At 66.8% G+C, this 55,956-nt stretch carries 52 protein-coding genes, 2 tRNA genes and 2 pseudogenes (1 of these 56 only partly in view); 41 read left to right on the forward strand and 15 right to left on the reverse strand.

The window, feature by feature from the left end; all coding sequences use genetic code 11:
* Positions 1 to 44, forward strand: partial view of a hypothetical protein gene (locus AO398_RS01945; protein ID WP_058190313.1) — the end only. 1,045 nt of this gene lie to the left of the window's left edge; the window shows 44 of its 1,089 coding nt (coding positions 1,046-1,089); the start codon falls outside the window, past its left edge; it ends in the stop codon at positions 42 to 44.
* On the forward strand, positions 41 to 1,585 hold the full coding sequence (locus tag AO398_RS01950) for a DUF2336 domain-containing protein (protein WP_058190314.1): 1,545 nt from the start codon (positions 41 to 43) through the stop codon (positions 1,583 to 1,585). The genes AO398_RS01945 and AO398_RS01950 overlap by 4 nt, the downstream gene beginning before the upstream one ends.
* Before the next feature lie 22 nt (positions 1,586 to 1,607).
* On the opposite strand, the gene AO398_RS01955 is transcribed toward AO398_RS01950, so the two are convergent.
* Entirely contained in the window at positions 1,608 to 3,464 is a 1,857-nt protein-coding gene (locus tag AO398_RS01955) for a glycoside hydrolase family 15 protein (RefSeq protein WP_058190315.1), read from the reverse strand.
* Between the two features lie 118 nt (positions 3,465 to 3,582).
* Positions 3,583 to 4,824 (reverse strand): acyl-CoA dehydrogenase family protein, encoded by a 1,242-nt coding sequence (locus tag AO398_RS01960; protein ID WP_058190316.1) that lies wholly within the window; start codon positions 4,822 to 4,824, stop codon positions 3,583 to 3,585.
* A 115-nt stretch (positions 4,825 to 4,939) separates the two neighbouring features.
* Here AO398_RS01960 and AO398_RS01965 point away from each other — a divergent pair, with 115 nt between their 5' ends.
* Positions 4,940 to 5,695: a response regulator gene (locus AO398_RS01965; protein WP_201025695.1), complete on the forward strand. Its 756-nt coding sequence runs from the start codon at positions 4,940 to 4,942 to the stop codon at positions 5,693 to 5,695.
* Positions 5,692 to 7,101, forward strand: a complete 1,410-nt coding sequence (locus AO398_RS01970; protein ID WP_058190317.1) for an ATP-binding protein — start codon at positions 5,692 to 5,694, stop codon at positions 7,099 to 7,101. Before AO398_RS01965 ends, AO398_RS01970 begins: the two co-directional genes overlap by 4 nt.
* 31 nt (positions 7,102 to 7,132) lie before the next feature.
* Here the strand turns inward: AO398_RS01970 and AO398_RS01975 are convergent, their stop codons facing one another.
* Complete coding sequence (locus AO398_RS01975) at positions 7,133 to 9,280, reverse strand: methyl-accepting chemotaxis protein (RefSeq protein ID WP_058190318.1); 2,148 nt, start codon at positions 9,278 to 9,280, stop codon at positions 7,133 to 7,135.
* Between the two features lie 442 nt (positions 9,281 to 9,722).
* On the opposite strand from AO398_RS01975, the gene rocF reads away from it, so the two are divergent.
* The 3 genes from rocF to AO398_RS01990 all read left to right on the forward strand — a co-directional run bounded on the left by rocF (position 9,723) and on the right by AO398_RS01990 (position 11,787).
* Positions 9,723 to 10,691, forward strand: coding sequence for an arginase (gene rocF / locus AO398_RS01980; protein ID WP_058190319.1), 969 nt, complete (start codon positions 9,723 to 9,725; stop codon positions 10,689 to 10,691).
* Positions 10,688 to 11,548, forward strand: coding sequence for an urease accessory protein UreD (locus AO398_RS01985; protein WP_058190320.1), 861 nt, complete (start codon positions 10,688 to 10,690; stop codon positions 11,546 to 11,548). The genes rocF and AO398_RS01985 overlap by 4 nt, the downstream gene beginning before the upstream one ends.
* A gap of 165 nt (positions 11,549 to 11,713) precedes the next feature.
* Positions 11,714 to 11,787: transfer RNA gene (locus AO398_RS01990), tRNA-Cys, on the forward strand.
* A 256-nt stretch (positions 11,788 to 12,043) separates the two neighbouring features.
* Here AO398_RS01990 and AO398_RS29265 read toward each other — a convergent pair.
* Both AO398_RS29265 and AO398_RS01995 read right to left on the reverse strand, forming a co-directional pair.
* A pseudogene (locus AO398_RS29265) lies at positions 12,044 to 12,163 on the reverse strand (chemotaxis protein); the annotation flags it as partial.
* A 620-nt stretch (positions 12,164 to 12,783) separates the two neighbouring features.
* The gene (locus AO398_RS01995; protein ID WP_058190321.1) at positions 12,784 to 14,463 is read right to left on the reverse strand and encodes a HAMP domain-containing methyl-accepting chemotaxis protein; all 1,680 of its coding nucleotides are present in this window, start codon (positions 14,461 to 14,463) and stop codon (positions 12,784 to 12,786) included.
* An 854-nt stretch (positions 14,464 to 15,317) separates the two neighbouring features.
* On the opposite strand from AO398_RS01995, the gene AO398_RS02000 reads away from it, so the two are divergent.
* From AO398_RS02000 to guaA, 8 genes are all read left to right on the forward strand, one after another.
* A tRNA-Asn gene (locus AO398_RS02000) sits at positions 15,318 to 15,393 on the forward strand.
* Positions 15,394 to 15,885: 492 nt separating this feature from the next.
* Positions 15,886 to 16,317, forward strand: a complete 432-nt coding sequence (locus tag AO398_RS02005) for a hypothetical protein (protein WP_243960479.1) — start codon at positions 15,886 to 15,888, stop codon at positions 16,315 to 16,317.
* A 249-nt stretch (positions 16,318 to 16,566) separates the two neighbouring features.
* On the forward strand, positions 16,567 to 17,472 hold the full coding sequence (locus AO398_RS02010; RefSeq protein WP_058190322.1) for an aldo/keto reductase: 906 nt from the start codon (positions 16,567 to 16,569) through the stop codon (positions 17,470 to 17,472).
* On the forward strand, positions 17,462 to 18,205 hold the full coding sequence (locus tag AO398_RS02015; protein ID WP_058190323.1) for an NADPH-dependent F420 reductase: 744 nt from the start codon (positions 17,462 to 17,464) through the stop codon (positions 18,203 to 18,205). The genes AO398_RS02010 and AO398_RS02015 overlap by 11 nt, the downstream gene beginning before the upstream one ends.
* Positions 18,206 to 18,212: 7 nt before the next feature.
* Complete coding sequence (locus AO398_RS02020; protein WP_058190324.1) at positions 18,213 to 19,562, forward strand: MFS transporter; 1,350 nt, start codon at positions 18,213 to 18,215, stop codon at positions 19,560 to 19,562.
* A 13-nt stretch (positions 19,563 to 19,575) separates the two neighbouring features.
* Positions 19,576 to 20,004, forward strand: coding sequence for a hypothetical protein (locus AO398_RS27225; RefSeq protein ID WP_244498636.1), 429 nt, complete (start codon positions 19,576 to 19,578; stop codon positions 20,002 to 20,004).
* Positions 20,001 to 20,420 carry a hypothetical protein gene (locus AO398_RS02025; RefSeq protein ID WP_058190325.1) on the forward strand — a complete coding sequence of 140 codons (420 nt, stop codon included), beginning with the start codon at positions 20,001 to 20,003 and terminating at the stop codon, positions 20,418 to 20,420. Before AO398_RS27225 ends, AO398_RS02025 begins: the two co-directional genes overlap by 4 nt.
* Before the next feature lie 96 nt (positions 20,421 to 20,516).
* Entirely contained in the window at positions 20,517 to 22,073 is a 1,557-nt protein-coding gene (gene guaA / locus AO398_RS02030) for a glutamine-hydrolyzing GMP synthase (RefSeq protein WP_058190326.1), read from the forward strand.
* Positions 22,074 to 22,208: 135 nt separating this feature from the next.
* Here guaA and AO398_RS29775 read toward each other — a convergent pair.
* From AO398_RS29775 to tsaA, 4 genes and pseudogenes are all read right to left on the reverse strand, one after another.
* Positions 22,209 to 22,540: pseudogene (locus AO398_RS29775) on the reverse strand (VapC toxin family PIN domain ribonuclease); the annotation flags it as partial.
* Positions 22,541 to 22,677: 137 nt separating this feature from the next.
* Entirely contained in the window at positions 22,678 to 23,286 is a 609-nt protein-coding gene (locus AO398_RS02035; protein WP_058190327.1) for a LysE/ArgO family amino acid transporter, read from the reverse strand.
* Positions 23,287 to 23,466: 180 nt separating this feature from the next.
* Positions 23,467 to 24,159 carry a GDSL-type esterase/lipase family protein gene (locus AO398_RS02040; RefSeq protein WP_058190328.1) on the reverse strand — a complete coding sequence of 231 codons (693 nt, stop codon included), beginning with the start codon at positions 24,157 to 24,159 and terminating at the stop codon, positions 23,467 to 23,469.
* A complete protein-coding gene (gene tsaA / locus AO398_RS02045; RefSeq protein WP_058190329.1) occupies positions 24,156 to 24,653 on the reverse strand; it encodes a tRNA (N6-threonylcarbamoyladenosine(37)-N6)-methyltransferase TrmO in 498 nt (165 codons plus the stop codon). The genes AO398_RS02040 and tsaA overlap by 4 nt, the downstream gene beginning before the upstream one ends.
* A 111-nt stretch (positions 24,654 to 24,764) precedes the next feature.
* Here tsaA and AO398_RS02050 point away from each other — a divergent pair, with 111 nt between their 5' ends.
* The 21 genes from AO398_RS02050 (at position 24,765) to dprA (ending at position 45,644) form a co-directional block, all read left to right on the forward strand.
* Positions 24,765 to 26,258: an AMP nucleosidase gene (locus AO398_RS02050; protein ID WP_058190330.1), complete on the forward strand. Its 1,494-nt coding sequence runs from the start codon at positions 24,765 to 24,767 to the stop codon at positions 26,256 to 26,258.
* 250 nt (positions 26,259 to 26,508) lie between these two features.
* Complete coding sequence (locus AO398_RS02055; protein ID WP_058190331.1) at positions 26,509 to 27,810, forward strand: SLC13 family permease; 1,302 nt, start codon at positions 26,509 to 26,511, stop codon at positions 27,808 to 27,810.
* Positions 27,811 to 27,942: 132 nt separating this feature from the next.
* Positions 27,943 to 28,344, forward strand: coding sequence for a succinate dehydrogenase, cytochrome b556 subunit (sdhC, locus tag AO398_RS02060; protein ID WP_058190332.1), 402 nt, complete (start codon positions 27,943 to 27,945; stop codon positions 28,342 to 28,344).
* Positions 28,345 to 28,354: 10 nt separating this feature from the next.
* Positions 28,355 to 28,774 carry a succinate dehydrogenase, hydrophobic membrane anchor protein gene (gene sdhD, locus AO398_RS02065; protein ID WP_058190333.1) on the forward strand — a complete coding sequence of 140 codons (420 nt, stop codon included), beginning with the start codon at positions 28,355 to 28,357 and terminating at the stop codon, positions 28,772 to 28,774.
* Positions 28,775 to 28,806: 32 nt separating this feature from the next.
* Positions 28,807 to 30,624 (forward strand): succinate dehydrogenase flavoprotein subunit, encoded by a 1,818-nt coding sequence (gene sdhA, locus AO398_RS02070; RefSeq protein ID WP_058190334.1) that lies wholly within the window; start codon positions 28,807 to 28,809, stop codon positions 30,622 to 30,624.
* A gap of 93 nt (positions 30,625 to 30,717) precedes the next feature.
* Positions 30,718 to 31,542, forward strand: coding sequence for a succinate dehydrogenase iron-sulfur subunit (locus tag AO398_RS02075; RefSeq protein WP_058190335.1), 825 nt, complete (start codon positions 30,718 to 30,720; stop codon positions 31,540 to 31,542).
* Between the two features lie 166 nt (positions 31,543 to 31,708).
* Entirely contained in the window at positions 31,709 to 32,290 is a 582-nt protein-coding gene (locus AO398_RS02080) for an AprI/Inh family metalloprotease inhibitor (protein ID WP_058190336.1), read from the forward strand.
* Positions 32,291 to 32,460: 170 nt separating this feature from the next.
* Positions 32,461 to 34,326 carry an ABC transporter ATP-binding protein gene (locus AO398_RS02085; protein ID WP_058190337.1) on the forward strand — a complete coding sequence of 622 codons (1,866 nt, stop codon included), beginning with the start codon at positions 32,461 to 32,463 and terminating at the stop codon, positions 34,324 to 34,326.
* Between the two features lie 203 nt (positions 34,327 to 34,529).
* On the forward strand, positions 34,530 to 35,108 hold the full coding sequence (petA, locus tag AO398_RS02090; RefSeq protein ID WP_058190338.1) for a ubiquinol-cytochrome c reductase iron-sulfur subunit: 579 nt from the start codon (positions 34,530 to 34,532) through the stop codon (positions 35,106 to 35,108).
* 13 nt (positions 35,109 to 35,121) lie between these two features.
* Positions 35,122 to 36,408, forward strand: a complete 1,287-nt coding sequence (locus tag AO398_RS02095; protein WP_058190339.1) for a cytochrome b N-terminal domain-containing protein — start codon at positions 35,122 to 35,124, stop codon at positions 36,406 to 36,408.
* A gap of 13 nt (positions 36,409 to 36,421) precedes the next feature.
* Entirely contained in the window at positions 36,422 to 37,330 is a 909-nt protein-coding gene (locus AO398_RS02100; RefSeq protein ID WP_201025696.1) for a cytochrome c1, read from the forward strand.
* A 277-nt stretch (positions 37,331 to 37,607) separates the two neighbouring features.
* Entirely contained in the window at positions 37,608 to 38,483 is an 876-nt protein-coding gene (locus AO398_RS02105) for an S-methyl-5'-thioadenosine phosphorylase (RefSeq protein ID WP_058190340.1), read from the forward strand.
* An 85-nt stretch (positions 38,484 to 38,568) separates the two neighbouring features.
* Positions 38,569 to 39,156, forward strand: coding sequence for an imidazoleglycerol-phosphate dehydratase HisB (hisB, locus tag AO398_RS02110; RefSeq protein WP_058190341.1), 588 nt, complete (start codon positions 38,569 to 38,571; stop codon positions 39,154 to 39,156).
* Between the two features lie 69 nt (positions 39,157 to 39,225).
* Entirely contained in the window at positions 39,226 to 39,711 is a 486-nt protein-coding gene (locus tag AO398_RS02115) for a DUF2628 domain-containing protein (RefSeq protein WP_082643090.1), read from the forward strand.
* A gap of 22 nt (positions 39,712 to 39,733) precedes the next feature.
* On the forward strand, positions 39,734 to 40,393 hold the full coding sequence (hisH, locus tag AO398_RS02120) for an imidazole glycerol phosphate synthase subunit HisH (protein WP_058190342.1): 660 nt from the start codon (positions 39,734 to 39,736) through the stop codon (positions 40,391 to 40,393).
* 37 nt (positions 40,394 to 40,430) lie between these two features.
* A complete protein-coding gene (hisA, locus tag AO398_RS02125; protein ID WP_058190343.1) occupies positions 40,431 to 41,174 on the forward strand; it encodes a 1-(5-phosphoribosyl)-5-[(5-phosphoribosylamino)methylideneamino]imidazole-4-carboxamide isomerase in 744 nt (247 codons plus the stop codon).
* 40 nt (positions 41,175 to 41,214) lie between these two features.
* Entirely contained in the window at positions 41,215 to 41,685 is a 471-nt protein-coding gene (locus AO398_RS02130) for a DUF29 domain-containing protein (protein WP_058190344.1), read from the forward strand.
* Positions 41,686 to 41,703: 18 nt separating this feature from the next.
* Positions 41,704 to 42,507, forward strand: coding sequence for an imidazole glycerol phosphate synthase subunit HisF (hisF, locus tag AO398_RS02135; RefSeq protein ID WP_058190345.1), 804 nt, complete (start codon positions 41,704 to 41,706; stop codon positions 42,505 to 42,507).
* Positions 42,504 to 43,808, forward strand: coding sequence for a dihydroorotase (locus AO398_RS02140; protein WP_058190346.1), 1,305 nt, complete (start codon positions 42,504 to 42,506; stop codon positions 43,806 to 43,808). Before hisF ends, AO398_RS02140 begins: the two co-directional genes overlap by 4 nt.
* Positions 43,808 to 44,413 carry a glycerol-3-phosphate 1-O-acyltransferase PlsY gene (gene plsY / locus AO398_RS02145; RefSeq protein ID WP_058190594.1) on the forward strand — a complete coding sequence of 202 codons (606 nt, stop codon included), beginning with the start codon at positions 43,808 to 43,810 and terminating at the stop codon, positions 44,411 to 44,413. The genes AO398_RS02140 and plsY overlap by 1 nt, the downstream gene beginning before the upstream one ends.
* Before the next feature lie 31 nt (positions 44,414 to 44,444).
* Complete coding sequence (dprA, locus tag AO398_RS02150; protein WP_058190347.1) at positions 44,445 to 45,644, forward strand: DNA-processing protein DprA; 1,200 nt, start codon at positions 44,445 to 44,447, stop codon at positions 45,642 to 45,644.
* Here the strand turns inward: dprA and ruvX are convergent.
* Positions 45,634 to 46,128 (reverse strand): Holliday junction resolvase RuvX, encoded by a 495-nt coding sequence (gene ruvX / locus AO398_RS02155; protein ID WP_058190348.1) that lies wholly within the window; start codon positions 46,126 to 46,128, stop codon positions 45,634 to 45,636. The two genes, dprA and ruvX, sit on opposite strands and share 11 nt — an antisense overlap.
* A 107-nt stretch (positions 46,129 to 46,235) precedes the next feature.
* Positions 46,236 to 46,802, reverse strand: a complete 567-nt coding sequence (locus AO398_RS02160; protein WP_058190349.1) for an SMI1/KNR4 family protein — start codon at positions 46,800 to 46,802, stop codon at positions 46,236 to 46,238.
* 117 nt (positions 46,803 to 46,919) lie between these two features.
* Here AO398_RS02160 and AO398_RS02165 point away from each other — a divergent pair, with 117 nt between their 5' ends.
* The 5 genes from AO398_RS02165 to gatB all read left to right on the forward strand — a co-directional run bounded on the left by AO398_RS02165 (position 46,920) and on the right by gatB (position 51,068).
* Positions 46,920 to 47,114 carry a hypothetical protein gene (locus AO398_RS02165; protein ID WP_058190350.1) on the forward strand — a complete coding sequence of 65 codons (195 nt, stop codon included), beginning with the start codon at positions 46,920 to 46,922 and terminating at the stop codon, positions 47,112 to 47,114.
* A gap of 137 nt (positions 47,115 to 47,251) precedes the next feature.
* Complete coding sequence (gatC, locus tag AO398_RS02170) at positions 47,252 to 47,539, forward strand: Asp-tRNA(Asn)/Glu-tRNA(Gln) amidotransferase subunit GatC (protein ID WP_007564343.1); 288 nt, start codon at positions 47,252 to 47,254, stop codon at positions 47,537 to 47,539.
* A gap of 74 nt (positions 47,540 to 47,613) precedes the next feature.
* A complete protein-coding gene (gene gatA / locus AO398_RS02175; RefSeq protein WP_201025697.1) occupies positions 47,614 to 49,092 on the forward strand; it encodes an Asp-tRNA(Asn)/Glu-tRNA(Gln) amidotransferase subunit GatA in 1,479 nt (492 codons plus the stop codon).
* Entirely contained in the window at positions 49,089 to 49,388 is a 300-nt protein-coding gene (locus AO398_RS02180) for a hypothetical protein (RefSeq protein WP_058190352.1), read from the forward strand. The genes gatA and AO398_RS02180 overlap by 4 nt, the downstream gene beginning before the upstream one ends.
* A 207-nt stretch (positions 49,389 to 49,595) precedes the next feature.
* Positions 49,596 to 51,068, forward strand: a complete 1,473-nt coding sequence (gene gatB, locus AO398_RS02185) for an Asp-tRNA(Asn)/Glu-tRNA(Gln) amidotransferase subunit GatB (protein ID WP_058190595.1) — start codon at positions 49,596 to 49,598, stop codon at positions 51,066 to 51,068.
* A gap of 1,062 nt (positions 51,069 to 52,130) precedes the next feature.
* Here the strand turns inward: gatB and AO398_RS02195 are convergent.
* From AO398_RS02195 to AO398_RS29270, 4 genes are all read right to left on the reverse strand, one after another.
* A complete protein-coding gene (locus tag AO398_RS02195; protein ID WP_058190354.1) occupies positions 52,131 to 53,183 on the reverse strand; it encodes an HlyD family secretion protein in 1,053 nt (350 codons plus the stop codon).
* Complete coding sequence (locus AO398_RS02200; RefSeq protein WP_058190355.1) at positions 53,184 to 53,378, reverse strand: DUF1656 domain-containing protein; 195 nt, start codon at positions 53,376 to 53,378, stop codon at positions 53,184 to 53,186.
* Between the two features lie 24 nt (positions 53,379 to 53,402).
* On the reverse strand, positions 53,403 to 55,442 hold the full coding sequence (locus AO398_RS02205) for an FUSC family protein (RefSeq protein ID WP_058190356.1): 2,040 nt from the start codon (positions 55,440 to 55,442) through the stop codon (positions 53,403 to 53,405).
* 117 nt (positions 55,443 to 55,559) lie between these two features.
* Positions 55,560 to 55,859 (reverse strand): hypothetical protein, encoded by a 300-nt coding sequence (locus AO398_RS29270; RefSeq protein ID WP_058190357.1) that lies wholly within the window; start codon positions 55,857 to 55,859, stop codon positions 55,560 to 55,562.
* Positions 55,860 to 55,956: the final 97 nt, after the last annotated feature.

Below are 55,956 nucleotides of genomic sequence, written 5' to 3' on the forward strand. Positions count from 1 at the left end.
CCGGCATCAGGACCAACCTGTTCGCCCCCCGGAGCGGCCCATGATCATCCGCGAATTCCTGGCCTGGACCCAGAACGCCTCGGCCGGAAGCAGGGCCGAGGCCACCACGGCGCTGGCGCGGGCGTACCTCTACGGCGACCTCTCCGCCGATGAGGCCTGGGAAGCCAAGACCGCGCTACTGTCGCTGCTGGACGACCCGTCACCGGTGGTCCGTCGGGCGCTCGCCGAGACCTGTGCGGCCTCCGCGCGGACGCCCCGGCCCCTGGTTGTCGCCCTGTCCTGCGACGTGCCCGAGGTGGCGCGCTTGGTCCTGGCGCGCTCCCCAGTGCTGACCGATGCGGATCTGGTCGATGCCGCGGCGTTGGGCGACGAGACCACACGGGCGGTGATCGCCGCCCGCCATCATCTCTCGCATTCCGTCTCGGGGGCTTTGGCCGAGATTGGCGAGCTGGATACCCTGGTGGTGCTCGCCGGGAACCCCACGGCGAAGATCACCGCCGGCCGGATGCTGCGCATGATCGAGCGCCGCGGCGGAGAAGCCGCTCTTCGTGAAGCGTTGCTCCGGCGGTCCGATCTGCCACCCGAAGTGCGCTACGCCATCGGCCTCGCGGTGGCCGAAGCCTTGTCGATGTTCGTCACCGCGCGGGGCTGGCTCGGCACTGAGCGTTGCGACCGGATGCGCCGTGAGGCGAGCGAGCGCGTGGCGTTGGAAACCTGTGATGGATCCGGTGCCGCCGGGGTGGCACGCCTGGTGACGCATCTGCGCACGACCCATCAGCTCACCGCCGGCCTAATCCTGCGGGCCGTGCTCTCGGGCCGGACCGACTTCGTGCAGGCAGCACTCGCCGACCTGTCGGGCCAGGATCATGTCGGGATCGCCCGGGCCATGCGGGATCCCCGCTCCTTTGCCGAATTGCACCGGAAGGCCGGGCTGCCGGATGCGCTGTTGCCGGCGATGCAAGCGGCGTTGGTCGCGCGGCAGACCGTCGATGGGCGGATCGGGTTCCACGGGGCTGGGTTGTCGCGTCGGGTGATCGAGTCTGCCATCGACGCTTGCACCGATCTGCCGGCGCCGGAGATGCATGCTGTGGTCGCCCTGCTGACCCGCTACGAGACTGAGGCCGCCCGCGACGAGGCTCGGGAAGTTGCCCTCGCCATCGCGGCCGAGGCAACAGCTCGAGAGGCGGCCCGCCGCGACGCAGAGGCTGCCGATGCCGCTTGGCGGGCCGCGCTGAACAGCCAACGGTGTAAGACTTTCAATGCATCTCAGGATACCGTCCAAGTCGTCGCGATGGCGCCGAGCGAAACGCCCGATCCGGTAATGATCGAGCCAAAGGTCGTTGCGGATTCGGCAGTCGAACCGGTGATGGCCGAACCGACCAACCCGGTGAGCGCGATCTTGGATGCCCTGCCCGAGCAGATCCTGGCCTGGTACCGTACGGAGCCTCAGGAAGAGGATCCCGAGGTCCAGGTCGCCATGCAGGAGGTCCTCGACGGGCTCGGCGCCGATCTGCTGGAACATTTCCGGGCCAGCCGCGGCTCGGCGGATACCGGATCGAACGAAGGTATTCGGATCGCGGCCTGACCCTAGCGACGCTGCGCTCCGCCTATTCAGCCGCGCGCTGCGCGACCGCATCGGCCAAACCGAACCGCCCGATGCTGTCCTCAAGCCGCAGGGCCGCGTTGATCAGTGCCATGTGCGAGAAGCCCTGGGGTACATTTCCACGCTGCTCGCCGGTCGCTGCATCGATCTCTTCGGCGAACAAGCCGACATCGTTGCCCCGGGCGATCAGCCGCTCGAAGGCGGCTTTGGCCTCGCGGGTGCGCCCGTCGAGGGCGAGGCAGCCGACCCGCCAGAACGCGCAGGCGGTGAAGGTGCCCTCGTCGCCCTTCAGCCCGTCATCCATGCGGTAGCGATAAAGCAGGTCCCCGTCGCCGAGCTCGCGCTCGATCGCCGCTAGTGTCGAGCGGGTGCGCGGATCGGACGGATCCAGCGCGCCGAAGAGGGCGACACGAAGCACGGCCGCATCGAGATGGTGCGACTCGTACGCGCCGGTATAGGCCTGCTTTTCCGGGCTCCACCCCTTGTCGAGATACTCGGCCTGCACCTCGGCGGCGATCCGCTCCCAGTCTGCAATCTTATCAGCGGAGACGCCCGTGATGTTACGGCCGATCCGGGCGGCGTCGGTCAGCGCCACCCAAATCATCGCCTTGGTGTGGACCTGCTGACGCGGCCCGGTCCGCAATTCCCAAATGCCATTATCGGCGTCATGCCGGTGGCGGATCGCCCGGGCGGTGAGGTTGTCGAGAACCTCGGGCAGGCGGTCGTTGACCTTCTCGGGCGGGTCGTAATCGACGGCCTCCAGGAACACACAGAGAGCCCGCAACAATTCGCCGTAGATGTCGTGCTGGTCCTGAGCCTCGGCCAGATTGCCGATCACGACCGGGCCGACGCCGTGCCAACCGTCAAGATGATCGAGCACCTCCTCGGAGGGCATGCCATCGGTGATGCCGTACATCAGCTTTGTGTCCCGGCCGTAGGAGCCGTCCCGCTCGCGCAGGAATCGCAGGAACTCCGCGGCCTCGCGGACATAGCCGAGCATCACGAAGGCGGTGACCGTGAAGGCGGCGTCGCGCATCCAGGTGAAGCGGTAATCGTAATTGCGGTCTCCAGGGACCGCCTCCGGAAGTCCGGCAGTGGCCGCCGCCACGATGCCGCCCGTCGGCGAGTAGGTCAGAAGCTTGAGGCACAGGGCCGAGCGCATCACCGCATCCCGGTAGGCGCCGCGATAAGAACTGCGGGCGCTCCACCGGCGCCAGTACTCTGTGGTGGACTCCAAGCGGCTCTGCGCCCCGGCGTAATCTTCGATGCAGGCGTCCTCGTTGTCCTCACCGTGGGTCAGGACCAGGTAGGCCGTCTCGCCTGCTGCCAGGCTGAACCGGATCTCGGCCTCGTCGCCCACCAGCGCCGGCTGTGGGAAGGCGTTGACGCGCAGACGGCAATCCCCGGCCTCGAACAGGACGGACCGTCCCTCGACGATCGGCGTGCAGGGGCGGCGCGCGTAATCGAAGGTCGGGCGGACCACGAACCGCCCAGTGATCTGCCCGCTCTCGCAAGTGAGCAGCCGTATCAACCGGCTCTCGCCCTCGCCGTCGGGACCCTCGTCGGGCTCGGGGCTCGGCGGATTGACCGGCATCAGGTCGAGCAGCCGGGCGCGCCCGGTGGCAGTGGTGAAGGTCGTCTCCAGAATGTTGGTGTCGGGCACGTAGCGCCGGGCGGTGCCCTCGAGCTTCTCGAAGACCAAGCTGCATGAGCCGCCCTTGTCGTCGTCAAGAAGCTTCAGAAAGAGCGCCGGCGAGTCGTGACGCGGCCAGCACAGCCAGTCGATCGAGCCGTCCCGGGCGATCAGCGCACAGGAATGGGTGTCGCCGACGAGGGCGTAATCGCTGATGGGCTTTGACACGACGTTTCCGAATGGCGTTCGCGCCGATGGTGCGGCGCAATGAGATGCCGGTGAGGTAGCCGGGCCGGACGAGGCGGGGAGTCCGGCTCGACGATTCGCCGCACGCCACAACGAACGATTATGCGCTGGGTCGGGGCAGCATTCGGTCGCTGATGATCCGTCGCTGGATCTCGCTCGTCCCCTCGAAGATCGTGGTCAGACGCGCATCCCGCCAGTAGCGCTCGACCCGCCGCTCGGTGGTGTAGCCATTGCCGCCGTGGAGCTGCATCGCCTGGTTTGTGACGCGCACGGCCATCTCGGTGGCCAGGAGCTTCACCATGGCGGATTCACTTTCGGCCGGCTCGCCCTGGTCGAGCAAATGGGCCACCTGATGCCAGAACGCCCGCGCCTGGGCGACGTCGGCAGCCATGTCGGCCAGCGTGAAGCGCAGGGCCTGAAAGTCGCCGATCGGGTGGCCGAACTGGACGCGCTCCTGCAGGTAGGCCTGGGTATCCTCCACCGCCGCACGCGCCACGCCAACGGCCCGGGCCGCTGTGTGGACCCGGGCGATGTTCAGCCCGCGCTGAACCGATGCGAAGCCGCCGGAATCTGCATCGGCGCCTTGGTCGCCGTAGAGGCCGGTGAGTCGATCGCGCTCTGGCACGCGCACCCCGTCGAGGACGAGCTCAAACGTCTGGAAACCGTGATAGCCGATCTTGTCGATTACCCGGCCGGTGATGCCGGATGGGAAGCTGTCGCGGTCCTTCACGACCAAGAATGGCTCCAGCCCAGTCGAGCGCGACTCGCCGGGCTCCGGATCGCGGGTGCGGGCCAGAACCTCAATGAAGTCGGCACCCTTGGCGAAGCCGGCCCAGCGCTTGGTGCCGGTGAGCACCCATTCATCGCCGTCTCGCACCGCCCGTGTCTGTACGCCGGCGAGGTCCGACCCGGCATTGGGTTCGGACAGCGAGATCGAGCCGATCCAGGCCCCCCGGGCCGAGCGTCGCAGCAAGGCAGCCCGGCGCTCAGGGTCGAGGGTCTGGGTGCCCAGGCCCTGACCGCGGGCCAGGATGCTGCCGACCGACAACCAGGCCCGGGCCAATTCTTCCGAGACGAGGCAGTATTCGAATACCCCGAGGCCAAGGCCACCCTGTGCCTCCGGGATCGTGATGCCGAACCAGCCCTTCTCGGCCATGGCGTCGATCAACGTCCGGGGCATCTCGGCCTTCTGCGGATCGAGGTCGTCGGCGAGCGGCAGTACCGTGTCGCGGGCGAACCTGCGCGCCTCGGCCTGGAGCGCGACGCGGGCTGGGTTGTGCCACGGAGAAGCGAGTCCGGGAGGCTTCGGAGCGATCGGATCCGGCTTTGCCGTGGTTGTCATGGTCTCCCCGCAATCCAGTCGCCGCCACACGTATGGCTGTGCTGGAAACACGCGCTTACAAAATGGTTCCCGCTCGCATCTTCGAATAACGGCTGCTTCGGCGCATAATAACCTGATGACGCTCGCTGATCCGCTCGCCGATTCTATCGCGATGAACGCACCCACCACACCCCACATCCTCGTCGTTGAGGACGACCGGGAGATTTCAGCCCTGGTCGCTCGCTACCTGCGTGGCAACGAGTGTCGCGTGACACTGGCGGGCGATGGCGCGGAGATGGACCGGGCGCTGGCCGAGTCCCGGATCGACCTGATCGTGCTCGACCTGATGCTTCCTGGCGAGGACGGCCTAAGCCTGTGCCGGCGGCTGCGCGCCTCCTCGCAGATCCCGATCCTGATGCTCACCGCCAAATCCGAAGAGGTCGACCGCATCCTCGGGCTCGAACTGGGCGCCGATGATTACCTGGCCAAACCGTTCAACCCGCGAGAACTCCTGGCCCGGATCCGCGCGATCCTGCGCCGGGTCGCCGCCGAGGCGCCGGATACGGACGAGCGCCGCCGCCTGCATTTCGCCGGCTGGACGCTCGACGTATCGCTCCGCCAGGTTCTATCGCCGGAGGGGGCCCGGATCGCTGTCACGGGGGCGGAATTCGATCTGCTCCACGCACTCTGCCTCCGGCCGGGGCGGGTGCTGTCGCGCGACCAGCTCCTCGATCTCACCCAGGGTCGCTCGGCCGGGCCGTTCGAGCGCAGCATCGACGTGCTGATCTCGCGCATCCGCCAGAAGATCGAGCGGGACACGCGCAACCCCGAATTCATCCGCACGATCCGCTCGGGCGGCTACCTGTTCACCCCCGAAGTAACCCGGTCATGACCGCGTTTCAGCGCCTGCGCGCCCGACTGCGCCCGCAGAGCATCGCGGGCCAGATCGCTCTCCTGGTCGTGGCCGGAATCGCGGTGGCCCATATGGTCGCTACAGCGGCGTTCCTGATCCTGCACGAGCCGCCCAACCCGGACGAGTTGCCCGGCGTCGCGGCAAGCCGACTCGGCACGCTGGCGCGGCTCCTCGACGCCGCAGATCCGGCCGCGCGGCCGGCGCTGCTGGCGAGCGGCCGAAGCCTGCCGCTGGTCCGCATCGAGGCCTGGGACGGGACGGTGCCGCCGGATGCCAAACCGGCGCCGGACTTGCCGGTGATCCGCCGCCTGCGCAACGGGGCCGGTCGGCCGGTCACGATCACCGACCTCTCCGTGAGCGATCCCGCCGAAGCGCGGTCCGACGACCGGATCCATGTCGGCATCGCCATGCCGGCGGGCGCCAACCTCCAGGCATGGCTGCTGAACGATCCGCTGCATCCGCCCCGACAGGGTCCCCTGATCTTCACCGTCGTCTTCATGGCCCTGACTCTGGCGCTGCTCTGCGTCTGGGCGACCCGGGCGTTGACGGCGCCGCTCGCACGGCTCGCCGGCGCCGCCGAGGCGTTCGGCACGAGAGACGACCACGTCGCCCTGCCGGAGGCCGGCCCCCGGGAAGTGCTCGCCGTCTCCCGGGCGCTCGACCGGATGCGGGCACGCGTCCGTCGCCTGATCGACGACAGAACCCAGATGCTGGCGGCCATCAGCCACGATCTGCGCACGCCGATCACGCGCCTGCGCCTGAGGGCAGAATTTATTGAGGACGAACACGCCCGCGTCGCCGGCCTGCGCGACCTCGACCAGATGAATGGCTTGGTCGAAGCCGCTCTGTCCTTCGTGCGGGATGGGCAGACCCGCGATGCCGGTAGCTTCAGCCTCGTGGACCTGGCCTCTGTCGTTCAAACGGTCTGCGACGACTTCTCGGATGTCGGCGCGGCGGTGAGCGTCGGGCGGAGCCGTCATGTCCTCGTGCAGGGCCGTCCGGAGGAACTGCAGCGGGCGATCACGAACCTGGTAGACAATGCCGTCAAGTATGGTGGCCGGGCCGAAGTCCACATGGAGGCCTCCGAGCAAGGCATCCGGATCTGTATCCTCGATCAAGGGCCCGGCATTCCGGACGCCGAGCGAGACGCGATGCTGCAACCCTTCGTGCGCGGGGACCGCGCCCGCAACCTCAATGAGGCCAGCGGCTTCGGCCTCGGCCTCTCGATCGTGCTGGCGATCGTAGAAGCGCATAACGGCCGGCTGATCCTGCAGAACCGGAGCGAGGGAGGCGGCCTCTGCGCCGCGATCGAATTGCCCTTGGCCGCGCAGGCTTACGCAGGCCGGACGGTTCAACAAACGCCACTGCCCGCCCGGGCGGCCTGAGACCGCCCGGGTTGCAAAGTTGCTAGAAGGCTCAGGCCGCCCGGACGTTCTGCAGGAACTGCGACACCTCGGCACGAAGCTGCTCAGATTGGGCGGCAAGATCGTCCGAGGCTTGCGCCACCGAGGAGGCGGCCTGGCCGGCATCGTTCGCGACCCGAGCAACCTCGGCGATGTCGGAGGTCATGCCGCTGGTGCCGGTCGAGGCCTGCCCCATGCTGCGAACGATGTCCTGCGTGGTGACGCCCTGCTCTTCGACAGCAGCCGAGATGCTGGTGGAAACGTGGTTCATGGCTTCGATCTGCGAGACGATCCCCTGGATTGCCACAGAGACGCCGCCGGTCACTGCCTGGATCGACGCAACCTGCCGGCCGATCTCTTCCGTAGCGCGACTGGTCTGGGTCGCGAGCTCCTTCACCTCGGCCGCAACCACGGCAAAACCGCGGCCCGCCTCGCCGGCACGGGCTGCTTCGATCGTGGCGTTCAGCGCGAGCAGGTTGGTCTGACCAGCGATGGTCGAGACCATGCCGACCACGTCACCGATGCGGGTGGCAGCAGCGGCGAGATCCGCCATCGTGCCCTCGGCCCGCTTGGCCTCATCGACGGCGGTGGCTGACATCCCGGCCGCCTGCTCGACCTGACGTCCGATCTCCTGCACGGTGGCACCGAGCTCTTCTGCGGCCGCGGCGACGGCATCGACATTGTCCGCGGTCTGGCGTGCGGCACTGGCGACGCTGGTCGACCGCTCAGAGGTGCCGGCGACGGCGATCCGCATGGTGCCGGACGCGCCTTGCAAGGCCTCGACCCCCCGTGTCAGCCCCTGCACGATACCGCCGACCGACCGCTCGAAATCGTCGGCCAGCCCCTGCAGCATGGTACGGCGGGCCTGCTCCTCGCGCAGCTGCGCTGCCTCCGTGGTCTGGAGTTGCTGCGCTGCCTCTTCAAGAGACACGTCGCGAATCGTGACTACGGCGCGGGCGATGTCGCCGATCTCATCTCGGCGCCGGCTGCCCGGAACATCGGTAAGCGCCTCGCGGGCGGCTAGCGCCTTGAGGGCGCGGGTCAGAGCGCTGAGCGGTGACACGATCGAGCGCGCCAGCAACAGGCCGAGCACCGCAGTTCCAGCCAGGACACAGAGCCCGATCATGACCAGCGTGCGGGAGAGTGCCCGTACGGCGTCGATCGCCTCGGCCTGCGATTGCTCCGCCACCACGGTCCAGGGCGCTCCGAGAACGCTGACCGAGGAGGCCGCGGCCATGTGCGGGCCATCCGCCGACGGGAATTCGAAGCTGCCGCCGTCCTTCAGGCGGTCCGCCTCGATCCCGAGGGGCGCTACGCCGTCGCCGGCCTTCACGCCCGTATTCAACGGCGGGTTGCTGCGCAGCCGCCCATCGGCACCGGCGGCCAGGATCTGACCGGTCTCACCGAGGCCGGTCCGCTTGGACAGCGCCTGATCGAACAGCGTCGGCGTCACCCGCATGGCGATGAAGCCGATCCGCTCCGACGCCTGTGCCGTACCCATGGCGACGTTCGCCCGTTTGGTCATAGCTCGGCCAATGAAGGCCGCCGGCACGCCATCCACCGGATAGGCGGCGAAGTCCTCAAACAGGACCGCACTCGGGTCGGCGGATTTCAGGCGCTCGACCAAGCGGGCGAGCGGAGTACCCTTCAAGCCATCATCTGCAACCGACTTGCCGAAGTCCCCCCCCTTGGTGGTCGTGTAGACGATGCGGCCATTGTCATCGAGAAACAGCAGATCGGCATAGCCGGCCTGGGTGACGAGCTTGCGCGCGACTTCCTGGACCTTGACGTGCCGGCGCCCGTACATGCCGCTCCCATCCAGGGCGACCCGCGCCTCGACGGTCTGCGGCGCCTGGAACGCTTCGACCACCGCAGTCGTATCCGGCTTGGCCGGGTCGAGGTTATCGATCAGATCCGGGAAGTTCGAGACGATCTGCGGATGCGCCGCCGCAGCGAGGAAGTCGGCCTGCATCCGGTCGGCCACCAATTCGATCCCATCGCGGCGGGCGACCGCGGCGAGTTGCAGGCGCTCGTTCGCCGCATCGATCAAACCAGACCTGGCCGAATACCAGCTGAAGCCGCCCATCGCGGTAGCGCTAAGCAGCGCCAACCCGATCGTCATCGCCGGCAGGCGCGAACTCAGCCGCGAAAACATCACCATGGCAGTCCTAACACGTCTTCCAACTCAGCAACTGGCAGGACTCTAGGGAAGCTCCACGAAGATTCCGTAAACGCAGGCCAGGATAGGAATTTTCGAGCACAGAGATCAATTTATCCGGACTCAAGATCATTCGCGGCCTCTCAAGTAATAGAGAATGCAGCGAACCAATTCCACTTGAGAAATTCCAGACCAAGATGGACGTGGCCTTTGAAGACCAGTGTTTGATGAGGATTGCCTACCGTAGAGTCGGCTCTGTCTTCACCCCGGGCGATCGGATTGCCGGCCGCTGCGCCCCTTACGCTCAGCGACGTTGCTCGACCGGTGGCGGCCTGGTCCGGCGCTTGCTGCCGGAAATTGGGGTCGCCGATTGGTGGCCCGCCGCCATCAGTCCGCTTAGAGTTCCGGCTGGACGGAACCACCTTTACTGAGGAATGGGGCCCGGATGACAAACGAGGCGAGGGGAGAGGGTGCGTCCCGGATCGCGCTGATCGGGGCACCGATCGAAGTCGGCACCAGCGAGCCCGGCGCGTTGATGGGACCGGCGGCCCTGCGCACAGCGGGACTCGTCCGCACCCTGTCCGATCTCGGCCACGCGCTGGGCGATCACGGCGATGTCGTGTCTGACGGACCGGCCGATGGGCGGGGACTGCCGGCTGTCGCGGCCTGGACCCGCGCCCTGTCGCGTTCGGTCGAGGCCGCTCTCGGGGCGGGGGCAGTGCCGCTCGCCGCAGGCGGCGACCACAGCCTGTCACTCGGCTCTGTGGACGGGGCAATGCGCCATTGCGCGCGCGAAGGCCGCCCGCTGTTCGTGCTCTGGCTCGACGCGCATGCCGACTTCAACACTCCCGACACCTCACCTTCGGGCAATGTCCACGGCATGCCGCTCGCAGCGCTCTGCGGGGAGCCGGGCTTCCCGAGCCTGTTCGCCGATCCGGTGCCAGCCCCGCTGCCGCCGGAGAACGTCCATCTCTTCGGACTGCGCTCGATTGATGCCGGCGAGCGTGCCCTGGTTACAGCCCGCCGGGTCGGCGTCACCGATATGCGGACCATCGATGAATTCGGCGTCGTCGCGCCCCTGCGGCGGGTGCTTGACCGCGTCGCGCGGGACGGCGCCCATCTGCATGTCAGCCTTGATGTGGATTTCCTCGATCCGTCGATCGCGCCTGGAGTCGGAACCACCGTCCCGGGCGGCGCGACCTTCCGCGAAGCGCATCTCATCATGGAGATGCTACACGATTCCGGCCTCGTCCGGTCGCTTGACGTAGTCGAACTAAACCCGTTCCTCGACGATCGCGGACGCAGTGCCCGGGTGTTGGTCGAGCTGGTGGCGAGCCTCTTCGGTCGACGCATCCTAGACCGGCCAACGCTCGCGATCGAAGCGGTGTCGCCCGACCAGGCCGGCCGCCGATGATACTGGCTGGCTCTCAGGAAGCTTCAGGTCCGTCTGAGGCGTCACTTCGGCAGCGCTCGGAGGGTCGTGTTCATCTCCGCGCGGGGCTGTTCGGCGGCACCGGTTGTACCCGGATCCTCGATCTCGCCGAATCCGGCCCGTCGCGTCTGCGTTTTCCTCGTGGGGAGGGGGGGCTGGAGGCGGTCCTCGTCAACACCGCTGGGGGAGTCGCGTGCGGCGATACTTTCACAATTGCATTAAATCTTGAACCAGGTGCTGACGTGGTGCTTACCACCACGGCGGCGGAGAAAATCTACCGCTCGGACGGGCCGGTAAGCCGGATTGAGAATCGCGTCGTCCTGGCAAAGGGGACTCGGCTTGCATGGCTGCCGCAGGAAACGATCCTGTTCGACCGCGCCCGGGTGCGACGACGTTTTGAAGCCGACCTTGCGGACGGCGCCGCCCTGCTTGCCGTCGAGATCGTTGCCTTCGGCCGTGCCGCCAGAGGCGAGCGGATCACCGCGGGGCTATTCGCGGATGCCTGGCGCGTGCGCCGGGCCGGCCGGCTCGTCTACGCCGATAGCCTTTGCCTGAACGGCTCGATCTCCGATCTGCTCGCTCGACCGGCGGTCGGCGGCGGCGCCCGGGCGTGCGCGATTCTGCTCGACGTTTCAGAAGGCGCCGAGGCTCGCGTGGAGGAAGCCCGGGCCCTCCTGGAAGAGGCCGCCGTGCCGGCAATCGAGGTGGCCGTGAGTGCCTGGAACGGTCATCTCGTTATCCGCGCCCTGTCGGATGCGGTCGGCCCCCTGCGCAGCCTCATCGCACGCGTGCTAGCCAGCTATCGTGATCGGCCGATGCCTCGGGTCTGGCAGAGCTGACGCCGTCTGTGCCGTACCGGCCGAGAGCGCCGCTCCACCCAGCAGCATATTCTCGCGCAGAAGCCGCATCACAGCCGTTGCCTGCCGCCACCGACCTCTGCTAGAGACGCCCACCCGGAGCCGGCCGCCAGGCTCCATGGGCGACGCCGCGGCGTCGCGACGAGGGGCCTCGTGGCGGAGTGGTTACGCAGAGGACTGCAAATCCTTGCACCCCGGTTCGATTCCGGGCGAGGCCTCCACTGTCTCCTTCTTTATCAGAGCGCCGTTTTCATCCGCTCGCTGTCACTTGTGGCGCGATGTCCAGAGGTGGCGCGGCCTGAGAATGTCTGGCTGCATGCACAGCAACGGCCCAGGACAGTCGCCTCAACGATCGCCCGGCGCGGGCTGTCTGTGCCGAATTTCACAGACAAGGCGCTTTTTGGGACATGCTCCTCGATCGTGGCGGCGGCGGTCGCCTGGGTCGCTCTGCTGTGACGCGACGCAGCCCATCCTATGCGCGGTCTGGGCCGCCAAACCCTTCACCTCGGCTGCCACCACGGCTCGCACCGCCTCGATTGTCTCTGATAAGGCGAGCATCTTCGTCTGCGACGCCACCGCACGGATCAGCCCGATCACGGTCTGAGCCGCATCGGCGACTTGCGACGGGGTCTCCACCGGTGCCACCAACCCCTTTGCGTCGGAGAGTGCCGTTGAGACGACCTCCCTCACGTGGGGGCCGGGCGATAAATTCCTGGAGCCGCGACCGACAGCTTTTCGTCGGTGCTGGCAGCGTTGACGAGGCCAGCAGTCTCATAGGCTGCCGCCACAGTGACGGCGACTGACGCGGGCATCTGGCCTACGCGACCCGACACTGCGTCGGCTGAGATCTGCATGACCTCCATCGAAGCGGCGAGATCCCTTACCGTTCGGCGCATCTAACTTTCGAAGGCTCAGATCGCCGCGGGCAACGCGTTTGGCTCGGGCTCTTGTCGCTGATCCATGCACACAAGCCTCGCGCGATGGACGTGCAGCCGCAATCGGAAAGCGGCTCGCCCATGTCCCGTTCACCTGACGACGACGACGGCGATTATGGATCCAGGCCGACTTTTGCGCCGCGCCGAGGAGCGGCGGTGTAACGGCGACAGTAACGGCGCGTTTCCCTGCGCACGTATTTCGTCCTTGATCCGGATTGCGCCGAAGCTTCGTTCGCTTGGGACCAGGGTGGGGCGAAACCAGCAACGGTGCGCGGTGTTCGCTCAGGCGGCGTGCACTTGGCCCAGAAAGGTCTCGATCGCTTGCTGCAGGGTCCGCGTCCCAGCACTGACCCGGGACGCGCTGCCTCGTACCTGCTCGGCCTGCGCCTCATTGGAAGTTGCAGCGGCCCGCACGCCTCCGACGCTCTCCGAAACCTTGTGGGAATCCGCCGCCGCATCCGCGATGGCACGGGCGATCTCCTGGCTCGCGGCGCCCTGCTGATGCGCCGCCTGGGCGACCTCGGACGCGATGAGGCTCATCCGGGCGATGGTCTCGCCGATCGAGGTGATCGCGTCGACCGTGTTGGAGGCAGCTCCCTGGATCGAACCGACTTGCCCGGTGATGCGATCAGTGGCGAGAGCCGTTTGGCTAGCTAACGCCTTCACCTCCGCCGCGACCACGGCGAAACCGCGCCCCGCGACCCCGGCCCGCGCGGCCTCGATGGTGGCATTGAGGGCCAGCAGGTTGGTCTGCTCGGCCACCGTGCGGATCAAAGTGACCACGGCGTCGATCTCGGCGGCTGCTTGCGACAGGCTCGAGACGGTGAATTCCAGCTGCTTCGTATCGTTGAGGGCTGTCGCAGCGATCTCGCTTGTGTGCCGGACGCGCCCCTCGATCTCCCGGGCGGAGGCTGCGAACTCCTCGGCTGCGCTGGCGACGCTATCGACGATGTCGGCGGTTTGGCTCGAAGCACCTGCCACGACGGAAGCCCGGGCCACCATGTCACTGGCCGTCCCGGTGAGTGTCGCAGCTGCGTCCTGCATGGATTCGGCAGAGCCGGCGAGATCCGTCACCGCGCGATGCGTCTCGCTCTCGAAGGCCTTGGTCGCGTCGGCTAGCTGCTCGGCCCGGATGCGATCGCGGTCGCGGCGAGCCTGCGCTTCGGCGTCGAGGCGCCCCTTCTCGATCAGCGCTGCCTGAAAGGCCGCGATCGAGCCCGCCATTTCGCCGATCTCGTCGCGACGATGGGTGAATGGAATTGTCCGGCCAAGATCGTTGGAAGCCAGTGCCGTCATGTTGTTTTTGAGACGGTCGAGCGGTCGCCGGACTTGCGTGAGGATGATCCAGATCGCCGCCAGCAGCCCGAAGGCGAGCGCCACGGCCGGCACCGCAATGAGCGCCCACTGGGCCTGGCGGCGATCCGCGGCATCGGCTGCACGCCGCTGATTGAGGCGCGCCAGAACCTCGCGGCCCAGCAGGCCGATCTCCGCGATCATGTGCTCACGGTTCTTCACTGTCGCCTCGTCGGTGGCCTGGATCAGGGCAGCCTTCGGCGAGATGGTCAGACCGAGCTCAGCCGTGTCGTTCTGGTAGGCGATGAACTCCTTCACGAAGAGGTCGAATCGACGACGCCGATCCGGCGGCAGCTGGTCCTCCATCGCCTCCAGGAATGGCCCCCGAACTTGCTCGACGGCGGTCAGTGCATCGTGGAGCGCGGAGAGCCGGGTACGCGCCGCCGTGGTGTCCTCGGCGGTGTAGAGCGCTGTGGCCTGCACAACCGCGTGCTCGATCGCTTGGCCAAGGGCACCGGCCTGGAGACCGGCATTCCAGATCTTGTCCGTCGCGGCGGCACGCTCCTGCTCCCACAGCGATTGTCGGACGGCAAAGGCTGAGATGCCGACCGCGACGAAGCCCAACAGGCCAACGACCGCCGCCAGCTTGAAGCCGAGAGAAATACGCATGTGGAGGGGACCAGATTCCGTTAGGGTCGAAAGGTAGAGTGCACTCGCAGCGAGATTTGATCAAAATTTTGATATATTTGGCAAAAACGCGTGATCTGTAATTCTGGTTTTATAGCTTTACCGACGGACATGACGACGATCGGAATGCCTCGATTTCAAATTCGACGACGACAAATTTTTCTTATCGCAACGTCCCGCCAGGAAGATCATATCTTCAAAGGGTAACCGTGCCACGCATTCCGCGATCGAGGCGGATCAAGTAGCCTGTGCAAGGATTACGCGCATCGCGAAGCCGACGATCAGGAACGCGATCAACGACAGGCCGATATAGTCGGGCATGCGGCTCCCGCGGTCGAACGGGGACACCCTACGGTGCCCGCTGGTATCCCGCGTCATCATCAAGCCTCTCGAGGTAGGGCAACTAGGTCCAGGTGATCAGCAGTTCCCACAGAGGGGACCGATCGACGCGAGCGGCCGTGTCAGGTCGTTCGGGAACCGCGCCATGGATGGCGGGCACGGGCGGCAGACCCTTCGGATCGAAACTGACGCGAATCGGCTCTTCGACGGCACCGCCTTTCGCGACGCCGACGACGAGCCGAGCCTTAAGCGCCTCCCATGACGGCGAGATGACTCAGCGCAGTCGGACCCGAATCGGCGCGTCAGACCTCTTTTGACCGTGTCGGCTCTCCGCCGCCTGGTTCCTGCGTTGCATATTAGCAACACCGATATCGCTTAGACGCCGGCAAACGACCCAATCGGGGTGGCTCACAGAGGGGGCCTCTCACAAAGTGGGGCGATCGCGTCATTCGGGGGCTTGCGTCCCACAAACCTGGTGTGTAGAGACCCGCTCGTGATCCCCGATAGCTCAGTTGGTAGAGCAGGCGACTGTTAATCGCCTTGTCGCAGGTTCGAGTCCTGCTCGGGGAGCCATCAACGTCTGAACATCGCGATCACTGCCGTCGAGCCGCTTCGAGATCGGCGTTGCGGTCGACCTCCATGATGCTGTTCTCAGACGTCCTCTGCGTGTTGGTATCGCGTGGGTCAGTCATACTGGAATTGCCTGGCCACGAATGAGCTATGCTGCTCCGGTGAGGGATCACAGGTGCAGTGCAACGCCGGCTGCCGTGTAAGCTACCTGCCGCATAAAGCTGGATGACCACAGATCTGAGTGGTCTCCGACGTCGCTGTGTAATGGTCGCCACAACCGTCCTTTTCCGTAGCGCGGACGACGGACTGCCGCCTACGCGGTCATGCTGCAGACCGGCCTATCGAAATGCTTCAGGCCTGCATGTGCCTGGCATCACCCTCCGCGAGATTTCATCGATCACGCCCCCGAGGACGCCAGCGCCGCCAACCTATGCTTAAGAGCACACCTTCGAGCCGCACTTGTGCTGCGCGGCGGATGCCGATGCGGCCCCTGGCATGGCCGACATGCCGCAACAATTTCACCTGCTACCCGGTGACCCCTTCGGCAAATGCTGCTTATCGGAATACCCCGAGCGGCTGGAGGTACCGATGAAGCAGATCGAAGCCATCATTGCGTGGACGCCCGCCCGATGGGCGGAGCTAAGACCGGAGACGGCCGGGCAGATCGTGGTTCTGCCGGTGCCCGACGAGGCCAGCGTGTCGAAAAGCTACGTGATGCGCGCCGGAGCAAGTTCCTCGGCATTGGCCAGCTTATCGGAGGAGGCGCGAATTGCCCGCCTGTTCATCGATTTCCAGACGATCGTGGTCCGCGACGGCCTCGATCCGCAGACGGTGCACAAGGCATTCCTAGCTATCGATGAGTACCGGTTCCGTATCGCGCCGGATACGGAGGGTGCCGAGTTCGAAGATCCGCCCGAAGAGGACTAGAATTTCAAGCAGGACGGAGTGGTATTGCGCACTCTGCTAGGGCCGCTGCCGGACCGATACCGGTCTCACCGTGCGATTTCCCTCGCCGCCTGCCGCGCCGACGGCCAATGATCCTCCGCTCAGAACGAGTTGACGCACAGCATTCGCTGGCGGTCCCCGATGCTCGCGCAGGCGTGAGAATAACGAATACACTTTCGCCGATCACCGCCCTATCTTCTGGTAATGTCCTGACACCGCCGGAGGCCGGCCATGCCCGTATCCCGTCGTGCCGTGCTCGCGGCTTCCGCCCTCGCGCCGCTCGCTGGGCGTCTGTCCTGGGCGGCTGAACCGCTGATCCAGCGGCCAATTCCATCCACCGGGGAAATGCTGCCGGCGATCGGGATCGGCACCTCAAGGCGCTACGAGGTCGAGCCCAATCCCGACGCTGTGGCACCCCTGAAGGCGGCGGTGCAGACCTTCGTGTCCCTCGGCGGCTCGGTGATCGACACCGCGCCGAGCTACGGCACCGCCGAGGACGTGCTCGGCCTGATTCTGGCCGAGCCGGGGTTGCGCCAGAAGGTCTTTCTGGCCAGCAAAGTCGATACGCAGGGCCGCGACGCGACGCTCGCCGAGTTCGAACGCTCTCTCACGCGGATGAAGGTCGACAGGCTCGACCTCGTGGCCGTCCACAACCTGATCGACGTGGACGCGAATCTGGCGGTGCTGCGCGATCTGAAAGCGGCCAAGCGGATCCGCTATGTGGGCGTTACGGTCTGGCGGGACGGCCAGCTCGACGCCTTAGAGGCTGTGATCAAGCGGGAGAGGCTAGACTTCATCCAGGTGAACTACGCCATCGACAACCGGGCCGCTGCCGAGCGGTGGCTGCCGCTCGCAGCCGAGAGAGGCGTGGCTGTGATGACCAACGTTCCCTTCGGCCGCGACCGTCTGTTCAAGGCCGTCCAGGGCAAAGAGCTACCGCCGGTGGCAAAGGATCTCGGCTGCAGCAGCTGGCCGCAATTCTTTCTGAAATACGTGCTCGGCCACCCGGCCGTGACGTGCCCGATCCCCGGTATGGCCAAGGTGGCCTATGTCGAGGACAATCTTGCCGCCGCCCGGGGCGCGCTCCCGGACCCGGCCCAGCGCAAGCAGATGGAGACGTTCATCGATGCGGTTTGATCGCACCACACGGCGCGTTGCGCTGGCTCTCGCTGCTGGGCTCCTGACAGCGTCCGCGCTGCCAGCCGTGGCGCAGGACGGTCCCAAGAAGATTCGGATTGGGGTGATCGGCGCCGGCAATATCGGCGGGACGATCGGGACCCTCTGGGTCAAGGACGGCCACGAGGTGATGTTCGCCTCACGGCATCCGGAGACCCTGGCGCCGATGATCGCGGAGCTTGGACCGAAGGCCAAGGCCGGGACGCCCGAGGAGGCGGTCAAGTTCGGCGACGCGGTGTTCGTCGCGGTGCCGTACAAGGCCTATCCCGAGCTTTCGAAAGATTTGGGTGCGTCTCTGACCGGCAAGGTCGTGCTCGATGCGGGCAACGCCACGCAGAAGCGGGACGGCGCGCTCTATGACGAGGTTCAGGCGAACGGGATCGGGGCGACCTCGGCCAAGTATTTCCCGGGTGCGAAGCTGGTCCGGGCGTTCAACGCTGCCAACTACAAGGTCTTCGCCAAGGCGGGCGCCGACGGCGGCAAGGATCGGCCGGGCGGCCGTATGGCGATCCCGATCGCGGGCGACGATACCGCGGCCGTGAAGGTGGCCGAGGGCCTGGTCCGCGATGCCGGGTTCGACCCAGTGGTGGTCGGTCCGCTGAAGGATGCCGACAAGTTCGCCATGGGGTCGTCCGGCTTCGGCCACGAGGCGACCGCGCCGGAGCTGCGCGAGAAGCTCGGGCTCGGGAAGTAAGGGGCGCGTGGCTGAGACCATCGCTGCCCGCGGCCCGCTCGCGCGCCTGATCGACATTCGCCCTGGCGAGGGCCAGGCCCTCGCCTGGTCCTGGGCCTACATCTTCTCGATCCTGGCGGCCTATTACGTGCTGCGGCCGATCCGCGACCAGATGGGCGTGGCCGGGGGCATCGAGAACCTGCCCTGGCTCTTCACCGCGACCCTGGTTGGCATGCTCGCCTTGAACCTGCCCTTCGCCTATCTGGTGAAGCGCATGCCTCGGGCACGGTTCGTGCCGATCACCTATCGGTTCTTCGCCGCCAACATCCTGGCCTTCGCGCTGACCCTGTACCTGGCGCCGCCAGATTGGGGGATCTGGATCGGGCGGGTGTTCTTCGTCTGGCTGTCGATCTTCAACCTGTTCGTGGTCTCGATCTTCTGGGCCACCATCGTTGACGTGTTCTCCAACGAGCAGGGCAAGCGTCTGTTCGGCTTCATCGCGGCCGGGGCGACCGTGGGGGCCATCACGGGCTCGGCCACCACCGCGATCCTTGCCAAGAACGTGCCGACCTGGGGCCTGATGCTCTGCGCGGTGGCGCTCCTGGAAGCCGCCGTGTTCTGCATGCGCGGGCTCGCCGCCCTCTCGGCGCGGCTTCACGCGGTGCCTGGCAGCGGCGAGACCGCCAACGACGGCCAGGACCGCACCATCGGCGGTGGCGTGCTGGCCGGCGTCACCCGCACCCTGGCCTCGCCCTACCTGCTCAACATCTCGCTGTTCCTGCTGCTGTTCTCGGTGACCTCGACCTTCCTGTATTTCGAGCAGGCCGGCATCGCCAAACGCAGCTTCCCGGACCGGGGCGCCCAGACCGCGTTCTTCGCCAGCGTCGATCTCGCCGTGAATGTGCTGACGCTCGGCGTGCAGCTGTTCCTGACCGGACGGATCGTCAAGCGCCTCGGCGTCGGGTTCACGCTGGCGCTGCTGCCGGCGTTCAGCGTGCTGGGCTTCGCGGCGCTCGCAGTCTCGCCGACCATCGGGGTGATCGTGGCGTTTCAGGTCCTGCGCCGGGCCGGGAATTTCGCCATCGCCCGGCCGATCCGAGAAGTGCTGTTCACCGTGGTCCCTCGGGAGGACCGCTACAAGGCCAAGAGCTTCATCGACACAGTGGTGTACCGCCTTGGCGATCAGGTCGGGGCGTGGTCGTTCACCGGGATCCAGGGACTCGGCTTCGGCAGCATCGGCATCGCGGGGGCGGCGGTACCGCTCTCCATGGTGTGGCTGCTCAATAGCCTCTGGCTCGGCCACGCCCAGGACCGCCGCCGGGCTTCGCTGGATGCGGACGCCGCCGCGTCGGCAGCGGAACCGCTCGCGTCGCGTTAATCGGCGGTTTACCATGACGCGCGAGGTCTCCGGATCAGCTCCGCCGGAGGGACGTGACGGCATGACACGCGCGGCTCTGTCTGTTCCGGCAATGGCACTCTGCACCCTGGTGCTGCTTGCCCTACTGGCTGCGGCACCGGTTGCGGCCCAGGCGGAAGAGCCGCTCTTCATCCGGATCCGGCCGACGCCTGAAGGCGGTCGTGTCGCGCGGGAGGCTTTGTGGGCCCGTCGGCAAGCCCATGCCCGCGCGGTGATCGAGTCCGTCTGCATCGACTGCCTCGAAGCTTGGAAACCAGCGGCCGAAATTGTGCCGCCTGTAACCCCGGTTTCGGTGCAGGCCAGGATTGCGGACCTGACTGTGCCGGAGGGGCTTGAAACCGACCCCGGCTCCGGGGCATCCGGGCCAGCTTCCGATCCATCGCTTCCCGAGAGGCAACCATGACGCAATCGCATCCGACCAGCGGCGCCGAGCCCGAAGTCGATTGCCCCGTGAGCCTCGAGTTTCTGGGCGAGGTCTACCGGGCCGATGATTTCGACCTGCCGTTGATCCTCGAGAAGATTCCGCCGCTGAAGCGCGCGCAGCTCGCCGCCTACCTCTACGGCAAGAGCCACATGCACAAGCTCGGCCTTAAGGTCGCTCGCTCCTGCGATCGGGAGGACCTCATCCGCGTCGCCGGCGAGATCGGTTCGGTGATCCACGGCCAGGCGCATCTCAAGCCGGCGAAGCCGGTGCCGACGGCCGCGCCGGAGCTGCGCGCCAAGACCCTGCCAGGCCAGAAGAAAGTCAGCCTCGCCGGCGCACCGGCCAAGCCCGCGATCAGCCTCGGCGGCTCGGCCAAGGTCCGCAACTTCGACTGACGGCACCCGCGTCTGGCGCACGCCTTGCGCGGCGATCCCCAGCCTGAGACGGGCGCATGCGTTGCGTGCGCCCCGGCCTTCGGATAATCGCCCGCGATGAACACCGACCACGACAAGATCCTGATCGTCGATTTCGGCTCTCAGGTGACCCAGCTCATCGCCCGACGGGTGCGGGAGGAGGGGGTCTATTGCGAGATCGTTCCCTTCACCAAGGCCGAGGCCGCGTTCCGCGAGCAGAAGCCGAAGGGCGTGATCCTCTCCGGCGGCCCAGAATCGGTGACTGTCGAGGCGAGCCCTCGGGCGCCGCAAGCGGTGTTCGATTCGGGCGTGCCGGTCTTCGGCATCTGCTACGGCCAGCAGACCATGGCGGCCCAGCTCGGTGGGGCAGTCGAGGGTGGCCACCATGCCGAGTTCGGCCGGGCCGAGGTCGAGATCTTGGCCGATTGCCCGCTGTTCAACGGCGTCTGGCACAAGGGCGAGAAATATCCAGTCTGGATGAGTCACGGCGACCGGGTCACGAAGCTGCCGGACGGCTTCTCCACCGTCGCCATCTCCAAGAACGCGCCCTTCGCGGCCGTGGCGGACGAGGCGCGCAACTATTACGCAGTGCAGTTCCACCCCGAGGTCGCCCACACCCCGCACGGCGCCCTGTTGATCCGCAATTTCGTGCGCGACATCGCCGGCTGCTCCGGCGACTGGACGATGGGCGCCTACCGTGAGGAGGCGATCGCCAAGATCCGCGAGCAGGTCGGCTCAGAGCGCGTGATCTGCGGCCTGTCGGGCGGCGTCGACTCGGCGGTTGCGGCGGTGCTGATCCACGAGGCGATCGGCGACCAGCTCACCTGCGTGTTCGTCGATCACGGGCTGCTGCGCCTCGGCGAGGCCGAGCAGGTCGTGGCCCTGTTCCGAGACCATTACAATATCCCGCTGGTCCACGTGGAGGCGAGCGGGATGTTTCTCTCGGCGCTGGACGGCGTAAGCGACCCGGAGGTCAAACGAAAGACCATCGGCCGCCTGTTCATCGACGTGTTCGAGGCGGAGTCCAAGAAGATCGGCGGGGCGAAGTTCCTGGCGCAGGGCACGCTCTACCCGGACGTGATCGAGAGCGTTTCGTTCACCGGCGGCCCGTCGGTGACGATCAAGAGCCATCACAATGTCGGCGGCCTGCCCGAGCGCATGAACATGAAGCTCGTGGAGCCGTTGCGCGAGCTGTTCAAGGACGAAGTCCGGGTGCTCGGCAAGGAACTCGGTCTGCCGGACGCCTTCGTCGGCCGCCATCCGTTCCCAGGTCCGGGCCTCGCGATCCGCTGCCCCGGCACGATTACACCGGAGAAGCTCGAAGCCTTGCGCAAGGCGGATGCGATCTATCTCGACGAGATCCGCCAGGCCGGCCTCTACGACACGATCTGGCAGGCCTTCGCGGTGATCCTGCCGGTCAAGACGGTGGGCGTGATGGGCGATGGCCGCACCTACGACCACGTCTGCGCGCTCCGCGCCGTCACCTCGGTGGACGGCATGACCGCCGATTTCTACCCGTTCGACATGGCCTTCCTGGGCCGGGTCGCGACCCGGATCATCAACGAGGTCAAGGGCATCAACCGGGTGACCTACGACATCACCTCGAAGCCGCCCGGCACGATCGAGTGGGAATGACGGGCGCGCGTGATCCTGCCGGGACCATCGGGTCATTGGCTTGAATCCCGACCCGCAACCGACATGCGACGCGGGTGATGGATTGATCCAAGGGGGTGTCGGGACGGCGAGTTCCGGACTGACCGCGACCGGATGTCGATCGAGCGTATGCACCGTCACGCCAAGCTCCGACGCGAGGGTGAGGTGGAGGGTTTCGCCGCCGTTCCGATATGGCAGCGGGTCACGCCGAGTATGGTGAATCTTTCGGCAACCAGTTTATTCAACACTGCAAGCGCTGCCGCGCGCTGCGGCAAGTCCATCTGTTCTGTCCGGATTTTGATGGCCAGAGTTGGGGATAGTTCTGTGACGGTTCTGTCGCTGATCAGGAGTTGCGCGGGATCTTATTCCGCAACCTAGTCTCGCACCCGCGGCGTCAGCCGTTCGCTTGACAGTGCGTCGGCAATAAAGGCCGTGGAGAGATAAAAGATCCACAGCGGCCGCCGTCACGCATTGAGCGGACAAGATCGGCGACATCTTCGGTCACCATCTGAATGGTCATGGTGCCTGCCGGGCTCGATACTGCCAACGGGCCTAATCGGTGCTTGAGGGAATCGGCAGTGCATCGTTACCGCCCGCTTAGCAGCAGCTGGGCCGCGATGGCCCACATCGTCAGCGCGATCACACCTTCGAGCATGCGCCAAGCCGCTGGCTTTGCAAACAGGGGGCGAAGGATCGCGGCGCCATAGCCGAGCGAGAAGAAGAACGCGACCGAAGCGGTCACCGCACCGGCCGCAAAGGCCGCCTCTCGCCCCGGAAAGCGCGTCGAGATCGAGCCGATCAGCAGGAGCGTGTCGAGATAGACGTGGGGGTTGAGCCATGTCAGGGCCAGGCACGTCGCCAGGGTCCGTCGAAGCCCGGCAGCGGATCCAGGCGCGGGCGCTAGCGCCGTGGTGGCGGCGAAGGCCGACCGCAGGCTGCGCGCCCCGTACCAGATCAAGAAGGCCGCGCCGGCATACCGCATCATGGGCCGCAGCCAGGGGGCGAGGACGACCATGCTCCTGAAGCTGGTGATGCCCACCAGGATCAGAAGCGCGTCGGAGGCCGCGCAGGTCGCGCAGACGAGCGCCACATGCTCACCGCGCAAGCCCTGTCGCAGCACGAACGCGTTCTGAGCTCCGATAGCGAGGATCAGGCCGCCGCTGACGGACAGGCCGGTCAGGTAGACGTCGAGCACGCTGGATCGCTCATCGAATGTCGCTGCTGCTCGCCGTCATCGCTTCGCTGCGCTCGCCACGACGTTGGCGTGGAAGATCCGTAGGCGCGGAGGCTGCGTCAGAGGTGCAGACGCGTCCGGCAGGCCGGCGCAGGCGATTGCGCCGCGGGCCCGGTACGACGCACCCTGCGCGGGCATGGCTCAGGGCGCGCACAGGACCGGCTCCAGGGCCGCCATGGCGGGCCGGTAGGCCGCGAGGTGCAGGCCGTCCCGCAGCGTGCCGGGCTTGGCGTAGCCGCTCTCGCCGTCGCGCAGCGACGCGAACGGATCCGTGAACGTGCAGCCGAGGCGGGTGCACAAAGTGCGCAGGCGTTGGGAGTAATCCGGCACCGCAGCCGCGTCGAGGAAGCGACCGCTCTCTCGGCCGATCGGGGGCAGGGCGGTCACCACGACCCGCGAACTCAAAGCCTGGAGATGCCTCACGATCGCTTCCGCAGTCGCCTCGAACCGCCCGGCCGCCTCGGCGGAGCGCGGCTTGTTCTTCAGCAGGATGTCGTTGGTGCCGATCGTCAGCGCGGCGACCTTGGGCGCGTGTCGGAATGTCAGGCCGGAGAGGTGATCCAGGTAGGCGGCGGCGGTGGCGCCGCTGAAGCCGCCGTTGACGAAATCCAGACCGCAGGGCCGCTGGCCTCCGGGCTGAAGCTCCACCTGGGAATCGCCGCCCCAGAACACGTAAGTGGGGGGCGCCTCGTCCAGGCTGACCTGGACGGCGATGCCTCGCATCACCGCGTACGCCCGCGCATCGGCGGCCGGCTTGTGCAGGGACCATCCGGCAAGGGCGCCGAGCGCCACCAAGACTGCTCCGAGGAGGCCCGCAAGGACGTGCCGCGTCACGTGTCGGCGCCAGCGCGATCGACCTGCGCCTCGGGCCGGGAATCCGTCGAGGCGTAATAGGGCTTGATATCGAGGAGCGGCGTGCCGTCGAGGCAATCGAGGCCGCGGACACGCAGCGTATCGCTCTCCCGGGCGATCAGTTCGACCACCGAGAGGGCGATCGGGTTCGGTCGCGCAGGGGAGCGCAACGCGAAGGTCCCGCGCGGTCCAGCGGCGTGGCGTGGCTGCTGCACCACCAGGCCGCGGGTCGCGTGCTCCATCCAATAGAGCAGGATCAGGTGGGTGCAGCCTGTGATGGTGAGCAGGCCGGGGGCGTAGGCGGGATCGACATCGACGGTGCAGACTGCGTCGGTCTGGAGGCCATTCTTCGGGCAGTCCTGCCGCGTCCGCCAGGGGGTGCGCAACCGGCCGATGAAGTGGAGGCCGGCGTCGAATTCGGCGGGGAGTGCCGCCATCTCTTCGCCCGGACGGATTCCGAACTCATCCGTGCCCATGCATCCTCGCCTTGCCTGCGCCGGGTTGTCGGACAACCGCCGTCCGGCCGCAAGCCCGGGTCGCGCGTCCGGTCTGGGCGGTGTAGAGGCAAGCCTGGGACGGGAGGGTTTATGAGCGAACGGGAACTGCGGCCGATGCAGGCCGTCGCCGATGTGGGCGGCGCGGTCGACCGGCTGGCCGAACTCTACGACGGCGCGGCCGGTGCCCTCCGGCAGTCACTCGAGCGTTATCTCGCAGGCGGCCCGCCTCCGGACGCCACCGAACGCCTCGCCTTCCGCTATCCCGAGTTGCGAATCAGCTACCGTGCCACCGGCCCGCTGCTGTTGATGCGCCGCGCCACCGCCAAGCTCCAGTCCGCCGGGACCTACGCGACCACGGTCACCCACCCGGCGTTCTTCCGCGATTACCTGACCCGGCAGCTGCAGCCGCTGATCGACGATTACGGCGTCGAGATCGAAGTCGGCTTGAGCGCGCAGGAGATCCCCTACCCCTATGTCTTGGAGGCGGGGCTCGATGCCGGCGGGCGCGCCGTGGACGGCGCTGAGCTGGCGACCTACTTCCCCGTGCCGCTGCTTTCGCTCGTGGGCGACGAGATCGCCGACGGCACGTTCGACCTCATCGACGGTGAACCGCTGCCGCTGGCGCTGTTCGACGCGGTGCGGGTTGATTACTCCCTGCGCCGCTTGGTCCATTACACGGGGTGCGACTGGCGCGATGTCCAGCCGTGGATCCTGCTGACCAACTACCATCGCTACGTCGACCAGTTCGTCCGACACGGGCTGGAGCGCCTCGCTTCGGGCGCGGAGGGTTTCGAGCGGCTGGTCTTGCCCGGCGGTGTGTCGGTGAGCCGGGCGGAGGCCGCCACGGCCGATCCCGCGGCAGTGATTGCCGCCTCGCCCTGGCACCGGCACCAGATGCCGGCCTATCACCTTGTGGCGCGAGGCGCCGACGGCACCATACAGGGCACAAGTTTGGTCAATATCGGTGTCGGCCCCTCCAACGCGAAGACCATCACCGACCATCTCGCGGTGCTCCGCCCGGATTGCTGGCTGATGGTCGGCCATTGCGGCGGCCTGCGACAGTCGCAGACCATCGGCGACTACGTGCTTGCGCACGCCTATCTCCGACGGGATCGGATTCTCGACGAGCTTGTTCCGCCGGACGTTCCGGTACCCGCGCTGGCCGAAGTACAAGTCGCGCTTCAGAGCGCCGCCGCTTCGGTGACCGGCGAGCATGCCGAGGCGCTCAAGCGCCGTCTGCGTACCGGCACGGTCGTCACCTACGACGACCGCAACTGGGAGTTGCGATTCAGCCAGGAGCGGCGCCGCATCAACCAGTCACGCGCCATTGCGGTGGATATGGAAAGTGGAACCGTGGCGGCCCAGGGGTTTCGCCTGCGCGTGCCCTACGGGGCGTTGCTCTGCGTCTCCGACAAGCCGTTGCACGGTGAGATCAAGCTGCCGGGCGCCGCCAACGCGTTCTACGACCGCGCTGTCTCCGAGCATCTCCGCGTGGGCCTCGCCGCTCTGGACGCGTTGCGGGCCGATCGGCACGGTCTGCATTCGCGCAAATTGCGCAGCTTCGACGAGCCGCCGTTCCGGTAGAACACTGCGGCGCGGAATACAGCAGCTGAGGCTGTGACGGGCGTGACTATGGCTATTGAGAGGGGAGCCAGCCGAAGTCATTTCGAATCACGAATGTCCGGATGGAGAAGACCGGGCCTGCCGTCTTCCTGACAGCATCAAACGTTCCAACAGCCTTCGTAGGGCGCGAAGGCTGAGTCGCAAACTCCCGAATTGCGAACCGTTCCAAACGCGCTCATGCCGGCCACGTCTCAAAACGTGGGAGCGTCGGATGAGCGGGGAGGCGGTTGTTTTGGCGACAGCCGCCCTGCTCGTTCTCTGCATGGGCCTCTGGGCGACGGCGCTGCTGCCGGAAATCGTCACGGCGCTCGCCTTCTTCGGATTGGCGATGCTGCTGCGCCTCGGCAACCCGGCGACGGTATTCTCGGGATTTTCGGCCTCCGCCTTTTGGCTGGTCCTGTCCGGCATGATCGTGGGCCAGGGCATGACCCAAAGCGGCCTCGGTGCCCGCTTGGCCCGGACGCTGGCAGTGCGTCTCTCGGGCTCCTACGTTCAGTTCATCGCCGGCCTCGTAGGTTTGAGCTTCCTCATCGCCTTCGTGATGCCGTCTAATCTCGGTCGGATCGCCCCGATGATCCCCGTGACGCTGGCCCTGTGCGACGGCTTCGGCCTGACGGCAGGCCGGCCGGGCCGAACCGGCGCGGTGCTCGCAGTGGGGGTTGCGACCCCGATCCTGTCGGCGGCGATTTTGCCGGCCAACGTGCCGAACCTGGTCATGGCCGGCTCGGCCGAGCAGGTGCTCGGCCTCCATCTGTCCTATCTGTCCTACATCCTCCTGCACGCGCCGGTCCTGGCCCTGGTCAAGGGCGTGATGCTGGTGGCGCTGATCGTGCGCCTGTTCCCCGACCGCCTCATCCCCCACACGCAGGCCCTACCGTCCCTCCCTCGGGTCTCGGCCGCAGAGCGGCGTCTCGCGGTGATCCTGGCCTGCACCTTGGCCCTCTGGGTGACCGATAACCTGCACGGGCTCGCCCCGGCATGGGTCGGGCTCGCTGCCGCCGTGATCTGCCTGCTGCCTCGGATCGGCGTGCTGCCGCCCGAGGCGTTCCAGAAGGTGAACCTGCGCACCTGCTTCTACATCGCGGCTTTGCTTGGCTTGGTTGCATTGGTGAACGAGACCGGGCTCGGAGCGCGTCTGGGGCATGGGCTCCTCGCCGTGGCGCCGCTCGCTCCCGACGCGCCGGGCCAGAACTTCGCGGTTCTCACCGGCATCAGCACCGTTCTGACGCTGCTGGTTACGGCCAACGGAGCGCCGGCTCTCTACACGGCGCTCGCGGGCGAACTGGTGAATGTCACCCATTTGTCGCCGTTGGCCGTCGTCTCCATCCAGGTGGTTGGTTACTCGACCCTATTCTTCCCCTACCAGGCGCCGCCGATCGTGTTCGCCAGCGAACTCGGCGGGGTGCGCCTGCGGGACGCGACCCGACTCACCCTGGCCTTCGGCCTCGCCGCGCTCGTGGTCGCGGCCCCCCTCGATTACGCCTGGTGGCGCCTGCTGGGCCAACTGAAGTGACAGATCCGCCGCGCTATCAACACGCCCCCCACTGTGCGGCGCAGCATGACACATTGCGGCTTGCGCGCGCAGGCACTAGCGCTAGCACCAGATTAGAGACGGTCCAGTTCGCAGCTGCGAGGCTTCAACCCAATGGCACCCACCGCCCGCCCGACCGTGGCACAGCCGCTTTCACCGCATCTCCAGATCTATCGCTGGACCTGGACGATGGCGATGTCGGTGTTTCACCGTATTACCGGTACCGCACTTTATGGCGGAACTGCCCTGGTGGCGATCTGGCTGGTGGCGCTTGCATCGGGACCGGTCGCCTATTCCTATGTCGCCGGGTTTTTCGGATCGATTGTCGGCCGACTGATCTTGTTCGCCTACACCTGGGTGCTGATGCACCACATGCTCGGCGGGCTGCGCCATCTGGTATGGGATACCGGTGTCGGCTTTGATCGGGACCGGCGCCTGAGCATGGCCCGCCTGACGCTGGTCGGATCCATCGCGCTCACCATCGTCATCTGGGCGGTCGCCCTTCTGGTCCGCTGAGGAGGCTGGCATGGCTCAGGAAAAGATTCGCCAGGATACCCGCGTCTCGATCCGCACCCCACGCGCCCGTGTCCGCGGCCTGGGCGTCGCCCATCACGGGGCCGGCCATTGGTGGCAGCAACGGGTGACCGCAGCCGCGAACACCGTCCTCATGCTGGCCTTCGTGGTGATCATCGCCAGCATGGCCGGCCGCGGCTACGTCGAAGCGACGCAGCTGATCGCCAAGCCCCTGGTCTCGATCATCCTGATCCTGGCGCTCCTGTCGGTGACCATCCACATGCGGATCGGCATGCAGGTGGTGATCGAAGATTACGTGCACGGCCAGGCGACGAAGATCGCCGCGGTGTTCGCCAACAATATCTACGCGGTCCTGGTGGCCGTGGCCTGCCTGTACGCAGTCCTGCGCATCGGCTTCGGGCAACCGGCCTGAACCCCGCCATCACGCAATTCGAGGAGCCGATCATGGCCGCCAATGGCACCAACGGCAGCGGGCCTGCCTACACCATCCACGACCACGCCTTCGACGTCGTGATTGTCGGCGCCGGCGGCGCGGGCTTGCGCGCGACCGTCGGCTGCTCGGAGGCCGGTCTGCGCACCGCCTGCATCACCAAGGTGTTTCCGACCCGCTCGCATACCGTCGCGGCGCAGGGCGGCATCTCGGCCTCGCTCGGCAACATGGGTCCGGACGATTGGCGCTGGCACATGTACGACACCGTGAAGGGGTCGGATTGGCTCGGCGACCAGGACGCCATCGAGTACCTCGTGCGCAACGCCCCCGCGGCGGTCTACGAGCTGGAGCATTGGGGCGTGCCCTTCTCCCGCACGGACGAGGGCAAGATCTACCAGCGCCCGTTCGGCGGCATGACAACCGATTACGGCAAGGGTACCGCCCAGCGGACCTGCGCAGCGGCTGACCGTACCGGCCACGCCATGCTGCACACCCTCTATGGGCAGGCGGTGAAGAATCAGACCGATTTCTTCATCGAGTACTTTGCCCTGGACCTGATCATGGACGAGGATGGCCGCTGCCGGGGCGTCATCGCCCTCGACCAGGCCACCGGTGAGATCCACCGGTTCCGCGCCCAGCAGACGATCCTGGCCACCGGCGGCTACGGTCGCGCCTACTTCTCGGCGACCTCCGCGCATACCTGCACGGGTGACGGCAACGCCATGGTCCTGCGCGCCGGCCTCCCGCTCCAGGATATGGAGTTCGTGCAGTTCCACCCCACTGGCATCTACGGTGCCGGCTGCCTGATCACCGAGGGTTCGCGCGGCGAGGGCGGCTACCTGACCAATTCCGAGGGCGAGCGTTTCATGGAGCGCTATGCTCCCTCGGCCAAGGATCTTGCCTCGCGCGACGTCGTCTCGCGCTCCATGACGATGGAAATCCGTGATGGCCGCGGCGTCGGCAAGAACAAGGATCACATCTACCTACATCTCGACCACCTCGACCCCAAGATCCTTCACGAGCGCCTGCCGGGCATCTCGGAATCCGCCAAGATTTTCGCGGGCGTCGACGTGACCAAGGAGCCGATCCCGGTGATCCCGACCGTGCACTACAACATGGGCGGCATCCCCACGAACTATCACGGTGAGGTGCTGACCCTGCGGGATGGCAATCCCGACACGGTGGTGCCCGGCCTGATGGCGATCGGCGAGGCGGCCTGCGTCTCGGTCCACGGTGCCAACCGCCTCGGCTCCAACTCGCTGATCGACCTCGTGGTGTTCGGCCGCGCCGCCGGTAAGCGCTGCGCCGAGATCGTCGAACCGAACGGCCGGGCCCAGGAACTGCCCAAGGGCGCCACCGATAAGGCGCTGGAACGCCTCGATCGCTTCCGCCACGCGAACGGCTCGACGCCGACGGCGGAGCTGCGCTCGGAGATGCAGAAGACCATGCAGAACAACTGCGCGGTGTTCCGCACCGGCGAGGTGCTGGAGGAGGGCAAGGGCCTGATCCACAAGGTCTGGAACGCAGCCGCGGACGTGAAGATCACCGATCGGTCGATGATCTGGAACACCGACCTCCTGGAAACCCTCGAATTCGACAACCTGATCGGGCAGGCGGTGGTGACGATGGAATCAGCTGCCAACCGCAAGGAATCCCGAGGTGCTCATGCCCGGGAGGATTTCCCCGACCGCAATGACAAGGAGTGGATGAAGCACACCCTGTCCTGGCTCGACGAGGGTCGCCACCAGGTCAACATCGACTACCGGCCGGTGCATACCTACACGATGTCGAATGAGATCCAGTACATCGAGCCGAAAGCACGGGTGTACTGAATTTAATATTGCCGATACGCGCGCCGGACCGCGTCGTGCGTATCCATTCAGACCGGTTTCCGGTTCTGACCGATATTGCCGGATATAAGCGCAATGGCTCAGTTCAACCTTCCGAAGAACTCGCAGATCACGCAGGGCCGCACCTGGGCGCCGCCGCCCGGCGCCAAGAACCTGCAGACCTTCAAGATCTACCGGTGGAACCCGGATGACGGGGCCAATCCGCGGATCGACACGTACCAGGTCGACCGCGACGATTGCGGCCCGATGGTTCTCGACGCGTTATTGTGGATCAAGAACAAGGTTGACTCGACCCTGGTCTTCCGCCGCTCGTGCCGCGAGGGCATCTGCGGCTCCTGCGCGATGAACATCGAGGGCCAGAACGCGCTGGCCTGCACGATGGGCATCGACGAGTGCAAGAGCCCGGACAACGCCCTGCCGATGATGTCCCGAAAGGACAAGGACGGCGCTGTCCGAATCTATCCGCTGCCGCACATGCCGGTGCTGAAGGACCTCGTCCCGGATCTCACCAACTTCTACGCTCAGCATGCGGCGATCGAGCCCTGGCTCCAGACCGAAACGCCCGCTCCCGAGAAGGAGTGGCGTCAGACGCCGGAGGACCGGTCGAAGCTCGACGGCCTGTACGAGTGCATCCTGTGCGCCTGCTGCAGCACGTCGTGCCCGAGCTACTGGTGGAATGGCGACAAGTTCCTCGGCCCGGCCGCCCTGCTGCAGGCCTACCGCTGGCTGATCGATTCGCGGGATGAGAACACCGGCGACCGGCTCGATGCCTTACACGACCCGTTCCGGCTTTACCGCTGCCACACGATCATGAACTGCGCCAACACTTGCCCGAAGAGTCTGAACCCAGCGAAGGCGATCGCTGAGATCAAGAAAATGATGGTCGAGCGGGTGGTCTGAGAGACGAACCTGCGGCTCGCTGGCCACACCGGGACGAAAAGGCCGTCCGTCCGCAGCGGAGTCCGCTGCGGACGGGACCGTCGCCTTGCGGTCAGCGCATTTGACACCGAGTCAGGGTCCAAGGCGCCGCGTGCGCCAGCCCCCAAGCCTGATCCGAAGTGGTCCGATGCTGCGCCCAAGCCTGCCGACCTTCGCCGCCCTTTGTCTGAGCGCCACGCTCGGCGCCTGCGCCTCGACCCGTCTCGAAAGTCCGAGGACCCGGGCACCCGCGCAAGCCTCGCTCGACGCAGTCCAGGCAGTCCCGTCAGGAACCGTAACCGCGGCGCCGCTTGCGCCCCCGCCCGGTGCGACCGCCAGCCCCGACGCGCCGCCCGCGCCTGGCGCCCAGGCCAATGCAGCGTCCAACAGCCCCACGGTCATCGCCGAGCCGGTTGCGCCGCCAGCGCCGCCGCCGCCGGTGGTCACCAGCGGTCGTGCCTCGGTGGTCGGTAGCTGGGATGCCAAGGACGCAACCGGCGCGAGCTGCAAGGTCACCCTGTCGAGTGCGCCAGCCCTCGATCTCTACAAGGCCTCGGCTTCCGGCTGCCCCAACAAGGACCTCGCGCGGGTCTCGGCCTGGGATTTCCGCGACGGTGAGGTGTATCTTTACCAGCCCGGCGGCACCGTGGCGGCACGATTGCGCCAAGGTAGCGGCTCCCTCGATGGCGCGCTCACCAAGTCGGGCGCCACTCTGGCTCTCGCGCGTTGACAGCATAGCGCCCGGCTGTGCAACCAGCCGGGTTGCCCGTTCCGGGACGTATCGCGCACCCTAAATAAGGAAAATTTTCTGAAATGTCGGCGCCGCGACGACCGCGCGCGCTTGGCGGGTGGGGCGCCTCGCTTACATCAGGGTTTCCCGAAGTGGTGCGCCCAGAAAACATGTTTTTGAATTGGCTTGAGCGCCGGGTCGATCCGTTCGCGCCCTTCGACGAGACGCGCACCCCGCCGCGAACGGTTCTGGGCTTCGCTGGGTTCTATTTACAACCGATCCGCATCGCGCTTGTGGCGCTGTTCGTCATCGCTGTGGTGGCCGGGACGGTCGAGGCCTCGCTCTACTTGGTCATGCGCTGGTTCATCGACTTGCTGGCCACGGCTGATCGGGCAACCGTGTTGTCCGATCACGCAGTTGGCCTCGGCCTCGTGTTCCTGCTGATCGCGTTCGTGCGACCGGTCTCCATCTGGCTGCACGAAGTTCTGTCCAACCAGCTCATCGTGCCGCAATCGACCAGCCAGATCCGCTGGCGAGCGCATCTCTATACCCTTGGGCATTCCCTCTCGTATTTTCAGGGCGACTTCTCCGGCCGCCTAGCCAATCGCGTCGTGCAAGTCGGCCCGGCAGTGCGAGAGTTGGCCGTCGTATTCATCGATACGCTGCTCTACGTCGCGATCTATGCGGTGACGGCGGTCGGCCTGTTCGGCTCGATCTCACCCTGGCTCGCCCTACCGGTGCTGGTCTGGATCGGCGCCTATGCTGCTCTGACGACGTGGTTCGTTCCCAGGGCTCGGGCCCGGTCGCACAAGACTGCCGACACCCGCTCGGTGCTGATCGGCCGCATCGTCGACAGCTACACGAACATCCTGACCGTGAAACTCTTCGCCCGCGACCGCGAAGAGCGAGCAACGGTCCGCGATGCGGTGGAGGTCCATACTGACGCCTACCTGTACCAGTTCCGGCTGGTGACGCTGACGACGAGCCTTCTGGGAATCCTCAACAGCACGCTGCTGATCGCCACCGGCGCCGCTTGTGTGATTCTCTGGCGTGACGGTGGCATGACCACCGGCGAAGCCTCGGCAGGCCTCGCACTGATCCTGCGGCTCATCGCCATGTCCGGTTGGGTGATGCAGACCGTCCGGGGCGTGTTCGAGAATGTCGGCGTGATCCAGGAGAGCATGCAGACCATGGCGCGGCCGCATGCGCTCGTGGATGCCTCTGGGGCCCGCGACCTGATCGTGGCTGGCGGTGAGGTCCGGTTCGAGACCGTGGGATTCCATTACGGCCGCGGCGACGCCACCGTGATCGAGAATTTCAGCCTGACGATCCGCCCCGGCGAGAAGGTGGGACTGGTGGGCGTCAGCGGAGCGGGCAAGTCCACCCTCGCAAGCCTGCTACTGCGTCTTTACGAGGTCGAAAGCGGGCGCATTTTAGTCGACGGCCAGGACATCGCGACGGTGACGCAGCAATCCCTGCGTGAGGCCATCGCCATGGTGAGCCAGGACACCTCGCTGCTGCATCGTTCGATTCGCGAGAACATCGGCTACGGCCGTCCGGACGCCACGCAGGAGCAGATCGAGCACGCCGCTCGGCTTGCCCATGCCGACCGGTTCATCGCCGACCTCGTCGACCACAAGGGGCGCCGGGGCTACGACGCGCAGGTGGGGGAGCGCGGCGTGAAGCTCTCCGGTGGGCAGCGCCAGCGCATCGCCATCGCCCGGGTGATGCTCAAGGATGCGCCGATCCTGATCCTCGACGAGGCAACGTCAGCCTTGGACAGCGAAGTCGAGGCGGCAATCCAGGACTCCCTCGATACGCTGATGGCCGGCAAGACCGTGGTGGCGATCGCCCATCGCCTGTCCACGATCGCGGCTCTGGACCGCCTCGTGGTCATCGATCGCGGCCGCATCGTCGAGGAAGGGACCCATACCCAACTGGTGGCTCTCGGCGGCGTCTATGCGGGCCTGTGGGCCCGGCAATCCGGCGGATTCCTGGACGGCGGCACGACCCGGCTCGACAGCGCCGTGGCGTAGCCGCGCAGCCGCAGCGGCATTCGGCAACATATGACAACGATCGTGACCTAACGCGGTCGCGCGGCCCCGATTAGCAACTTGACTTGGGGGTGGCAGACGGTCTCATTGCTCAGATTAGAACGATAATGCTTTGATCGCGGCCCGGCCGGGACATCAGGGCAGGGCACCTGCGGCCCTCACGCCAACGCACGGAGTTCCGAATCTTGGCGACCACCTCCGCCACCACCCCCGGCACCCGGGATGGCAGCTCTCCGGATGGGAGCCGCCGTGACTTCCTGTTCCTCGCGACCGGCGCCGCTCTTGCGGTCGGCGCGGGGTCCGTGGTCTGGCCGCTGATCTCGTCCATGGCGCCCGACGCCGAAACGATCGCGGCCGGCGCGCCCATCGACGTCGACCTGACCCCGATCCAGGACGGCCAGATCGTCAATGTGTTCTGGCGCGGCAAGCTAATCTTCGTTCGCAAACTGACGGCGAAGGAGGTGACCGACATGCAGGCGGTCCCGCTCTCGGCGATGATCGATCCGGCGGCCTTCCCGACCCGGGTCAAGAACGGCCATGACCAGTGGCTCGTCGTCTACGGCAACTGCACGCATCTCGGCTGCGTGCCGATCGGCCACCAGGGCAACTTCGAGGGCTGGGCCTGTCCCTGTCATGGCTCGCAGTTCGACGCGGTCGGGCGCGTTCGCCATGGGCCGGCCCCCATCAACCTGCCAATCCCACCCTACGCCTTCGAGACGGAGACCAAGATCCGGATCGGCGAGGGCGGCAAAGAAGCGGCGTAAGAGGGACGCGGACATGAGCGGAACTGCCAGCACCTACGTCCCGAAAAGCCGCGTCGCCAAGTGGTTCGAGGCCCGGCTGCCGATCGCCGGCCTCGTGCACTCGTCCTTCATCGCCTACCCGGTCCCCCGGAACCTCAACTATTTCTGGACTTTCGGGGCGATCCTGGCGGCCTTTCTGGGGATCCAGATCATCACCGGCGTCTGGCTCGCGATGCATTACGAGCCGTCGGCGACGGGCGCGTTCAATTCCGTCGAAAAGATCATGCGCGACGTGAATTACGGCTGGCTGCTGCGCTACGCGCACGCCAACGGCGCGTCGATGTTCTTCGTGGCGGTCTACGTCCACATGTTCCGGGCGCTGTATTACGGATCCTACAAGGCCCCGCGCGAGGTGCTCTATATTCTCGGCGTCATCATCTACTTGCTGATGATGGCCACCGCGTTCCTCGGCTACACGCTGCCCTGGGGCCAGATGAGCTTCTGGGGCGCCACCGTCATCACCAATATCCTGGCGGCGATCCCGGTGGTCGGCGACACCATCCAGACGCTGCTCTGGGGCGGCTACTCGGTCGGTAATCCGACCGTGAACCGGTTCTTCTCGCTGCACTACCTATTGCCCTGGATGATCGCCGGCGTCGTCGTGCTGCACGTCTGGGCGCTGCACGTCACCGGCCAGAACAACCCGGCCGGCATCCCGATCAAGTCGGGCAAGGACGCGGTGCCGTTCACCCCCTACGCCACCGTGAAGGACGTGTTCGCAACCTGCGTGTTCATGATCCTGTTCTCGTGGTTCCTGTTCTTCCAGCCGAACTACCTGGGCCATGCCGACAACTACATCGCGGCCAACCCGGCGGTGACCCCCGCGCATATCGTACCGGAATGGTACTTCCTGCCGTTCTACGCGATCCTGCGGGCGGTCCCGAGCAAGCTCGGCGGCGTGATCCTGATGTTCTCCGCGGTGATCATCCTGGCCTTCGCGCCGTGGCTCGATTGGTCCCGGGTGCGCTCCTGCAACTACCGGCCGATCTACCGTCAGTTCTTCTGGGTGTTCATCGGCGCGACCTTCCTCCTGGGCTGGCTCGGATCCCAGCCTCCGGAGGGCGGCTACGTGCTCGCCTCCCAGATCTGCACGGCCTACTACTTCGCCCACTTCCTGATCGTCATGCCGCTCTGCGGCCTCTTCGAGACACCGAAGGCGCTGCCGGCCTCGATCCTGGAAAGCGTCACCGGGCCGGGCAAACAGGTGAGCGGATCCGGCATGCCGGCGGGTGCCGCCGCCGCTCCGATCACCAAGGGCTGACGGCAGGACCATGATGATGCGTCACGTCCTCTCGACCACCGCCGCCTTCGCTATCGCGGCTCTGCTCACCGGGGTGGCGCCGGCCTCCGCCCAGGAGGGGCATGGCGGCCCGATCCCGGGGCGGATCAACTGGAGCTTCGCAGGCACCTTCGGCCGCTTCGACACCGCGCAACTGCAGCGCGGATTCCAAGTCTACAAGGAGGTCTGCTCCGCCTGTCATTCGATGAAGCTGGTCGCCTTCCGCAACCTCGCGCAGGATGGCGGCCCGGATTTCTCCGCTGCGCAGGTCAAGGCTCTGGCCGCGACCTATCAGGTCAAGGACGGCCCGAACGATTCTGGCGAGATGTTCGACCGGCCCGGACGGCCAGCTGACACGTTCCCGCCGCCCTTCCCGAACGATCAGGCCGCGGCGGCCGCCAATGGTGGTAAGGCGCCGCCCGACTTTTCGGTGATCGCCAAGGCGCGGACTTTTTCGCGCGGTTCGTTGTACTTCCTGACCGACTGGCTGCCGTTCGTCGGCTACTCGGAGCAGGGTCCCGACTACATCCACGCTCTGCTTAACGGCTACGAAGAGGCACCGAAGGACTTTTCGGTGCCCGACGGCGGCCACTACAACAAATACTATCCCGGGCACATCATCGCGATGCCGCCCCCGATCACCGATGGGCAAGTGACCTACCCCAAGGGTGAGGACGGCCAGCTTGTGGTGCCGGAAACGGTGGACCAGTACGGCAAGGACGTCGCGGCCTTCCTGATGTGGGCGGCCGAGCCGCACATGATGGACCGCAAGGCCCTGGGCTTCCGTGTAATCCTGTTCCTGATCATCCTGTCGGGTTTGCTCTACTACGTGAAGAAGAAGGTCTGGGCCGATGTCGGCGGCGAGGTCCATGGCCTCCGGCCAGAGCTGCACAAGACGTTCTGAGCCAACTTTGCATCGGTTGCGCCGGGTGGGCCTCCTTCGGGGGCCCATCTTTTTTGGGCTGGGTCCCCGTGCTACCGCTCCGCGAACGCGGCCGCCGGCCTCCCGGCTACACCGATCTCATTCGAGCACCTCTTCTTGAGGTGCCTGCTGTCGCAGGCGTCGAATGGAGATTCAAGGATCGCCGCGGGTTCCGGATGTCTCCTTTCGAGGCCTCCGCTTCGCTCCGGCACCTCAGGATGAGGTGGTGGATCGAATGTAGCTCACGAAGGGAAGCGGCATGACGGCAGCGGTGCTCGGGGTGATGGGCGGATCGGGTGTCTACGATCTGCCCGGGCTCGAGGACGTACGTGAGGAGCGCGTCGCCTCACCCTGGGGTGAGCCCTCGGATGCGCTTCGCATCGGGCGGATCGGCGAGATCAAAGTCGTGTTCCTCGCCCGGCACGGGCGCGGCCATCGGCTGTCGCCGTCCGGTATTAACTACCGCGCCAATATCGACGCGCTGAAGCGGGCCGGCGTCACCGACCTCGTTGCGCTCTCCGCCTGTGGATCGTTCCGCGAGGAACTGCCCCCCGGCCTGTTCGTGTTGGTCGACCAGTTCGTCGACCGCACCCACGGGCGGGCCTCCTCGTTCTTCGGCGACGGCTGCGTTGCCCACGTCTCGCTCGCCCACCCGGTCGGCCCGGGGCTGCAGGCGCGGATCGCCAACGCCGCCCAGGCGGAGGGCATCGCAGTCCATCGCGGCGGCACCTATGTCTGCATGGACGGCCCGCAATTCTCCTCGCTCGCCGAGTCCCGGGCCTACAAGGCGCAGGGCTTCGACGTGATCGGCATGACCAACATGCCTGAGGCCAAGCTCGCCCGCGAGGCGGAGATCACCTACGCGACCATCGCCATGGTGACCGACTACGATTGCTGGCACCCCGGCCACGATGCCGTGGACGTCGCGGCGGTGATCGCGGTGGCCCGGACCAATGCCGACACGGCGGCCCGGCTGGTGGCGCGGCTCGCCCGCGACTTCTCGGCCGAGCGCGAGGCCTGCCCGGCGGGCTCGCACCGGGCGCTCGACGGTGCGATCATGACCGCGCCGACCGCCCGCGATCCGCAGTTGCTCGCCAAGCTCGATGCGGTGGCCGGCCGCGTGCTTCAGGGATAGGTCGGCTTCACCCTTTCCATTCCCGAGAAACTCACACTAGAAAGCGCTCGCGGCTCCGGCCGCCCCCGACGCGAAGTCCGAAAAAATGCGCAGCGCCTCCATCAGCCGGAAGACCGCCGAGACCGATATCGCGGTCAGCGTCGGGCTCGACGGGACCGGGCAGTCGAAGATCGCCACCGGCATCGGCTTCCTTGACCACATGCTGGACCTGTTCGCCCGGCACGGCCTGTTCGACCTGGAGGTCAGGGTCGATGGCGACCTGCATATCGATCAGCATCATTCCGCCGAGGATTGCGGCATCGCGCTGGGCCAAGCCTTCGCCAAGGCGCTCGGCGACAAGCGCGGCGTGACGCGCTACGCCGACATCCACCTGCCGATGGATGAGGCGCTGACCCGGGTCTGCGTCGACATCTCGGGCCGGCCGTTCCTCGTGTTCCGTACCACCTTCCGAGTGGAGAAGATCGGGCAGTTCGACACCGAGTTGGTGCGCGAGTGGTTCCAGGCCTTTGCGATGAATGCCGGGCTGACCCTGCACGTCGAGACCCTGTACGGCGACAACGCCCACCACATCGCCGAGAGCTGCTTCAAGGGCTTGGCCCGCGCCTTGCGGACGGCGGTGGCGATCGACCCACGCGAGGAGGGACGCGTTCCCTCTACGAAGGGCTCCCTGTAGACCATCGTTTCTTGGCGCTCCCGCGGGTGGTTTTGACCGTCGGCGAACGCTTACACCGGGAGTTCCGCGATGCGGATGCGCAGCTACACGCTCCACCTGCCGACCGATGCGCGGCCGGGCGAGTCCATTGGTCTCGACCGGGCCGTGCTCGTACCGGACGGTTTCTCTTGGTCGGCCTTCGCGTTCACCGTGCTGTGGTTTCTGTTCCATCGTCTCTGGATCGCTGCGTTGATCGTCCTCGCCGGCCTGCTGGGGCTGGCTGCACTTGGCCACACGCTCGGATTACCGCCCGGCATCGCCACGATCGTCACCCTGCTGGCCTCGGTGCTGATCGGTCTCGAAGCGTCCAGCCTGCGCCGCTGGACGCTGTCTCGTCGGGGATGGCCGACGCGCGATGCCGTCATCGCCGCCACCCCGGAGGAGGCCGAAGCCCGGGCGCTGGGCCGTTGGCTCGATTCCACCGCCGCGGTACCGCGTGCGCCGTTCCCGGCTGGCCCCGCTCGGCGCACCGAGCCGGTCATCGGCCTGTTCCCCGCTCAAGAAGTCGCTCGGTGATGTCTGTCCGGTCGAGACGCGCATGAGCACCGAGACGGTCGCGATTATCGATTATGGGTCGGGCAACCTCCATTCTGCGGCCAAAGCGTTCGAGCGCGCCGCCCGGGAGGGCGGCCTCGACACGCGTATCTGCCTGACCTCCGACCCGGAGGTGGTCGCAGCTGCCGACCGGGTCGTGCTGCCGGGTGTCGGCGCCTATGCCGATTGTCGGCGGGGGCTGGACGGCGTCCCAGGCATGGTCGAGGCGATGACCCAGGTGGCGCAAGGGGCGGGGCGTCCGTTCCTCGGGATCTGCGTGGGTATGCAGTTGCTTGCGAGCCGCGGCCTCGAATACGAGACCACACCGGGCCTCGGCTGGATTCCAGGCGACGTCGCGCCGATCCGGCCATCCGACCCGACGCTCAAGATCCCCCATATGGGCTGGAACACGCTGCGGATCGCTCGCGACCACGCGTTGCTGGCAGGCATTCTCACCGGCGAGGGCGGACTGCACGCCTACTTCGTGCACAGCTTCGCGCTCTCGGCCGAGCATCCGGACGACGTGGTGGCGCAGGCGGACTATGGTGGCCCTGTGACCGCGATGGTCGCCCGCGGCAATATTGCCGGCACGCAGTTCCATCCCGAGAAGAGCCAGCGCCTTGGCCTGACGCTCATCACGAACTTTTTGAACTGGCGCCCCTGAGCGGCCTCCGACTTCGGTGAGAAGAAAGACAGAACGCGTGATCCTGTACCCGGCGATCGACCTGAAAGAGGGACGCTGCGTCCGCCTCATCCAGGGGGACATGGCACAGGCCAAGATCTTCGGCGACGATCCGGCCGCGCAGGCCGCAACTTTTGAGGAGCAAGGTTTCCCCTGGCTCCACGTCGTCGATCTTGACGGCGCCTTCGCGGGGGCACCGCGCAACGCAACCGCTGTGGATGCGATTCTCGCCCGGGTCGGAATCCCGGTCCAACTCGGCGGCGGCATCCGTGAAATGAAGACGCTCGAGGGCTGGCTTGCGAAGGGCGTCGCCCGGGTGATCATCGGCACCGCCGCCGTGCGCGATCCCGGCTTCGTCCGAGAGGCGGCGCGCTTGCATCCCGGCAAGATCGCCGTGGGCATCGATGCGAAGGATGGACGTGTCGCCGTCGAGGGCTGGGCACAGACGTCCAGCATGACCGCCGAAGAACTCGGCCGCCGCTTCGAGGACGCGGGCGTTGCCGCGATTATCTACACCGACATCGCCCGCGACGGCATCCTGAAGGGCCTCAACGTTGAGATGACCTTGGCGTTGGCGCAGGCCGTTCGCATCCCAGTGATCGCCTCGGGTGGCCTCGCCTCCATCGACGACGTGCACCGGCTGCTTCAGCCTGATTGCGCCCTGATCGCCGGCGCTATCACCGGCCGGGCGCTCTACGACGGCCGGATCGATCCACAGGCAGCGTTGGCCGCGATCGCGCAGACGCGCGGCCCGGGAGCGTGATAGGCTTGCCCCTCGGGGCACGTCGACTCGGGAGGCTTCGATGACGACGTTGAAGACCCGGACATCCCCAGCCGGCACGGCCTACGAGGACGATTTTTATACCTGGACGCAGGAGCAGAGGCCTCGTTTGCGCGCTGGCGACCTTCCCGGCCTCGGCAGTGAGAATCTTGCCGGGGAGATCGAGAGCTTGGGCAGGGGCCAGTTCTCGAGTTTGGTCCGTGCTCCGCGCGTGGTGCCGGTGCACATGCTTCAGGTCGACGACCAGCCCGGGAAACAGACCTGCAGCTCGGCGATCTCGATCGCGTCACATCGCGTCCATGCGCTCGATGAGTTGGACGAAAGCCCAGGGCTGAAGGCTCGGTTGAGCGAAGCCATCGAGAAAGCCTACCGCCGCGCCCGCCTCGAAGCGGCGAAAGAGACCGCTCTGTCGCTGGGGCGCTTCACAGAGGCCTATCCCTACACCTATCAGGACATCATGGATCGCCCATTCGCGATCGACCCTGAATCCTGACCGGACCGCCGAGGGACCGTGCTGAAAACCCGCATCATCCCCTGCCTCGACGTGAAGGACGGCCGCGTCGTGAAGGGCGTCCGTTTCGAGGGACTGCGTGACGCCGGCGATCCCGTTGAGGCGGCCAAGGTCTATGATGCGGCTGGGGCCGACGAGCTCTGCTTCCTCGACATCACCGCGAGCCGCGAAGCTCGGGGCACGCTCCTCGATATCGTCAGCCGGACCGCAGAAGCTTGCTTCATGCCGCTTACCGTTGGCGGCGGCGTGCGCACCGTCGAGGACGTTCGGGCGCTCCTGCTCGCCGGCGCCGACAAGGTGGCGATCAACACCGCGGCCGTGAAGAATCCGGACCTCGTCGCCCGGGCGGCGGAAAAGTTCGGCGCGCAGTGCATCGTCGTGGCGATTGATGCCAAGCGGGTCTCCGGCCCCGATGCGCCAGCGCGCTGGGAAATCTTTACTCATGGCGGCCGCGACCCAACCGGGATCGACGCCGTCGCCTTCGCTCGTCTTGTGGCCGAAAAGGGCGCGGGCGAGCTGTTGGTCACCTCGATGGACAAAGACGGCACCCGCTCCGGCTACGACCTCGCGCTGACGCGGGCGATCAGCGACGCCGTGAGCGTGCCGGTGATCGCCTCGGGCGGGGTGGGCGGCCTCGACGACCTCGTGGCCGGCGTGGCCCAGGGCGGCGCCAGTGCGGTCCTGGCGGCTTCGATCTTTCATTTCGGGCAGGCGACGATCGCGGAGGCGAAGGCCCATATGGCGGCTTCCGGCCTCGCCATGCGTCTCGACGGTCCGGCATCATCAGCGAGAGCGCCCCTGTGAGCAGCACCCTTCTGGCCAACGCGACCCTTCTCGATCCGGTGACGGGCCGTGAGTCGCGCGGCGCCGTGCTGGTGCGCGGCGGCCGCATCGCCGACATCGCCGAGGGCGCCGCCCCCGGAGCCCCGGCGGAGACCGCCGTCATTGACTGCCGCGGCCGGGTCCTCACCCCGGGGTTGATCGACATGCGTGCCTTCGTGGGCGAGCCGGGGGCCGAGCATCGGGAGACCCTGGCCTCCGCGAGCGCCGCGGCGGCGGCGGGCGGGGTGACCACGCTTGTCTGCATGCCAGACACCAACCCTGTGATCGACGGGCCGGCGATCGTGGATTTTGTCCTCCGCCGCGCCCGGGATACCGCCTGCGTCCATGTCCTTCCCGCTGCCGCGATCACCAAGGGGTTGGCCGGCAAGGAGATGACCGAGTTCGGTCTGCTCAAGGAAGCGGGTGCCGTGGCGTTCACGGATGGTCTCCACGCCGTCGCGAACGCCCAGGTGATGCGCCGCGCCCTGACCTACGCGCGGGATTTCGATGCCCTGCTGATGCAGCATGTCGAGGATGCCGCCCTCGTCGCCGAGGGCGTGATGAACGAGGGCGAGCTCGCCTCGCGCCTCGGGCTGATGGGCATTCCCCGTGAGGCCGAGACCGTCATGCTGGAGCGCGACATCCGCCTCGTGCGTCTGACCGGCGCCCGCTACCACGCAGCGATGATCTCGACCGCCGATTCGGTGGAGATCGTACGCCGGGCCAAGCAGGACGGGTTGCCCGTGACATGCGGCGTCTCGGTCAACAACCTCGTGCTGAACGAGAACGATATCGGCCATTACCGCACCTTCTGCCGGCTGTCGCCGCCGCTCCGCGACGAGGCCGATCGGCACGCCATGGTCCGGGCGCTCGACGAGGGCGTGATCGACGTGGTCGTCTCGGACCACAACCCGCAGGATGTCGAGACCAAGCGCCTGCCCTTCGCGGAGGCGGCTGACGGTGCCCTCGGGATCGAGACCCTGCTCGGCGCGTCCCTGCGCCTGGTCCATACGGGCGACCTCGCGCTGAACAAGCTGATGGCGGCGCTGACCGTGAACCCCGCCCGGATCCTCGGGCGTGAGGCCGGCCGGCTCGCGGTCGGCGCCCCGGCCGACCTTGTGCTGATCGATCCGGATCTGCCCTACGTGCTCGACAAGCGCCGGCTGAAGTCGCGTTCCAAGAACTCGCCCTTCGACGAGGCACGGCTCCAAGGCGCCGCGGTCCTGACGCTGGTTGACGGCCGAATCGTTCATGCGATCGACGATCTGGCGGCGGCGGCATGATGACCCCGGACCTTGCGACGCCGGCCGCTCTCGGCGGCCTCGCCCTCGGCTATGCACTGGGCTCGATCCCGTTCGGGCTGATCCTGACGCGCTTCGCCGGGTTGGGGGACGTTCGGGCGATCGGCTCGGGCAATATCGGCGCCACCAACGTGCTGCGCACCGGCCGCAAGGGTCTCGCGGCGGCCACCCTGCTCGGTGACGCGCTCAAGGGGACAGCGGCGGTGCTGATCGCCCGGCAGTTCCTCGGCGAGGGCCCGGCCCTGGCCGCTGGGCTCGGGGCTTTTCTCGGCCATCTCTTCCCGGTCTGGCTCGGCTTCAAGGGCGGCAAGGGGGTGGCGACCTTTATCGGCGTGCTGCTGGCCTTCAGCCCGCCGGCGCTAGCGGCCTTCGCGGCGATCTGGCTCGGCCTCGCCTTCGCGCTGAAATACTCGTCGCTCGCCGCCCTGGCGGCCTCCGCGGCCACGCCGTTGGTGCTGTGGGCGCTTGGGGCGCCGACGCAAGCTCTGCTGTTCCTGCTGCTCGGGCTGCTGCTATGGTGGAAGCACGCTCCCAATATCCGGCGACTCGTGGCCGGCAGCGAGGGGCGCATCGGCCAGAAGGGGTGAGCGCGCGCCGAGGCGCGATCCGGGGTGCGTTATGCAGCTCACCGATGCCCAGCGCCTCGACTGGCTACGTCTGATCCGGACCGAGGGTATCGGCCCGCGCAGCTTCCGCACCCTCATCAACCGGTTCGGCGGCGCGACCGCAGCGCTCGAAGCCCTGCCGGACCTGACCCAGCGCCGCGGCCGACGCATCGAGCCGCCGAGCCGCGGCCAGGCCGAGGACGAGCTCGCAGCCCTGGCGCGTCTCGGAGGGCGGCTGTTGGCCACCGGCGAGCCGGATTATCCGCGCCTGCTCCAGTGCGCCGACGCGGCGCCGCCCCTCATCGCCGTGCGCGGCCACCCGAACATTCTGAACCGGCCTGCTGTCGCCCTTGTGGGCTCGCGCAACGCTTCGACCGCGGGGCTCGCTTTCACCGAGCGACTGGCCCGGGGCCTCGGGGAAGCCGGGCTCGCCGTCGTGTCGGGCCTCGCCCGGGGGATCGACGCCCGCGCCCACAAGGCCAGCCTGCAGAGCGGCACGATCGCGGTGATGGCCGGCGGTCAGGACCGGATCTATCCGGCCACCCACGCCGCCCTGGTCGACGCGATCCTGGGAGAGGGTGGCGCGGTGCTCGCCGAGATGCCCATGGGCTGGGAGGCGCGCGGCCGCGATTTTCCCCGCCGCAACCGCATCATCTCGGGCGTGTCGTACGGGACGATCGTGGTCGAGGCGGCGCGCCGCTCCGGCTCACTGATCACGGCGCGGTATGCCCTCGAGCAGAACCGCGAAGTATTCGCCGTCCCGGGCTCGCCGTTGGACCCGCGCGCGGAAGGCACCAACGACCTGATCCGGCAGGGCGCGACCCTGGTGGCCGAGGTGCAGCACGTCATCGACGTCATCGGCCCGATCATCGAGCGTGGTCCCGACCCCGACGCCGCCCCCGCCCGGCAGCGGCCGGACCTCGCCGAGCAGCCGGATTTCTGGGACGAGATCGAGCTGGAGGGACGGGTGTTTTCGATCGACGGCAGCCCTTCGGGTTTCAGCTACGAGGCACCGCCGATCGAATCGGACGAGCCGACGGACGACCGCCAGAAGATCATCGCCCTGCTCGGGCCGAGCCCGGTCGGGACCGACGAACTCGCGCGCAGCGCCGGGGTCGGCGCCCGAGTGGTACAGACAGTTTTGCTGGAGCTGGAGCTCGACGGCCGGATCGAGCGGCACGGCAGCGGAGCGGTCTCGCTGCTCAGTCGCTGACCGGCTCCGCATCGGAGTCGGCCAAGTTGCGCATCACGTCCAGGCACCCCTGCAGGATATAGGCGGCGGCCAGCTTATCGACGAGCTGGCCGCGCCGGGCCCGGGAGGCATCCGCTTCGATCAGCGCCCGGGTGACCACGGCGGTGGACAGGCGCTCGTCGAAGAACACGTGCGGGATATCGATGATCGGCTTGAGATTGCGCACGAAGGCGCGGGTCGACTGAACGCGTGGTCCTTCGCTGCCATCCATGTTCAGGGGCAGGCCGATCACCAAGCCCCCGACCGCGTGCTGCCGGCAGAACGCCGCAAGCCGCTGCGCGTCTGGTGTGAACTTGACCCTCCGGATCGTCTCGAGCGGCGTGGCGATCTGGCGGCCGAGATCCGATAGGGCGAGCCCGATCGTCTTGGTGCCGAGATCGACTCCGATCAGGCGCGCGCCGCCGCGCGATGCGGCGGCGAAAATGCGGATTTCGTCGAAATTCATGCCGCTGCCTGATGTATCGTTCCGAAAGGTGTTGGCGGTCTTTCGGAAAAAACGATGCCGCGTCGAAACTTAGAGCATCGCCTGGGATCCCGATCCTGGGCGATGCTCTAAGCGACCCCGGTGCCCCGCGCCAGCGTTGCTTCCGCGATCCCCTCGAATCGAGCGGGAAGCGGCGTCGCGCCAGGTCCCAGGACCAGTGCAGCGGACGGCCTAGTCACGCGGCCGAAGAAGTCGGTCAGGCTTTCACCGCCGAAGCGCACCGTCTCCAGGTCGGGGGCCAAAAGCCAGATATCGTACTCCTCGCCGGTCCCGGCGACGTCCCAGAACAGGAAGCTGCCATCTTCGCCCACGCCGAAGAAGCAGGCGCGCTCGATCACCGCGGGGTCACCGTCCTCGACATCGAATCGGTGCGCCGCATCGCCATCCTCAAGCATCGCCACGGCATTGCCGACACTGATGGCGATGACCCCGGCTTGCGTGGCGAGATCGCTAGCCTCGAACGGCGCCGGGACGGCGATCCGGAATTGCTCGCCCGCCAAGCCGATACCGCAGGTCTCGCAGAAGCTGCGGTAGGACGCAGGCAGGGGGAAGCCCAGCTCCGCCGCCGCCCGGTCCAAGTCGGCCGGTTGTGCCGTGAACCCGGCCGACAGGCTCGTGAAAACCTGTTCCCACATCACACCCGCTCCACCGTCCACAGGCTTAACCTTATCCGCAGATCGACACAGCTGCGCCCGGAGCCGTTCGCGAATAAGTCGGTTAAGACTTCGTTAATTCTCGTTCCGGGTATCGCCATGTCGACGATCGGCCAACCCACCGCTGTACGCCCGTCCCGCCGCCCGCAGACCATGACCCGCAAGCAGTGCTGGTTGCTGGTCCTGGCCTTCGAAGTGCTCGTCCTCGGTGTTTCGCTGTCAGTCCTGCAGCCGGTGCGGCGCGCCGGGATCCTGATCGAGATGTCGGTCACGCCGAACCACGTGGTGACTTGATCCGAGCCGGCCTCACCGGGTCTGTTCCAGCGGTGTCGCCGAGCGGGCCATCGCCCGCGTTGCGGCGCGTCGAAGCGCAGTGCTATAGCCCGGCTTGGCGCCGGGGAAGCCCCCCGGGCAAGGGTGAACGGGACGGCATGTCGGTCGACGAGAAGACGGTTCGGCGCATCGCGCATCTGGCGCGGATCGCAGTCACCGACGACGAGGTCGGTCCGCTGCAGGGTGAGCTGAACGCCATCCTGGCCTTCGTCGAGCAGCTCGGCGCGGTGGACGTGTCCGGCGTCGAGCCGATGACCTCGGTCACCCCGATGGCGATGAAGAAGCGTGAGGACGTCGTCACGGAGGGCGGCCGCGCCGCCGACGTTGTCGCCAACGCCCCCGAGACCGAAGACAATTACTTCCTGGTTCCGAAGGTCGTCGAGTAGGCTGCATCCGGCCTTCGGCGAAGCATGAATTCTGGCGGCATGCGCGCGACGGCGCGCGCGGGGGCGTGAACAGCGTGGATCCGAACGAACTCACCCTGGCCGAGGCACGCGACGCCCTCAAGGCGAAGCGGATCTCGGCCCGCGAGCTGACCCAGGCGCATCTCGACGCGATGGCAAAGGCCCGCGTGCTGAATGCCTACATCCGTGAGACGCCCGACCACGCCCTCAAGATGGCGGATGAGGCGGACCGGAAGCTCGCCACCGGCGAGGCTCGCCCGCTGGAGGGCATCCCGCTGGGGATCAAGGACCTGTTCTGCACCGAGGGCGTGACCACCACCGCCGGCTCCAAGATTCTGGAGACCTTCGTCCCGCACTACGAATCCGCCGTCTCGGCCAACCTCTGGCGCGACGGCGCGGTGATGCTGGGAAAGCTGAACCTCGACGAATTCGCCATGGGCTCGTCCAACGAAACCAGCGCCTACGGCAACGTGGTCTCGCCCTGGCGGCGTAAGGGCTCCGACGCGCAGCTGGTGCCGGGCGGCTCGTCCGGCGGCTCGGCTGCGGCGGTCGCGGCGCGGCTCTGCCTGGGCGCCACCGCCACCGATACCGGCGGCTCGATCCGCCAGCCCGCCGCCTTCACCGGCACGGTGGGGATCAAGCCGACCTACGGCCGCTGCTCGCGCTGGGGTACGGTGGCCTTCGCCTCCTCCCTGGACCAGGCCGGCCCGATCGCCCGCACGGTGCGCGATTGCGCGATCCTACTCGGCTCGATGGCCGGCCCGGACGCCCGCGACACCACCTGCGTCGACCTTCCGGTGCCGGATTTCGAGGCGGCGGTCTCCCGCGGGGTGAAGGGCCTGACCATCGGCATCCCCAAGGAGTACCGGGTCGACGGCATGCCGGCCGAGATCCAGAAGCTCTGGGACGACGGCGCCGCCTGGCTGAAGGATGCCGGCGCGACGATCAAGGAGATCTCGCTGCCGCACACCTCGTCGGCGCTGCCGGCCTATTACATCGTCGCCCCGGCGGAGGCCTCCTCGAACCTCGCCCGCTACGACGGCGTCCGCTACGGCCTGCGCGTGCCCGGCAAGGACATCGCCGGGATGTACGAGAACACCCGCGCCGCCGGCTTCGGCCGCGAGGTCAAGCGCCGGATCATGATCGGCACCTACGTGCTCTCGGCCGGCTATTACGACGCGTATTACGTGCGCGCCCAGAAGATCCGCACGCTGATCAAGCGCGACTTCGAGCAGGCCTATGCGGCGGGCGTCGACGCGATCCTGACCCCGGCGACGCCGTCCTCGGCGTTCGGAATCTGCGAGAAGGCCTCAGCCGACCCGGTGGAGATGTATCTCAACGACGTGTTCACCGTGACGGTGAACATGGCGGGGCTGCCCGGAATCGCGGTGCCGGCCGGCATCGACGGCCAGGGCCTCCCGCTGGGCCTCCAGCTGATCGGCCGGCCGTTCGACGAGGAGACGCTGTTCGCGGTCGCCCAGGTGATCGAGGAGGCCGCCGGCCGGACCATCCTGCCCGAGCCCTGGTGGTCATGACCGTCCCGTTCTATCCCTGGACGGTCTGGATCTGGGCCGCGTTCGACCCGGCGCTGATCGTGGTGGCGGTCTATCTCGGATGGACCGCCAGCCAGTTCGGCAAGGTGTTCATCGCGGCGATTGCGGCGCTGGGCTTCTCGGTGCTGTTCTCTTGGGCGGTGAGCGCCGCCGGAATACCGTGGCCAGCCCCGATCACCCACGACGGGCCGACCTTCTTTCCGGTGCGGGCCATCGCGGCTTTGCTCTGGGCGATGATCGGCTACGGGGCCCGCCGGGCGATCGCCCGCCGCGCTTGATTCTTGGCGCGCGCGACCCGTAAGTGATCGGACGACGCCTGCTCCTACTCGCGCCCTCATCCTGAGGTGCCCGCGCGAGCGGGCCTCGAAGGAGCCTCCAGCGGGCGCGCGATCCCTGGAGCCCTCCTTCGAGGCCGCTTCGCGGCGCCTTAGGATGAGGGGGTGGGAATGGAAGCCCCTGACAAGCCTTTTCCGGCCCGGACGACCATGAACGCACCTGTCGATCCCAAAAAACTTATTAAGGGCGGCCTGCACGACTGGGAGGTGATCGTCGGCATGGAAGTCCATGCCCAGGTCTCCAGCCGGGCCAAGCTGTTTTCCGGCGCCTCCACCGAGTTCGGGGCAGAGCCGAACGATCACGTCTCTCTGGTCGATGCCGCCATGCCCGGCATGCTTCCGGTGATCAACCGGGAATGCATCGCGCAGGCGGTCCGTACCGGCTTGGGCTTGAAGGCCCAGATCAACCTGCGCTCGGTGTTCGACCGGAAGAACTACTTCTACCCGGACCTGCCGCAGGGCTACCAGATCTCGCAGTACAAGGACCCGATCGTCGGAGAGGGTGAGGTGCTGGTCGACATGCTCGACGGCACGTCGATCACGGTCGGCATCGAGCGCCTGCACCTGGAGCAGGATGCCGGCAAGTCGCTGCACGACCAGGATCCAACCAAGAGCTTCGTCGACCTCAACCGCTCGGGCGTGGCGCTGATGGAGATCGTCTCCCGGCCGGACCTGCGCTCGTCGGAGGAGGCCAAGGCCTACGTGACCAAGCTGCGCACGATCCTGCGCTATCTCGGCACCTGCGACGGCGACATGGAGAAGGGCTCGCTGCGCGCCGACGTGAACGTCTCGGTGCGCCTTCCGGGTGAGCCGCTCGGCACGCGCTGCGAGATCAAGAACGTCAACTCGATCCGCTTCATCGGCCAGGCAATCGAGACCGAAGCGCGCCGCCAGATCGCGATCCTGGAGGATGGCGGAAAGATCGACCAGGAGACGCGCCTGTTCGATCCGGGCAAGGGCGAGACCCGCTCGATGCGCTCCAAGGAAGAGGCGCACGATTACCGCTACTTCCCCGATCCCGACCTGCTGCCGCTCGAATTCGACCAAGCCTATGTCGACGCCCTGGCCGCCGGCCTGCCGGAGCTGCCGGACGCCAAGAAGGCCCGGTTCGTCAAGGATTACGGCCTCTCGCCCTACGATGCCGGCGTGCTCGTGGCCGAGCGGGCCTCGGCTGATTACTACGAGGCGGTGGCCCAGGGACGCGACGGCAAGGCTGCCGCGAACTGGGTGATCAACGAGCTGTTCGGCCGCCTGAACAAGGAAGGCCTCTCGATCGAAGCGACGCCGGTCTCGGCCGATCAGCTCGGCGCGATCGTCGACCTGATCGGCGAGGGCGTGATCTCCGGCAAGATCGCCAAGGACCTGTTCGAGATCGTCTGGACCGAGGGCGGCGACCCGCGCGCCGTGGTCGAGAGCCGCGGCATGAAGCAGGTGACCGACACCGGCGCCATCGAGGCCGCCATCGACCAGATCATCGCGGCCAACCCCGATAAGGTCGCCCAGGCCAAGGAGAAGCCGACCCTGCTCGGCTGGTTCGTCGGTCAGACCATGAAGGCGACCGGCGGCAAGGCGAACCCGGCGGCGGTCAACGCGCTGCTCAAGGAGAAACTCGGGATCGCCTGAGCGACACCCGGATCATGCCATCGGTTTATCCCGCCGCGGCCCTGCCGGGCGGGTGATGGTGGAACAGGTCCTGCGAAGAGAAACCGCGGCGGAAGCGGCGCTAAGTGGGGCCTTTCGCGCATTCGAAGACGGGCCATATCATGGCCGCTTCTGTGCCCCTGGGGTCGCTTCCGTCTGGCTGTTCGTCTGGTGCCGCTGAGCTCCGGGCCGAACCTGTCCCGAAACCGTCTAAGCGGCGTCACGCTGCGGTGGAGTCATGCCTGTCTCCTCCAGCTTCGACCAACCAATCTGACGCAGCACATTCCCGACATGCTGTCCGTTGATCTGGTCTGTGTCCGTCGTCGCCGAACACCCCTGAAGACTGCGCCGGCTGTTGACTTGCGTCAATACGGAATTTCCGGCCGCGCTTCCTTTCCTCGAAGCCCGATCAATCGCGCTGCAATGCAGTATCGCCAGAGCAAAGTCTTGCGGGGTTGAGCACTACGCAGCAAAACGTTGACGATCCCATAGGAATTCGTTCCGATCACGTGATGCCGACTCGGTCGTCGTCGATGAAACGAGGGATGGCTCGCTGGGAAGATTCTTCAGCGTCGCCAGGCTGACTGCGTCTGTCAGCCCTCCCCAGGACGGTGTTGGAAGACTGTTTCGTGGCGAAGCTGCTGCTCAGGATCGGGTTCGCGGCTTCCTTCGCCCCATCGGCGCCGACCTTGCACTGAATACCGTTGCTGTAGCACCGGTCCTCCTCTGCCTTCGCCAAACCTCTCTGGGACAGGTTGGCGGGACCTCGGACAGGACCTGCTTATGCCCACAGTAGACCACCTGCGCCCAGGCGTGATCGAACCCACCCATTCGCTTCTGTCACCCGGCGCCAGCGAAAGGTTGGCCATTCTGGATGATGAAGGGTGCGGCTTTAACCGGAGCGGTCAGGGCTAAGTCGCTGAGTACAACGAGGGGCCGCGCAGCGTGCGGTCCGGATCACGGGGACCCTTTCGGCGCCGGGTCCTCCTGGATCATACGGCGTGAACCCAGCAAGGCTATGAGGTGTCCCGTCCCCGGCCGGTCTTAGCGCCGATCCGCCTCATGTGTGCCGATCGCGCTGTTTGTCAGCCCTGAGACCCGGTTACGCAGATCCATGAACCACGTTGGCATCGGCGCTCGGCCGGTACCCACCACCACGGTCGCGGTCATGCCGGCCACCAGGGGCATGTCGGCGGGCTTCTTGTCGATACGGACGCGCACCGGGACGCGCTGGGCCAGGCGCACCCAGGTGTAGACCGGGTTCACGTCCGGCAGCCCCTGCGTGCTCGCGGCGGCGTTAGCGGTGGAGATGCCGAGGGTGATGCTTTCGACCGTCCCGGTGATATGCGGGTCGTAGCCCATCAGTTTGACGTCAGCGGCGTCGCCGACATGGATGTTGGCCATCTTGGTCTCCTCGAAATAGCCGTCGATCCAGAACGAATCCGTATCGACGATGCTGATGTTCGAGGTCCCTGTGCGCGCGTAGTCACCCACACGCATCAGGAGGTTGGTCACCCGACCGTTGACCGTAGACTTTACCTGGGTTCGTTCGAGGTTGACCTTCGCCTGCCGCAGCTGTGCCTGAGCGCTTTCCAGAGTCGCCTCGGCGATCTTGGCCGCTCCGGCAAATTGTTGCTTCTCCTCCACCGAGGTTGAGACGGTAGTAAGCGCCTGCCGTCGGGCGGACTGGGCGTTCTTCACCTGAAGGTCGGCCTCGCGGTTCTTCACCTCGGCATCGGCCGAGGTGACCGCGACCTCGAAATCGACCGGATCGATCACGTAGAGCAGGTCGCCTTTATGGACGAACTGGTTATCCTGGACGCGCAACGACACGATCTGCCCCGACACCTGCGGGGCGATGTTGGCAACCTGAACGCGGACGCTTCCGTCCCGGGTCCAAGGTGCGGCAACGTAGAATTCCCAGACGAACGCCGCAGCCACGAAGGCAAAAAGCAGGATCACGCCGGTGGCGGCCAAGCGAGAGATCTTCGCGGCGCGGCCCCGGCGCGCGGTGAGCGGCGGCGGATCGGTTCGGCTCTGCGCCTCCTCGCGCGCAGCGGCCTTCGGATCGTCCTCGTCGGCGGTGGTGGCAGGCATCTAGATGAACGCAATCAGGAGGGCGAGGACACACACGTAGATGCCGGCCTCGGCGAGCGGGGCGTTGGCAACGTAATGGCTGAAGCGGATACGGGCGAAAACCCAGCGCAGTCCGAGGAGGATCACGAAGGCGGCAAGCGCATAACCGACGAACGAGGAGATCAGCACCCCGCCGATGTGGATGTCCTCGTACATGCCGGTCTCGGGTCAACCTTTGCGTTAGAAGAGTGCGACGTCGAGGCGACGAAGGAACTGCCGGTGACGCGCGATGGTTCGCGCCGCCGTCACCAGATCGCTCGCAGCCCGCGCCGTGGACAGCCGCACGGTTCGGTCCTGCCGCGAGGCCGCACGAATGAGGTCGCGGGCGCCTATCTCCAAAGCTCGGTCGTCGCCACCGGCCAAGCCTGCTCGTGCCCGCTGGATCGCTCCGCGCAGGGATTCGACCGGCCAGAGACGGCGCAACTCGGCATGGGCCCGCGCGGCTGCAGCCTCCAACCGAGCCAGTGCGAAAGCGTGGGAGAGGCTCGCCCGCCGCACCGCCCCGCTGCCCGAACTGTAACCGGCGAACTGGAACAGGCGGTCGGCGTTCAGGCTGGTGCGGGTTGTCGCGTCGCCACCTTCACCCACGAGGGCATCGGCCAGGGCCCGCTGCGCCGACTCGAGGGCATAGACCCGCTGCTGCGCCGGCGTGACCGGCAACAGCACGCGCACCACAATCGACAGGATGATGGCGGCGGCCACGACGAGGAACCCGTTCAGCAGAAAGGTCTGGGCGTCGTAGCTCTGCGGATTGGAGGGGCCGAGCAGCACCGGGAAGAACACGATCAGGATGAAGCCGATCCCGAAGGTCTTCTGATTCAGTGACAGGAAGCACCCAAGGAAGATTACCGGGGCCATCACGATGGCGAGCATCGGGAAGCCTTGGACACCGTCGAGAAACGCGAAGCGGGCGATACCTGCGAAGCTCGCTGCGAGACTCATGCCGATCACCACGCCGTTGGCGAACTTTTTCGGGTCGGGTGTCACCGAGGACAGGGCTGCGGTGGCGGCGACCTGAACCAGCGCAAAGGAGGCCTGCGGCAAACCGAGTGCCACAAAGGTGGCGGCCGTCACCGCGAAACCGATGGCCACCCGCAACGCACCGCGCAGGGCCACGGGAAAATCTCGGTGGGTCGGCAGGTTCGCGTCGCGCAAGGGTCGATGGCCGTCGGCCACGGCTCGCATACCGTCCTGCGCGAACGTTGCCGCGCAGACCACGTCGAGGGCGCGCTGGAGCACCACGACCTCGTCGAGAGGCCGGTTGCCATCCCGGATCGCGGCATCGACGAGATCACGCAGGCGCTCGTCATCCCGCTCAAGGGTCTCGGGATCCGGATCATCGGCGACACGACCGCAGATCCGGAGCGCTTCCTCAACGGCGGGGCTGCGCATGCGCAGACAGGCGGCGGCGGCTGCGACGGCACGGATCGCCGCTGCCAGGACATAGAGGGCCGCAATGCAGCTGCGCGCACCCGCGGCACGCCAAGGACCGTCATCCAGCTCCCCGGCGATAGCGTTGGCATCGGCACGCATCGGCGCGATGGTGCGGATCAGCGCAGCGGTGCGGGAGGCGCCGAGATCGCCTTTGTCCAGCGTCTCGCGCGCGTAGGCACGCGTATCATCCCAGGCTTTGCCAAGTTGCGGCAACAGCGCCCGCCACGTGCTCGGAGAGGCGAGGGCGTCGTTGATGAACGTGATGACGAGGATACCCAACACGATGACGGCCACGCGGGAGACCGCGGCGTCGAAAGTGCCTTGCGGCTCGTCGATCTGGCCCAGCGCGATGATTGCCACTGTGTAGCCCGACAACATCGCGCCATAGGCACGGGTATCCTGGAGGTACTGCGCCGTGAAGACGCATAGTCCCATCCAGACCGTGAACGAGACCAGCAACAGGACCCGGTCCTGCCCGAACACCGCCATGAACACGATGGACACGGCAGCGCCGATCAGCGTCCCGAGCAGGCGGTAGACGGCCTTGGAGAGCGCCTGCCCCCGTTTGGGCTGAGCCAGAATCGCAACGCAGGTCGCCGCCGAGGATGCGCTATCCAGCTGAAGCCAGAAAGCCGCGGCGAGCGCCAGCATCATGGCAATCCAGATGCGCAACGCGTAGGCCCAAGCTGCAGGCTTGGGTACCCAGGCATCAAGAAAGCCGACAAGACGATCGGTGAGAGGGGCGGCAGGCTGGTTTTTGCCCGCGGCGACCGACGCCTCAGCCATGCCGCACGCGAGCCGCCACCGGCCAGGACGCCCGCCGATCCATCATGTCCGCGCTGGTTCCCGCTTCAACCGTTCGAAATTCAGAAACGAATGAGCAGCGCGGCGGTTCGGGTTTCTTTAGGCTTTGTCGCCTCCCTTCAAGCGCTTGTTACAGCTGCTCCAGAACTGAGGCCATTTGGGTCCCTGGGCGGCCTTCTGCGCATCGGTGAGCCCGCGCCATTCGGCGCCGCACGTCTTTTGCCGCTCCCGCGCAGCGCTTTGCCCGGGGCTCGGCGCCTTGACGGCGGGTGCAGCCGGCGCAGCCGCCGGAGCCTGGCTTGCGGCCGGAGGCATCGCGGGCGCGTCCTTGGCCAAGAGCGGCTGGGCCGCAAACAGCGGTGCTGTGAGCACCGCGATCCGCACAAATCGGTCGATCATCGAATCCCCCCGGAATCGCAACGGTTCCGGGATGCGATCTCACCGCGCGCGCGCGGTCGCGACAAGGGCTTGGCGGCTTTCGCCAACAGGTCAGGCC

This window comes from Methylobacterium sp. GXS13, from assembly GCF_001455965.1.
GTDB lineage: Bacteria > Pseudomonadota > Alphaproteobacteria > Rhizobiales > Beijerinckiaceae > Methylobacterium.

Excerpts from the sequence above, each read along its gene's own strand:
- AO398_RS01950 (WP_058190314.1), top strand. The coding sequence starts at position 41 with ATGATCATCCGCGAATTCCTGGCCTGGACCCAGAACGCCTCGGCCGGA.
- AO398_RS01960 (WP_058190316.1), bottom strand. The coding sequence starts at position 4,824 with ATGACAACCACGGCAAAGCCGGATCCGATCGCTCCGAAGCCTCCCGGA.
- AO398_RS01965 (WP_201025695.1), top strand. The coding sequence starts at position 4,940 with ATGACGCTCGCTGATCCGCTCGCCGATTCTATCGCGATGAACGCACCC.
- AO398_RS01970 (WP_058190317.1), top strand. The coding sequence starts at position 5,692 with ATGACCGCGTTTCAGCGCCTGCGCGCCCGACTGCGCCCGCAGAGCATC.
- AO398_RS01975 (WP_058190318.1), bottom strand. The coding sequence starts at position 9,280 with ATGGTGATGTTTTCGCGGCTGAGTTCGCGCCTGCCGGCGATGACGATC.
- rocF (WP_058190319.1), top strand. The coding sequence starts at position 9,723 with ATGACAAACGAGGCGAGGGGAGAGGGTGCGTCCCGGATCGCGCTGATC.
- AO398_RS01985 (WP_058190320.1), top strand. The coding sequence starts at position 10,688 with ATGATACTGGCTGGCTCTCAGGAAGCTTCAGGTCCGTCTGAGGCGTCA.
- AO398_RS01995 (WP_058190321.1), bottom strand. The coding sequence starts at position 14,463 with ATGCGTATTTCTCTCGGCTTCAAGCTGGCGGCGGTCGTTGGCCTGTTG.
- AO398_RS02005 (WP_243960479.1), top strand. The coding sequence starts at position 15,886 with ATGGCCGACATGCCGCAACAATTTCACCTGCTACCCGGTGACCCCTTC.
- AO398_RS02010 (WP_058190322.1), top strand. The coding sequence starts at position 16,567 with ATGCCCGTATCCCGTCGTGCCGTGCTCGCGGCTTCCGCCCTCGCGCCG.
- AO398_RS02015 (WP_058190323.1), top strand. The coding sequence starts at position 17,462 with ATGCGGTTTGATCGCACCACACGGCGCGTTGCGCTGGCTCTCGCTGCT.
- AO398_RS27225 (WP_244498636.1), top strand. The coding sequence starts at position 19,576 with ATGACGCGCGAGGTCTCCGGATCAGCTCCGCCGGAGGGACGTGACGGC.
- AO398_RS02025 (WP_058190325.1), top strand. The coding sequence starts at position 20,001 with ATGACGCAATCGCATCCGACCAGCGGCGCCGAGCCCGAAGTCGATTGC.
- guaA (WP_058190326.1), top strand. The coding sequence starts at position 20,517 with ATGAACACCGACCACGACAAGATCCTGATCGTCGATTTCGGCTCTCAG.
- tsaA (WP_058190329.1), bottom strand. The coding sequence starts at position 24,653 with ATGGGCACGGATGAGTTCGGAATCCGTCCGGGCGAAGAGATGGCGGCA.
- AO398_RS02050 (WP_058190330.1), top strand. The coding sequence starts at position 24,765 with ATGAGCGAACGGGAACTGCGGCCGATGCAGGCCGTCGCCGATGTGGGC.
- AO398_RS02055 (WP_058190331.1), top strand. The coding sequence starts at position 26,509 with ATGAGCGGGGAGGCGGTTGTTTTGGCGACAGCCGCCCTGCTCGTTCTC.
- sdhC (WP_058190332.1), top strand. The coding sequence starts at position 27,943 with ATGGCACCCACCGCCCGCCCGACCGTGGCACAGCCGCTTTCACCGCAT.
- sdhD (WP_058190333.1), top strand. The coding sequence starts at position 28,355 with ATGGCTCAGGAAAAGATTCGCCAGGATACCCGCGTCTCGATCCGCACC.
- sdhA (WP_058190334.1), top strand. The coding sequence starts at position 28,807 with ATGGCCGCCAATGGCACCAACGGCAGCGGGCCTGCCTACACCATCCAC.
- AO398_RS02075 (WP_058190335.1), top strand. The coding sequence starts at position 30,718 with ATGGCTCAGTTCAACCTTCCGAAGAACTCGCAGATCACGCAGGGCCGC.
- AO398_RS02080 (WP_058190336.1), top strand. The coding sequence starts at position 31,709 with ATGCTGCGCCCAAGCCTGCCGACCTTCGCCGCCCTTTGTCTGAGCGCC.
- AO398_RS02085 (WP_058190337.1), top strand. The coding sequence starts at position 32,461 with ATGTTTTTGAATTGGCTTGAGCGCCGGGTCGATCCGTTCGCGCCCTTC.
- AO398_RS02095 (WP_058190339.1), top strand. The coding sequence starts at position 35,122 with ATGAGCGGAACTGCCAGCACCTACGTCCCGAAAAGCCGCGTCGCCAAG.
- AO398_RS02100 (WP_201025696.1), top strand. The coding sequence starts at position 36,422 with ATGATGCGTCACGTCCTCTCGACCACCGCCGCCTTCGCTATCGCGGCT.
- AO398_RS02105 (WP_058190340.1), top strand. The coding sequence starts at position 37,608 with ATGACGGCAGCGGTGCTCGGGGTGATGGGCGGATCGGGTGTCTACGAT.
- hisB (WP_058190341.1), top strand. The coding sequence starts at position 38,569 with ATGCGCAGCGCCTCCATCAGCCGGAAGACCGCCGAGACCGATATCGCG.
- AO398_RS02115 (WP_082643090.1), top strand. The coding sequence starts at position 39,226 with ATGCGGATGCGCAGCTACACGCTCCACCTGCCGACCGATGCGCGGCCG.
- hisH (WP_058190342.1), top strand. The coding sequence starts at position 39,734 with ATGAGCACCGAGACGGTCGCGATTATCGATTATGGGTCGGGCAACCTC.
- AO398_RS02130 (WP_058190344.1), top strand. The coding sequence starts at position 41,215 with ATGACGACGTTGAAGACCCGGACATCCCCAGCCGGCACGGCCTACGAG.
- plsY (WP_058190594.1), top strand. The coding sequence starts at position 43,808 with ATGACCCCGGACCTTGCGACGCCGGCCGCTCTCGGCGGCCTCGCCCTC.
- dprA (WP_058190347.1), top strand. The coding sequence starts at position 44,445 with ATGCAGCTCACCGATGCCCAGCGCCTCGACTGGCTACGTCTGATCCGG.
- ruvX (WP_058190348.1), bottom strand. The coding sequence starts at position 46,128 with ATGAATTTCGACGAAATCCGCATTTTCGCCGCCGCATCGCGCGGCGGC.
- AO398_RS02160 (WP_058190349.1), bottom strand. The coding sequence starts at position 46,802 with ATGTGGGAACAGGTTTTCACGAGCCTGTCGGCCGGGTTCACGGCACAA.
- AO398_RS02165 (WP_058190350.1), top strand. The coding sequence starts at position 46,920 with ATGTCGACGATCGGCCAACCCACCGCTGTACGCCCGTCCCGCCGCCCG.
- gatC (WP_007564343.1), top strand. The coding sequence starts at position 47,252 with ATGTCGGTCGACGAGAAGACGGTTCGGCGCATCGCGCATCTGGCGCGG.
- AO398_RS02180 (WP_058190352.1), top strand. The coding sequence starts at position 49,089 with ATGACCGTCCCGTTCTATCCCTGGACGGTCTGGATCTGGGCCGCGTTC.
- gatB (WP_058190595.1), top strand. The coding sequence starts at position 49,596 with ATGAACGCACCTGTCGATCCCAAAAAACTTATTAAGGGCGGCCTGCAC.
- AO398_RS02195 (WP_058190354.1), bottom strand. The coding sequence starts at position 53,183 with ATGCCTGCCACCACCGCCGACGAGGACGATCCGAAGGCCGCTGCGCGC.
- AO398_RS02200 (WP_058190355.1), bottom strand. The coding sequence starts at position 53,378 with ATGTACGAGGACATCCACATCGGCGGGGTGCTGATCTCCTCGTTCGTC.
- AO398_RS02205 (WP_058190356.1), bottom strand. The coding sequence starts at position 55,442 with ATGGCTGAGGCGTCGGTCGCCGCGGGCAAAAACCAGCCTGCCGCCCCT.
- AO398_RS29270 (WP_058190357.1), bottom strand. The coding sequence starts at position 55,859 with ATGATCGACCGATTTGTGCGGATCGCGGTGCTCACAGCACCGCTGTTT.